Below are 56,169 nucleotides of genomic sequence, written 5' to 3'. Positions count from 1 at the left end.
TTCTTGCCGGTCATGGCGATGGTGGTCAGGCCCTTGTCGCGCGCGACGCGCATGGCTGCCACCACGTTGGGGCTGTTGCCGGAGGTGGTGATGCCCACCAGCACGTCGCCGGGCTGCCCGAGCGCCTGGACCTGTTTGGAAAACACCTGGTCGAAACCGTAATCGTTGCCGATGGCGGTCAGGATGGAGGTGTCCGTGGTCAGGGCGATGGCGGGAAGCGGCGGGCGCTCCAGCTGGAAGCGGTTGACGAACTCCGCAGCCAGATGCTGGGCGTCGGCGGCGGACCCGCCGTTGCCGCAGAAGAGGATCTTTCCGCCCTTGGCCAGGCACAGGGCCAGGGTGCGCCCCACGGTGACGACGGCCTGCGCGTTGTCCCTGAAGAAGCGTTCGCGCAGCTCCGTGCCCTCGCGGGCATAGTCGTGCACGAGTTCCAAGGCGTCGCTGGACATGGATGGTTCTCCTCGAAGATTGCCTTAAGCCGCCCGCATCGTCGAATCGGCTGCCCTGCATACCCAAAACGGCCTCCGAAGACAACGCCGCAAGATTCCAAAGGGTTGTAGTTGCCAGGAAACACGTTCCAGGGTATCTGAAGTGACCGCTTCCCTGCCCTGGCCGCCTCCGACGGACCCTCTGCGGACCCGCTTTCGAGTCCGCCCGGCCTGACAGGTGCGACGCGCGCGTACAAGTGCGGCATTTTTGAAAGTCCGCTCAGCGGAACGATGCAGTTTTTGCAATTTTGTCTTTTTTTTCCTGATTGGGTGCGTTATAGGGTTCCCGGCCACCCGAGCGTGGCTTGTGTTTCCTGGAGTGGCCTCTTGTCGGACAGTCCCGCAACCTCAACCACAGGAGCGGTCGGAATGAAAAAACTCCTCGTTGCCTTGCTTGTCGCGGCTTTCGCCTTCCCGGCGGCCGCCTTCGGCGCTGACACCATCAAAATCGGCTTCAACATCCCTCTCACCGGCGACATCCCGAAGGTGGGCGAGATGAGCAAGAACGCCGCAGAGATGCTCAAGGAGAAGGTCAACAAGGCCGGAGGGCTCGAAGTGGCCGGCAAGAAGTACATGCTGGACTTCGTTTACGTGGACAACGAGGCCAAGGCCGAATCCGCCGTGAACGCCGCGCTCAAGCTGATCGAGGGCGAGAAGGTCCTGGCCATGGTCGGCCCCCAGGGCTCCGGCCGCGCCATCCCCGGCGGCGAAGTCGCCAACAAGAACAAGACCGTCATGGTCTCCGGCTGGTCCACCAACCCCAAAACCACCCTCGACCGCCCCTACGTATTCCGCGCCTGCTTCCTGGACGACTTCCAGGGCCCCACCGCCGCCAAGTTCGCCTCCGGCGAGCTGAAGGCCAAGAAGGCCGCCGTCCTCTTCGCCGTCGACCAGGACTACAGCAAGGGCATCTCCGAGTTCTTCAAGAAGTCCTTCGAGGAAATCAACGGAGCCGGCTCCGTGGTGTCCTTCGAGACCTTCACCACCAAGGACGTGGACTTCTCCGCCCAGCTGACCAAGATCATCAAGGGCAAGCCCGACGTGCTCTTCGTCCCCCAGTACTACAACGAAGTGCCCCTGATCGTGAAGCAGGCCCGCGAGCTTGGCTTCAAGGGCCCCATCCTGGGTTCCGACTCCTGGGGCTCCGCTGAACTCATGACCCTGTGCGGCGACGACTGCAAGGGCCAGTACTTCGTGACCCACTACGCCGCCGCCGGCGCGAAGGGCGCCACCAAGGAGTTCATCGACGCCTTCAACGCCAAGTACAAGGAAACCCCCGACGACGTCGCCGCCCTGACCTGGGACGCCGCCGGTCTGGTGCTGGCCGCCGCCCAGAAGATGGGCGCTCCCTCCGGCGACCTCGCCAAGGACCGCGAAGCCCTGCGCACCGCCATGGCCTCCATCCGCGGCTTCGACGGCGTCACCGGCAAGATGGGCTTCGACGGCAAGACCGGCGACCCCATCAAGTGCGCCGTGATCGTCAAGATCAACGACAAGGGCGAATTCACCTTCCACGAATCCGTCTGCCCGTAACCGTAAAGAACACATGGGCGCGCGCGGTTCGCACGCGCGCGCCCCTTTCGCGCCGAGTGGTTTCTTCGCCTCACAATCAGTAGACTTGGGACAGGACATGCTCGACACCCTTCTTCAGCAGGCATTGAACGCGCTGCAGCTCGGGAGCTATTACTCCCTCATCGCCCTGGGCTATTGCCTGGTCTACGGCGTGCTGCTGCTCATCAACTTCGCCCACGGCGACATCTTCATGGTCGGCGCCTACATCGCCTTCTTTGCCGCCACCACCATCATGGGCCAGTACGGCATCTTCCCGCCCGGCATAAACAAGTGGGTGGTGCTCGCAGCCACGATACCCCTGACCATGGTGCTCACGGCATCGGTGGGGGTGTTCATCGAGCGGGTGGCCTACAAGCCGCTTAGGCTCAAAGGCGCGAACAGGCTGTATCTGGTCATCACGGCGCTCATGATGGGCATCGTGCTGGAGTACGGCAACCTGTCGCTCATGGGCACCAGCAGGCTCTCCTTCCCCACGCTCATGCCCAGGGTGCTCTTCGAGTTCGGCGGCGCGACCATCACCCTTACCAAGCTGGTGGCCATCGTGGCCAGCTTCATGGTGTTCGCCCTGCTGCAATGGATCGTCACCCGCACCAAGCTCGGCATGGCCATGCGCGCCGTGTCCTACGACAAGTTCGCCGTGCCCCTCATGGGCATCCCCCTGGATGTGGTGATCATCTTCACCTTCTCCCTGGGGTCGGGCATGGCAGGTCTGGCGGGGCTCCTCTACTCTATGAACTTTCCCGTGCTCGACCCCTTCATGGGCGCGCTGGTGGGCTGGAAAGCCTTCGTGGCGGCCGTCGTGGGCGGCATCGGCGACATCCGGGGAGCCTTCATCGGCGGCTTCATCATGGCCTTCCTGGAAGTGGCGGTGGTGGTCTCCAGCGACTTCATCCCCTTCATCAAGCCTGAAATGCGCGACCTGGTGAGCTTCTCCATCCTGCTCATCATCCTGACCATCAAACCCACGGGACTGTTCGGCAGGCCCCAAACCACCAAGATCTAATCATGCAGCGCGCAACTGTACCTGCGGCGCTCTGCGCCCTGCTTGTTCTGCTGGTCGGCCTGGCCCAGGTGGGCTTCATCAGCCAGTACCTGCTCACGGTGGCCATGAACGTGGGCATCTTCATCATCCTTTCCGCCAGCCTGAACCTGGTGAACGGCTACATGGGCGAGTTCAGCTGCGGCCACGCGGGCTTCATGGCCGTGGGCGCTTACGCCTCCTCCATCGCAGGCGTGTTCCTCTTCGTGCCGGACGCCGTGTTCGGCCAGCCCCTGCTGCCCATGTCGCTCACGCCGCTGGCCTTCCCCATCATCCTGGGCGTCGGCTTCGCGGCAGCGGCCCTGGCGGGCGTGGTTGTTGCCGTGCCCTCGTTCAAGACGCGCGGCGACTATCTGGCGGTCATCACCCTGGCGGCGGGCTACATCATCAAGAGCGCCATCCAGAACATCGACGCCGTTGGCGGCCCGCGCGGCTTTATGGGCATGGGCAAGCTGGTGGAGGGCATGGAGACCGTGGCCAAGCTGCCCTGGATGCTCCTGTGGATCTTCGCAAGCGTGGTGTTCACGGTTTGGCTCATCCGCCGTTTCGTGTACTCCACCTACGGCAAGGGCGTCATGGCCATCCACCAGGACGAGGTCGCCGCCGAGATCATGAGCGTGAACACCAACCGCATGAAGCTCATCGCCTTCATGCTGTCCTCAGGCCTCGCGGGGCTGGCGGGGGGGCTGTTCGCGTACATGGTCAGCTACATCGACCCCAAGATGTTCGGCATCGAGCTGTCCACGGCCTGCCTGCTCATGGTGTACCTGGGCGGCATGGGATCGCTCAGCGGCTCGGTGATGTCGGCCATCCTGTACTGGGTGCTGGTCGAGGCGCTCAAACCCACGCTGGACGTCATGCACCTGCCCCAGACCCTCAAGTGGGTGGTGATCCCCATGGGGCTCATCCTGCTGATGCAGTTTCGGCCCGAGGGGCTCATGGGCAACCGCGAGCTGTCGGACCTCTTCCCCAAACTCAAGCGCTTCTACAGGTTCAAATAGCCATGGCCCTGCTCGAAATAAAAGAACTCACCCAGCGTTTCGGCGGGCTGATCGCGGTCAACGACTTCGAGGTGAACCTCGAAGGCCGCGAACTCAACGCGCTCATCGGCCCCAACGGTGCAGGCAAGACCACGGTGTTCAACCTGGTCAGCGGCTTCTACCAGCCGACGTCGGGCTCCATCACCATAAACGGCGTGGACACCAAGGGCATGAAGCCCCATCAGGTCACCTCGCTTGGCGTGGCGCGCACCTTCCAGAACATCCGCCTCTGGAACGACATGACCGTGCTCGACAACATCCGGGTCAGCCAGCATGCGCGCCTGGGGTACTCGCTCATGGATTCGCTGCTGCGCACGCGCCGCTACGCCGACCGTGAGGCCAAGATCGAGCACACGGCCATGGAGCTGCTTGAGTTCATGGGCATGAAGGATCTGGCCAACGAGTACCCTCCCAACCTGTCCTACGGCGTGCAGCGCAAGGTGGAGATCGCCCGCGCGCTGTCCACCAAGCCCAAGCTCCTCCTGCTGGACGAGCCCGCTGCTGGTCTGCCCTCCACAGACGTGGTTGAGCTCATCAAGCTCATCGAGTGGATCCACAAGGAGTTCGACCTGGCCATCTGGATGATCGAACACCAGATGACCGTGGTCATGAGCCTGTGCAAGTGGATCAAGGTCATCGATTTCGGCGCAACCATCGCCGAGGGCACCCCCGAAGACATCCGCAACAATCCCACGGTCATAAAAGCCTATCTGGGAGACGAGGCCATCTGATGCTTTCCGTCAGCAATCTCAAGGTAAAATACGGCAACATCGAGGCCCTGCACGGCGTCAGCTTCACCGTGGCCAAGGGCGAGATCGTCACGCTCATCGGGGCCAACGGCGCGGGCAAGACCACCACCCTGCTCTCCATCGCGCGCCTGGGGCCGCCGGAAGGGCCCAAGGTGGTGGAAGGCGACATCACCTTCGAGGGACAGAGCCTGCTCACCGTGCCGCCGCACATCATCGTGGCCAACCTGCACATGGTGCTGGTGCCCGAAGGCAGGCACATCTTCGGCAACCTGAGCGTGATGGACAACCTCACCCTGGCCACCTACGCCCGCAAGGACACCGACCGACTGCCCAAGGACCTGGACTTCGTGTTCGAGCTGTTCCCGCGCCTCGCCGAGCGCCGCAAGCAGCGCGCCGAGTCGCTCTCGGGCGGCGAGCAGCAGATGCTGGCCGTCAGCCGCGCGCTGATGTCCGGCGCTGAATTCATCCTCCTGGATGAACCCAGCATGGGCCTTGCTCCGCTTCTGATGTACGACATGTTCCGCACGCTCAAGAAGCTCAACCAGCAGGGCATGACCATCCTCCTGGTGGAACAGAACGCGCGCCTCGCCCTGGATTTCGCCCATCGCGGCTACGTGCTGGACACCGGGCGCATCGTGGCGGAAGGCCCCTGCGACGAGCTGCGCGACAACCCTGAAGTGAAAAAGGCCTACCTGGGCGGCTAGCAGCCGCGTTTGTGAAAAACATGAACATGTTTTTCACAAACAAAATCAATGGTTCTCTTGGTTTGGGTTTGTACATCGTTTGAACGTATTGTGTGAGCGCCATGCAAGGGTGGCTTGGAGTGCCGACACCGAAAGCCTCCTGTTGCGCCCGGCCCGAACATTCGCCATTATGCCTTGACGGCCCGCGCGGACATGCGCCCGCGCGGGCTTTTTTCAACCCGCACCCTGGGCCGGACCAGCCCGATACGACATGACGAACCTGGAACCGCGCTCCCAAGCCACCGCAACATTCGCACCCATGGGGCGCGTCTCCGACGAGCGGTGCGTGAGCCTCATCGGCATCGCCGGTGCGGGCAAATCCACGCTGGGCCGGGCCTTGGCCCGCCGCCTGGGCTGGGCGCACCTGGACACCGACCGCCTCATCGAGGCCACCCTGGGTCAGCCCCTCCAGACCATCATGGACGAGCGCGGCCTCAAGGGCTTCCTGGCCGTGGAAGAAGCCGTGGTGGCCACACTCGGGGTCAAGCGCGCCGTGGTGTCCACGGGCGGCAGCGTGGTGTACAGCCGCGCGGCCATGGAACGCCTGAAGGCGCTTGGGCCGGTCATCCATCTGCACATCGAGCTGGACACCTTCCTGGACCGCGTGAAGGACGCCACCGGCCGGGCCTTCGTGCGCCCGGACGGCCATTCGCTGGCCGATGTCTACGCCGAGCGCGCCCCCCTCTACATGAAAGCCTGCGATTTCAGCGTCTGCACCGACGCGGCAGGGCTTGAGCAGTGCGTCAGCCACTGCGCCGACAAGCTGGCCGAGCTGCTGGCGAAAGACGAGTAGGCGGGATTGCTGGGCTCCGCCCAGACCCGGCGAGAAGACAAGAAGAGGCCTCCGGCGGGCAAAGAGGGCTCCGCCCGCTCTGCACACTCCCGTCAGGGGGATGATCCCCCTGGACCCTCAATTAGCTTCGCAAACTTACGCGGTGGTTGGGGCTGTCCCGTCCACGCCCTCAGCCGCCGCGATAACGACATTCCACCGCACTGGAATGCGAAGCCCATTAAAAGTTTTTGAAGGAGAGTCCAGAGAGGAAACTTTTTTCCAAAAAGTTTCCTCTCTGGCCGCCGGAGGCATTCTCTCCCTCTTCTCCCACGGCCCCCAAATGCGCTAGAGTCCCCCCTATGAACGCCTGTATCCTCGCCCTCATCCTCCTGGTATTTTCGCCCCTCCCTTCGATGGCCGCGCCGGACGCCTACGCTCCGGTGGTCAAGCGCCTGACGGCCACCATCAAGCGCGAAATGGCCGTGAACAAGGTCAAGGGCCTGTCCATCGCCCTGGTGGACGACCAGCGCGTGGTCTGGTCACGCGGCTTCGGCTACGCGGACGAGGCCGCGAAGGTTCCCGCCACGGTGGACACCGTGTACCGCGCGGGGTCCATCTCCAAGGTGCTCACGTCCATGCGGGCCATGCAGCTCAGCGAGGCGGGACGCCTGGACATCGACGCCGACGTGCGCCGCGTGCTGCCGGAGTTCTCGGTGCGCAGCCGCTTCCGGGATGAGCCCATCACGGCCCGCATGCTCATGACGCACCACTCCGGCCTGCCCACGGACGTGGTGGCCGGAATGTGGACAGAAACCCCGGACACCCTGGCCCAGTTCGTCCCGAAGATCGCGCGCGAGAGCCTGGCCAGCGCCCCGGCCACGGAGTTCCGCTATTCCAACGTGGCCTACAGCCTGCTTGGGCGCATGATCGAGACGCAGGACGGCAAGGAGTTCGCGCGTTCCATGCAGGACGGGCTCCTGGGGCCGCTTGGCATGAACGACTCCAGCTTCGTGATGAACGCAAGGCTCTGGCCGCGCTACGCCAAGGGTTACCAGGGCGACCACGAGGCTGACCGCCCCACCCTGCGCGACCAGCCCACCGGGGCGCTGTTCACCACGGTCACGGACATGAGCCGCTTCCTGAGCGCAGTGTTCGCGCAGGGGCGCGGCGTGGTGTCGCCGGGAACGCTCCGGGAGATGACCCGGGTGCAGTTCCCCGGCCTTCCGCTGGACTTCGGCCACGAGATGGGCCTGGGCTGGATGCTCTCGGGCGTCCATCTGAAAGGCGGTCAGCCCCTGGTCTGGCACGGGGGCGCAGCCATCCCGTTCCAGGCCTTCTGCGCCATGCTGCCCGGCGAGAAGCTGGGGGTGGTTATCCTTTCCAACACGCAGGAGGCCTCGCATTTCCTGTCCACACTTGGCATCGAGGCTCTGGACCTGGCCCTGGAGGCCAAGACCGGAATCAAGCCCACGCCTGTCCCGGCACCCGCCACGCCGCTGCCCGTGGCGGTGAAAGCGGACGAGCTGGCGAGGGTGGTCGGGGCCTATGCCACGTTCTCCTCGCTTCTGGGCAACGTCTGGCAGGACGCGGAAGGGCTCAAGATGTGGCTGTGGGACCGCACGGTTGAGTTGTCGCCCGTGCAGGGCGAGGCGGGACGGATGACCTTCCTGCCGCGCAAGGAGGCGCTCTTCGGGCTGGCCACGCGGGTGATGCCGGACTTGTCCCTGGAGTTCACCAGGGCTGCGGGACGCGACGTGCTGGTGCTGCGCGGCCACGCCATGCCCTACCCCTTCGAAAAGATGAACCCGCGCCCGATACCCCAGGCCTGGAAGGACCGGCTTGGCGTGTACGTCACGGACCAGCAGGGCCGGGGCATCAGCTACCGGTCCCTGGAACTTTTGGAGCAGGACGGCCTGCTTGTGGCCAGGATCGGCGTGTCCTCGGGCATGCCGGACGCGCCCACGGCCCTGTCGTCGTTCCCGCTGGCGCCGGTGTCGGATCAGGAGGCGGTGATCGGGGGCATCGGCACGGGCTCGGGCGGCGTGGTCCGGGCCGAAAACGGCGGCCTGTACCACTCGGGCTACGATTTCAGGCGCGTCGCCCGTTAGGACGCGCCAAAGTATTCCCGCACCGCCTCCATGAACCCCCGGACCGCCGGGGACACCCAGCGCTCCTCGTGGCGCACCAGCATCACCGGGGCCGAGAGCGGCCCGCCCGCCCAATCGAGCAATGCCAAGGCTCCTCGCGCCACTTCCTCGCGCACCGCGAAGGCCGGGACCACCGAGACCCCGAGCCCGGCCATCACGCAACGCTTGACCATCTCCACGCTGGAGCAGTCCACCACCGGGGCGGAGCGCACGTGCGCCTCCAGCAAGGCCTCCTCGATGAGCCTGCGCGCGCTCCAGACGTGGCGGGTCAGGAAAAGCGACGTGCCCTCCAGGTCGCCGGGACGCACCTGCGCCAGAGCCGCCAGGGGCGAGCCCGGCGGTGCGATGACCGCCAGCCGCTCGCGCCCGAGTATCTCCACGTGGAGGCCAGCTGCGGAAAACGGCTCGGAGAGCAGCAGGCCAAGGTCCGTGGAACCGTGGCGCAGGTCTCGGGCCAGGCCCAGGCGCGACGCGGTGCTGATGTGCAGGCGCGTCTCGGGGAAACGCTGCCGGAAGCGGGCCAGCACGTCCGGCATGCAGCGCACGCCCAGGCTCTCGGAGATGCGAACGGACAATTCGCCGCACTCGTCGCCGCCGCTGCCCAGCGCGCGCCGGGTCTCGGCCTCCATGTCCACCAGCCTGCGGGCGTGGCCCAGGAGCCTGCTGCCCTGCTCGGTGAGCAGGACGCGCCGCCCGATGCGGTCGAAAACAGGGAAGCCCAGGTCGTCCTCCAGGGACTTCACCTGGGCCGTCACCGTGGACGGAGCCAGATGAAGCGCCTCGGCGGCCTTACGGAAGGAGCAGTCGGCGGCCACGGCCAGGAAGGTCTTGAGCAGTCGCATTTCCAGCATGGTTCACGTTTTCCGAATCGAAGGTTCATGCATAATCGCTTGTCCATCGTGCTGCACGATTATAGAGATAGCATCAAGATGTGAGCATTTCCAGACAGCATTCGGATATTCCGAACCATGTTCATCGGCAACTCCGGAGGGGATCATGAACGAGGAACTTCGCGCCCTGAGCCTTGCCCGCAAGAAGGCCCACAAGCGGCTTCTGGACCTGAAATCGCCGGTGTACGCCGCGTTCCTGGACATGGAGCGCGCCGCCTACTCCGACGGACACCTGCCCAAGATGACCAAGGAGCTGATCGCCGTGGGCATCTCGGTGGTGATCGACTGCCGCTCCTGCATGCAGTGGCACATCGAGCAGGCTGCCGCCGCCGGGGCGGACTTCCGTCAGCTCCTGGAAGCTATCGAGGTGGGCATCGAGATGGGCGGCGGCCCGGCCACGGTGTCGGCGCGGTTCGCGCTGGAGGTGCTCGATTCGGTCTTCCCGCCTCATTCCGGCGATTGAGTTCAGTCGGGATTAGCAGTAGTGGAGCCCTTCCGACACACTTTCGCACTGGTCGCGAAGCCCACTAAAAGTTTTTGAGAGGAGGTCCCGGAGGAGAACTTTTTTCAAAAAGTTCTCCTCCGGGCCGCCGGAGGCACACCCCGATGAAGTTCACCAGCAAGCGCACCCTGTCGCGCCGCCTCGCCGCCCTGTACGTGAAGATGGCCCAGGCCTACTCCAAGGCCGCGCCCTCGGATTTCACCTGCGAAGGTTGCGCCCAAAACTGCTGCGTCAGCTACTTCCAGCACCACACCCACATCGAGTGGCACTACCTGTGGGAGGGGATGAACGCCCTGCCCGAGGACAAGCGCGCCGAGTATCTGGCGCGCGCCCAGGAGAACGTGGAGCGCACCCGCGAGGCCCTGGCGCGCGGCGAAGTCCCCAAGGTGATGTGCCCGGTGAACGACGACGGCAAGTGCGGCCTGTACGAACACCGCATGATGATCTGCCGCTTGTACGGCGTGCCCAACGTCGTGATTGGCCGTGCGGGGCTCCAGCAGTTCCCCGGCTGCCCCAGGTGCATGGAGCTGGTGCAAGGCCCGGAATACGGCCGGGTGGACCGCACCTCGCTCTACAAGGAGCTGGCCCAACTGGAGATGGAATTCCTGGGCAGCAGGCGCAACCAGGTGCCGCGCGTGGACCTGACACTCTCCGAGATGCTGGTGGCGGGGCCGCCCAGGCTATAACGCAGCCCATCGCGGCAAATCCTCAACAGGACAAATGAAGTACCCATCATGATCTGGGAAGGCGTATTCGCACTCGGCAAGATTCTCCTGGCGTTCGGCTGCATGCTGACAGGCATGCGTCTGAAGCTTGGCATCGGGGCCTCCATCTTCGCGGGCGGACTGGTGCTGGCGCTCCTGTTCGGCATGGGTCCGCTCACCTGGGTCGGCGTTGCGGCCAAAGCCAGCGTGGGCTGGCAGTGCGTGTCCCTGGCCCTGATCGTGGTGCTTATCCTCATGCTGTCGCACGTTCTGGAACGCACCGGGCAGTCGCTCAAGCTCATGGACGCCCTGGCGGGTTTTCTGCCCAGCCGCCGCCTGCGCCTGATCTTCTTTCCGGTGCTGATAGGGCTTCTGCCCATGCCCGGCGGCGCAGCCTTCTCCGCCCCAATGGTGCGCCAGACCGGCGAGCCCCTGGGCATCAGCCAGGACGAGATGGCCCTGGTGAACTACTGGTTCCGCCACGTGTGGGAGCTGTCCTGGCCGCTGTATCCGGGCATCATCATGACGGCGGGGCTTTTGAACCTGCCGCTGTCCACGGTGATTTTGAGCACGGGCCTGGGGTCGGTGGTGTTCTTCGGGCTTGGCTGGTGGTTCATCCTGCGCCCCATGGGGCCGAGGCTCGCGGCGCTCGACGCCCAGGCAGGCCTGGCAGGCCAAAACGGCGGTGCGGGAGAAGCCCCGAAACGCGACCTGCGCCTGGCGTTTCGCCTGGGCCTGCCGATGATCATCGCCATCGTGGGCTCGCTGGTGCTGGAGGCGGCTGTGTCGGCGATGTTTCCGGACGCCTCCTTCGAGCTCGGCATCATGGGGGCGCTGCTGGCGGCCATCGTGTGCGTGTTCGCGCAGAACAAGGCCGGGATGTCCTTTTTGTGGCAGAGCCTCATGCAGAAGGAGCTGCGCCAGACCCTGGTGATGGTGGCCGCGATCTTCGCCTTCAACGCGGTGATGGACGAGGCCGGGGTGGTGCGCGAACTGGTGAAGCTGGGCGGCGGCGCGGCCCTGTTGACGGCTGCGGTGTTCGTCCCGGCCCTGGTGGGCATGGTGGCGGGCGTGACCATGGCCTTCGTGGGCGCGGCCTTCCCGCTGATGCTGGGGCTTCTGGACCAGCTTGGCATGCAGCACCAGGCCATGGCCTGGGCCATGCTGGCGCTGGTGAGCGGCTTTGCCGGGGTGATGGCCTCGCCCCTGCACATCTGCCTGGTGATGACCTGCCAGTACTTCGGCGTGGACATGCCGCGCTTCTGGCGGCAGGTGATGCCGGCGTGCCTTGGTCTGCTGGTTTTCGGGGGCGGATGGTTTTTCGTACTCAGGTCGCTTTGATCGCGCGTTGACCTAAAGCCCTGATGGACGTAATACCACCCGCCATGAGGGTCGTATCCGAATGGAAAGGCTTCACCGCCAGACTGTTGTGCCTGGCGCTGGCCATGTTGCTTTCGCTCCCGTGGCAGTCCGAACCTGTCCAAGCCGCCTCCGCGAAAGGCGAGCATCAGAAGCAGGTATCTTCCAAGTCCTCGAAATCCAAGCAGACTGAAGACAATCCTGCTCCCCGGAAAGGAAAGAAGGGCAAAAAATCACGCGCAGGCAGGCAGGCTGCGGCCGCCGTTCCCATCGCGGCGCGCGACGATACCGGCCCCCTGCATCTGAACGTCAAGTCCGCCTTCCTGATGAACATGAACACCGGCAAGGTGTACTACGCCCACGACGCCGACGAACGCATCCCCCCCGCCTCAATCACCAAAGTGCTGACGTTGTATATCATCCGCGAAGCCCTGGCCCAGAAGCGCATCACCGAGAACACCCCCATCCCTGTAAGTGCCCTGGCCATCCGCACCGGCGGCTCCACCATGAGCCTCTACAAGGGCGAGAAGGTGCCGCTTTCCGAGATAATAAAGGGCATCAGCGTGGTTTCGGCCAACAACGCCTGCGTGGCCGTGGCCGAGTACATGGGCAAGGGCGATTCGCGCCGCTTCGTGGCGCAGATGAACGCCACGGCCAAAAGCCTGGGCATGAGCCGCAGCACCTTCAAGAATCCCAACGGGCTGCCCGCTACCGGCCAGTTCTCCACTGCGCGCGATATCGCCAAGCTCTCCGCCGCCTACCTCAAGCGGTTCCCGGAATCGCTGGCCATCCACTCCATGACCAACCACACCTATCACGGAGCCACGCACCGCAACGCCAACTCCCTGCTGGGCCGCTACGAAGGCGTGGACGGCCTGAAAACCGGCTTCGTGTGCGCCTCCGGCTACAACATCACGGCCACGGCCAAGCGCGGCAAGACCCGCCTGATCGCCGTGGTGCTGGGCTCGCGCAACCCCATCGTGCGCGAGGTGGAGACGGCCCGGCTCCTGGAGTACGGCTTCTCCCAGGCGGCAGCCGAACCGGAAAAGCCCGAAAAGCCTGCAAAGCCCGGCAAATCCTCCAAAGCTTCGAAAAAGCAGCCATGATGAGGCTTACGCCCCGAACTGCTCCACCCTGCGCCCTTGGCACGATCGTGCCGGGGCGCCATGCCGGTTGACCACTGGCTGAACTCCCTTTCCCAGGGAAGCCCCAAATCAATCGACGGGGACCTCGCCGCGCTTGGCGGCGCGTCCATCTGCTATCCCTTCCTTACTGATTCCGCAGTCGCCAGCCAGATCGAACTGCTGAGCGGCCATCTGGCACTGGTGAGCGAGACGTGCAGACGTCTGGCCATCGCCTATTCCCTGTACATGCGCCAGATGGACGCCATCCAGGACGCGTCCGTGCGCCTGATCTGCGCGGGCTCCTGCGACCGCCCCCCCGTGGGCTGCTGCAACGCCAACCACCACGTCATCCTGTCTCCCTCCGACGTGATGGTTTCGCGCCCTACGAACACCGCCATGCATCTGGCCCACGTCATCACCGGCCTGCAACGCAGCGAGCATGAGCACCGGGTGGACCAGGGGTCGGCGCTGACCCCAGGCTACTGCTCCTGTCTCTCCAGCTCCGGCTGCACCCTGAGCCTTTTCAAGTCTCCCCTCTGCGCGCACTACCTGTGCGGCTCCGTGCAGGAGTCGCTGCGCCGGGAACACGGCGCACCCGCCTCGGCCTTCATCGAGGCCATGCACGCCGTGGCATCCCGGACCATCACCTCGTCTCGCGATTTCACTGATCCTGGCATACTGGACGCCTGGGTCCTGCTTCTCATTCCGGAATAGTGCTTTCCCCGAAGTGCTGCCACGGACCTGTTTCAATGACGCACGCTGATTTAGTTGACTTTATATTTCTCGAATTGGTTTGACACTATCAACTAATCCGGGCATACACTCACTGTAAGAATTTTCCATTCCTCTCTTCAGTCTACTTACCTTGCATAATTCTAGTGAACAGCTGACCCATTGGGATCGGCTCGTTTTTCATTTCAGGAGAATCACAATGTTTGACAACACTCTTGAGAGCATCCACGCTCAAGAATGCGGCGAATTGATTTTTGCCGCCAGCGGTTTAAAGTACGATGACGATAAGGCATCGGATTTGTGGCAAAAGATCATGGACCACAAATGGATCCTGTCGGAAAGACTGTCGCGGGAGGTGGGCTTCCGGGCCGCCTGCCTCGACTACCTGGACAGTGTTGAAGCGGACACGGACGCACTTCACAACAGGCAGGCGGACCTGCTTGGCGAGATGGGGGCGCACTTCATCGAGAAGGACGCCTGGGAGACCCTCTCGGACACGCAGCCACCCAAGCAATTGGTCCACAAGCGGATCATCCTGCCCCTGCGGGAGGAGATACTCTCCCGAAAGCATGGCGTCATCCCTCCGAAGTCTTTGATCTTTTTCGGCCCCCCAGGCACGGGAAAAACCCACTTTGTCAAAGCCATGGCCGGGAAGCTGGGCTGGTGGTTCATCGAAATATTACCCAGCCTGCTTATGGCCGACGGTGTGGACAAAATCGGGGCCAATCTCCGAACCACCATGGAGAAAGTCCGGAAATTGGACGAAGTGGTGGTGTTCATCGACGAATTCGAGGAAATCGCCGCCAGCCGCGACGAGGCAAGCCGGATAGACCGGTCCATCACCAACGAATTTCTCAAGCAGGTCCCAATGCTGAAAAAGCCGGGCAGCAAGATCCTGCTTGTATGCGCGACAAACTACATCCGGCAGTTGGACGCAGCGCTGCTGCGCCCAGGTCGCTTCGACTGCATCATACCTGTGGGGACCCTGGACGAAGAGGGGAGACGCACCATCTTGCAGCATTACACCTCCAAGATACACGCCAGGGACATCGATATGGACCTGCTCGTCAGCCTGACCCAGAACTTCACTCCGGCGGACATAGAGCTGCTGTTTCAGATCATCGCCCAGCGCTCTTTCGAACAGGAATACGAGATCAGGCAAGAGTGCGTGGTCACCACGGACGCGATCATCTCTGAGATATCCAAATTCCGGCCTTCGCTGACCCCTGAAATGATTGAGGAGTTCAAGCAGGACGCGCTCAAGTATTCCCGAATTTGACAACCTGGGCCAACTCCTCCGGAAGTATGATATTGACATCTTCGTCACATTGAGCGATTTTCCGCCTCGATTTACGAAGTTCTGATTTCGTTAAATTCAGCGCGCGTTCCTCTAGGCGGAACGCCAGAGTTGAGCCCGGCACCAACTTTCAAAACAAGGATAGACCACCATGATCATCGGCATCCCCAAGGAAATCAAACCTCAGGAGAACCGGGTGGCCATGACCCCCGGCGGCGTCGCAACCCTCGTCCGCGCGGGTCACACCGTTCTGGTCGAAGACGGCGCGGGCGTCGGCTCCGGGCTGACCAACGACGAATACCTGGCCGCCGGAGCCCAGCTCGTCTCCGCCGACAAGGCCTGGGGCGCCAAGATGGTCATCAAGGTCAAGGAACCCATCGCCAGCGAATACCAGTACCTGCGCCCCGACCTCATCCTCTTCACCTACCTGCACCTGGCCGCCGCCGAGGAACTCACCCGCGCGCTTTTGGCCTCCAAGTGCACCGGCATCGCCTATGAGACCGTGCAGCTGCCCGACGGCAGCCTGCCCCTCCTGACCCCCATGTCCGAAGTGGCCGGCCGCATGGCCACCCAGGTGGGCGCGCACTACCTGGAGAAGTACCAGGGCGGACGCGGCGTGCTGCTGGGCGGCGTGCCCGGCGTGGCCCCCGGCAACGTGGTGGTGCTGGGCGGCGGCGTGGTGGGCACCAACGCGGCCAAGATGGCCCTGGGCCTGGGCGCGCGCGTGACCATCCTCGACGTCTCCCACAAGCGCCTCCAGTACCTGGACGACGTGTTCGGCGGCCGCCTGACCACCATCACCTCCACCGAGCCCAACATCCGCGAAGCCGTGGCCCAGGCCGACCTGCTGATCGGCGGCGTGCTGATCGTGGGCGCCAAGGCCCCCAACCTGGTCACCCGCGACATGCTGAAGACCATGAAGGAAGGCTCGGTGATCGTGGACGTGTCCGTGGACCAGGGCGGCTGCGTGGAGACCATCAAGCCCACCACCCACAAGGACCCCACCTACGTGATCGACGGCGTGGTGCACTACGGCGTGGCCAACATGCCCGGCGGCGTGCCCCGCACCTCCACCTTCGCGCTGACCAACCAGACCCTGCCCTACGCCATGAAGCTGGCCGCCAAGGGCCTGGACGCGCTGAAGGCCGACGCCAGCCTGATGCTCGGCCTGAACACCCACAACGGCCTCCTGACCTGCCAGGCCGTGGGCGACGCTTTCAACATGGCCTGCTCCGCCCCCTCGGACGTTTTTTAGTCCACCGGGCCTCAATCCGCCTCGCATCAAAGCCCCCGGCCCAGGCCGGGGGCTTTTTGTTTGCGCCGGGTCATGTGGGCGGCGCGCATGCGCCTCGGCGCAGCTGCGTACAGCCTCTCGGGGCACGCGGAGATGTCGAGATTCTTTACACGTGCAACAACACACCCCAATTGCCATAATACTCGCCATTTCAGGGAATTAAACCATGCACCTTGCATGTAATGCAAAAAACTCCGTTCACAATTCGAAAATTCTCACACAAACCAGCTCGGCTGAACACAGCCCATGCAAAGTACATGCATGCCATAACTGGACATTTTCAGACATGGTACAAAGAATGCTTTACCAACACACTGCTATTTTCGCGGAATCATCAATCAAGAATCACTCTGAAAGCATTTGGAACTCTTGTCCAGTTCACGCGGGGGCGCCACTCCCACAACCCGCCACGCTTTTGAATATCTCATTTCCAGTTCCTGATTCTGCTGTGCTCCGTTCGATGCCGATCTGCACCAGCACTCTGTCAGCGCATGAAGCTTCACGAAAACGAGCCGCCCAAAGTCACTCACGGGAGGAATTCATGAACCACAAAACTTAGGAAGACTTCCTGTTCCGGCTGTTGCCTTGCAGTGTGGTGGCCCCGAAAAATCCGTCAACCGAAGGAGTGAACGCGTCGTCCTCACCTGAAGGAGAACTTCATGAATCAATCTAAACTGTTGTTGGCAACGGCTGTTTTCATTTTCGTGGCGTTCTTTACCTACTTGTCACACGCGAACGTCGCAGTGAACTTCAACCAGGTTGATTTTTACCAAGACGGCTTGCTGTCTACCCCTAACTCCGAGTGGGGCGAATTCAACGTCACGTATGACCAGGGCAGTTCATTGCAATGGATCAACGTGGTGGCTGATCCTGGGACTCCAAACGCCCGCTGGATAGTGCAGAACAACCCGTTGCTGCCTTCCGGCATGACTGGCACCTCCCTATTCAACGGAACCAGCTATTTTGATCTAGGAATATCGCGCGGCACTGACATTCCTGCATTAAACTTTGGCTATATCGTCAGTTCGACGCCAGCATCAAGCATCCCCACAAGCTTTGATGTGACAGGGAGCGCCAGCGTAGGGTCATCTCAAAACATCATCAACAGTGGCGCGGCGGATGGCAACACAACTCTCGGCTCACCATCGAACGGCAATCTCAACTGGGGCGTTTCTTACCTCGGGGTTACGGCCCATTGGCAGATGAACATGCCGAACGTTGCCCAGAAAACGAATTACTGCGTCCCGGGTGCTGCTGCCAACAGTCTGCAATGGCTCAACAAATCCCTCAACCTGGGAATCACGCAAACTACCGTCGAGACAATGAACGATCTGGCAGGCAAGATGGGAACGACAACAACTGTAGGAACGTACGACACGAATTTCGTTGCCGGCAAACTGAATTACATTAGCAGCAACAAGCTTCCTCTGGAAGTCCACTTTGTTGGCGGCGGTGCCACCCTCAAGAAGGGGGATTACACCGACCCCACAAGCAAGACTGTTGCCAAGAACGACGGAGCCGTGACGTGGGACTGGATTCAGAAAGAGAAAATGAAAGGCCAGGACATTGAATTGTGGAGCAACGGCCACGTGGTGGTTATGGAGGGATTCATATCCTGGGACAACATCCACCTCATCGCGTATCGGGACGATCCATACCAGCATGGCGTCAACACAACTGCCGACGAGCTTGCAAGACTGGCGTCCCGCCACGTCTGGACATACTACATCAATGGGGACACGGATCTTGGCAACGGGAAAGCGAAGCTCCATCTGGCCGTAGCCGAATCCCCGGTCCCTGAACCGGGCACGATGCTTCTCGTGGGCATCGGCATTGCCGGGATCGGCTATTTGAGGAAGCGTAGAGCCAGACAGTGATGCCCGCGCAACGGCGGCATCACGGTCTGCCTGGCCGCGCCTTCTTCGAAATCCATCCGGGCGGTGCACCAGCCACACCGGATTGATCGCCCCCGGCCCGGGCCGGGGGCTCTTTTGCTGATGGCCTGTCCGGTGCAGGAGACGCCGGACTCGGCCCGCACGCCCAGTGATACGTTCCACACCTGCGCGCGCAGCATCGCACGCGACGCTACGGGAGCCAGCCTTGCTGACCACATCCATTTCGTCCTGATGCCTGCTCAGTTCCGATTCCTGCGTCGCGCCTCTGTCGATTCCCCCTGCTGGCTGGTATCGAGGTCTTTGGACTCGTCATCTTCATCGCATCAGAACCCTCTGTGTCAAAACAAGAGCAAGGCTCATTTCTTTGACGACTCCTGTCCTTTTCACTAGAGCCGCATCATGTGGGAAAAAGGAGACGACACCATCAACGGATCAGCGGCCCTTGCGCGGCTCCCGGCCTTTTTCGGCCTGGGCCTCTGCCTGGACGCCGTCCTGTTCCGTGCGGTGCGCCTGTTGCGCGGCCTCACCCGGCTTTGCTCGGACGCGCCGCGTCTTGTGGCTCCCGAACCTGCTCGCCCCTGGGGAATCGGGCTCTTGGTAACGCTTCGCCGCCTACCCCGGGCGGGCTGAAGAAACCTCTGGCAGGAGGACACGTATGTCACTGGAAAGGCGAGACTTTCTCAAACTGACCGCCGCTACCGCTGCGGTCACGGCCTTCGGAGGCCTGGGGCTGGACCTGACCACGGTCCATGCCGCCGCCGAACTGGCCAAGCTCAAGGGCAGCAAGCAGTCCACCTCGGTGTGCTGCTATTGCTCCGTGGGCTGCGGCCTGATCGTTTCCACCGCGCAGGACGCCAAAGCCCGCGCCGTGAACGTGGAAGGCGACCCGGACCATCCGATCAACGAGGGATCGCTGTGTCCCAAGGGAGCTTCCATCTGGCAGCTCACCGAGAACGACAAGCGCATCACCAAGGTGCTCTACCGCGCCCCCAACTCGGACAAGTGGCAGGAAAAGACCTACGACTGGGCGCTCAATGAGATCGCCAAGCGGGTCAAGAAGGAGCGCGACAAGTCCTTCACCGCCAAGAATGCCAAAGGCCAGGAAGTCAACCGCCTGGAGACCATCGCCTCGGTGGGCTCGGCAGCCATGGACAACGAAGAGTGCTGGATCTACCAGCAGATGCTTCGCGCCCTGGGCCTAACATACATCGAACATCAGGCCCGTATCTGACACAGCGCAACTGTAGCGGCTCTGGCAGAGTCGTTCGGACGCGGCGCGATGACCAATCACTGGATCGACATCAAGAACAGTGATGCAGTTTTAGTAATCGGCTCCAACCCTGCCGAAAACCACCCCATCTCCTTCAAGTGGATCATGCGGGCCAAGGACGCGGGCGGCAAGCTCATCTGCGTCGATCCCCGCTTCACCAAGACGGCCTCCAAGGCTGATCTGTACGCCTCCATCCGGTCGGGTTCCGACATCGGCTTCTTCGGCGGCTTCATCAACTACATCGTGGCCAACAACATGATGTTCAAGGACTACGTGGTGAACTACACCAACGCGTCCTTCCTGCTGACCGACAAGTTCGAGTTCAAAGACGGCATGTTCTCCGGCTTCGACGCCGCCAAGAAGGCTTACGACAAGTCCTCCTGGTCCTTCGCCAAGGACGAGAACGGGCTGGTCAAGAAAGACCCCACCCTCCAGGACCCCAGGTGCGTCTTCCAGATCATGAAGAAGCACTATGAGCGCTACACGCTGCAGAACGTCTCCAACATCACCGGCTGCTCCGTGGAGAAGCTGGAGGAAGTCTACAAGATGTTCGGCGCCACCGGCGCTCCCGACAAGACCGGCACCGTGCTCTACGCCATGGGCCAGACCCAGCACACCGTGGGCGTGCAGAACATCCGGGCCATGTCCATCGTGCAGCTGCTTTTGGGCAACATCGGCACCGCCGGCGGTGGCATCAACGCCCTTCGCGGCGAGGCCAACGTGCAGGGCTCCACGGACCAGGGCCTCCTGTTCCACATCCTGCCCGGCTACATGCCCACGTCCACGGCTTCCGTCACGGACCTCAAGGCCTACGTGGACAAGTTCACCCCCAAGACCAAGGACCCCAAGTCCGCCAACTGGTGGGGCAACAGGCCCAAGTACCTGGCCAGCTACCTGAAGGCCATCTACCCCAACCAGAAGCCTGAAGACTCCTACAAGTGGCTGCCCAAGTGCGAGGACGGCAAGGACTACTCCTGGCTGACCCTGTTTGACGACATGTACAAGGGACAGTTCAAGGGCTTCTTCGCCTGGGGACAGAACCCGGCGGCCTCCACCGCCAACTGCGACAAGGTCCGCAAGGCCATGGCCAAGCTGGACTGGATGGTCACGGTCAACATCTTCGACACCGAGACCGCGTCCTTCTGGAAGGGTCCCGGCATGGACCCCAAGAAGATCAAGACCGAGGTCTTCTTCCTGCCCTGCTGCGTGTCCATCGAGAAGGAAGGCTCCATCTCCAACTCGGGCCGCTGGATGCAGTGGCGCTACCCCGGCCCCAAGCCCCTGGGCGGCACCAAGCCTGACGGCGACCTGATCTACGAGCTGTTCGACAAGATCCAGAAGCTCTACAAGGCCGACAAGAAGGCCGTGTATCCCGATCCGATCGTGAACCTGAACTGGGAAATCGCCACCAACCACGTGTTCGACCCCCACAAGGTGGCCAAGCTCCTGAACGGCTGGTTCATGACCGACAAGACCATCGGCGACAAGACCTACAAGAAGGGCGACCCCGTCCCCGCCTTCGGCCTGCTCCAGGACGACGGCTCCACCTGCTCGGGCAACTGGATCTACTGCGGCTCCTACACGGACAAGAACATGTCCGCCCGCCGCGACAAGACCCAGACCCCCATGCAGGAGAAGATCGGCCTGTACCCCGGCTGGACCTGGGCCTGGCCCGTCAACCGCCGCATCCTGTACAACCGCGCCTCCGTGGACCCGCAGGGCAAGCCCTACCAGCCCACCAAGCCGGTCATCGAGTGGCAGGACGGCAAGTGGGTGGGCGACGTGCCCGACGGTCCCTGGGCTCCCATGGCCGACGAGAAGGCCGGAAAGAACCCCTTCATCATGACCACCGAGGGCTTCGCCCAGATCTTCGGCCCCGGACGCAACGACGGTCCGCTGCCCGAATACTACGAGCCCCTGGAGTGCCCGATCCCCGAGCATCCGTTCTCCAAGGTGCTGCACAACCCCACGGCGCTGATCTTCGAAGGCGCCACGGAGAAGAGGGCCGTGTGCGATCCGCGCTTCCCCTTCGTGTGCTCCACCTACCGCGTGACGGAACACTGGCAGACCGGCGTCATGACCCGCTGGACCCCCTGGCTGCTCGAATGCGAGCCCCAGATGTTCGTGGAGATGAGCCCCGAGCTTGCCAAGCTGCGCGGAATCAACGGCGGCGACAAGTGCTTCGTTGAATCGGTGCGCGGCTCCCTGTGGGCCATCGCCATCGTCACCGAACGCCTGAAGCCCATGCAGGTCATGGGGCAGACGGTGCACATGGTGGGCATCCCCTGGCACTTCGGTTGGGTGTTCCCCAAGGACGGCGGCGACTCCGCCAACCTGCTCACCCCCTCGGTCGGCGACCCGAACACGGGCATCCCGGAAACCAAGGCCTTCATGGTCAACGTCAAAAAGGCCTAGGGAGGTAAACACACATGCCCGGCAAGACCTTCTTCGTCGACCTCGCCCGGTGCACCGCATGCCGTGGTTGCCAGGTCGCGTGCAAACAATGGAAGCAGCTTCCCGCTGAACAGACCAAGAACACGGGTTCCCACCAGAACCCGCCCGACCTGTCCGCCATCACCCTCAAGGTGGTGCGCATGAAGGAAGTGGGGGGCCGCGACGACTTCAAGTGGCTCTTCCTGCCCGACCAGTGCCGCCACTGCGTGGACGCGCCCTGCAAGGACGCGGGCGACGGCATCGTCAAGGACGCCATCACCCAGGACAAGGAAACAGGCGCGATCATCTTCACCGAGAAGACCAAGGGCCTGCCCTTCGATACCATCAAAGGCGCCTGCCCCTACGACATCCCCAGGCTGGACGCCAAGACCAAGGTCATCAGCAAGTGCGACATGTGCAACGACCGCGTCCTCTCCGGTCAGTTGCCAGCCTGCGTGAAGACCTGCCCGACCGGGGCCATGAACTTCGGAGAGCGCGACGAGATGCTGGCCATGGCCAAGAAGCGTTTCGAAGAGCTCAAGAAGACCAACCCCAAGGCCGTGCTGGTGGATTATGACCAGGTGCGGGTGGTGTTCCTGACCGAACACGCGCCCAACCTGTACCACAAAACCCTCATGTCGGATGCTGGCGGGCCCAAGATGTATACCCGCCTCGCCGCCCTGGACAAACTGCTGGGACCCGTGCGCCAGGCGCGGGGCTAGCAAGAGAACGGCCACCCCCGGCCGCCTTGGAGGCGGCCGGGGGTTTTCGACCCCCCATCGAATGCAGGACGTTTCTCTTCCACATGACGGCGGGCCGGACACGCCGACCGATTCCGAGCGGGACTGGACCTCCCACCACAGGAACCGGTCGGGTCCGGTCCGCCGTTTCTGATTTTCTGCGGCAGCCATGCCAACCTGCTGCCGCCTGCTTTCTTTTCCCGGCGGCGGCAATTGAAAGTGGAAGCTCGCGCTATTCTGAGGTATGCTTCCGAATACAACACCTGTGAGGCCCCAATGAAAGCCGTAGCCTTCCTTCCTCTTCTCATTCTTCTGCTGTTCTCGTCACATGACGTTTTCGCCTCCGGCGCCACCACTTCGGCGGACATGAAGCCTTTGCCCGTGGGACAGACCTTCCCGGACGTCACCTTCGCCGGGCCGATCCTGGAAAAGGAAGCCAAGGAACTCGGCGCGGGAGCCGGGGGCAAGCCCTTCACGCTCCAGCAGACCAAGGCCCAGGCAGTCATCCTGGTGGTCTTCTCCATGTACTGCCCCTTCTGCCAGAAGGAGGCCCCGGAGCTGAACAAGATGCACACGCTCATCAAGTCCAAGGGGCTTTCCGGCAAGATCAGGCTGGTGGGGCTGGGCGCGGGCAACTCCCCCTTCGAGGTGAACGTGTTCCGCGAGAAGTTCTCCACCCCCTTCCCCCTGATCCCTGATCAGGACTTTGCGGCCTACAAGCTGCTGGGGCAGGTGGGGACGCCTTTCTACTACGTGCTCAAACGCCAGGGTGACGGCTTCGTCATCGTGGACACCCAGCTCGGCTGCGTCACCTCGGCCGAGGCCTTCCTGAACACCGCCCTGGAGAAGACCGGACTTTCCAAGGAGAAATAAGATGCCCGTGGGTTCCGCATCCGCCCTGCGTTTTTTGGCCGCGCTCACGCTTTGCCTGGGGCTGGCCGCGCTCCCGCACTGGGAGGCGCACGCCCAGGGCTTGCCCGCAAAAACTCCGGGAGCTCCCATCCCCACCGCCCTCATCTACCAGCCGGGACAGCTGAAGCCCGTGGACAGCCAACTAGCGGTCAAGGTCGGGGACAAGGCCCCCGACTTCGACCTTCCGGGCATTAACGGCAAGCGCGTGGCCCTGGCCGACTACCTGGGTAAGAAGAACGTGGTGCTCTCCTTCATCCCTGCGGCCTGGACCCCGGTCTGCTCCGGCCAGTGGCCCGGCTACAACTTCGCGCGCGAGGTGTTCGAATCCAGGGATGCGGTGCTCATCGGCATCAGCTGCGACAACATCCCTTCGCTCAACGCCTGGATTGTGGAGATGGGCGGGGTGTGGTTCCCGGTGGCCTCGGACTTCTGGCCACACGGCGGCCTGTCCAAAAAGTTCGGCGTGCTGCGCTCGGACGGCACGTCCGAGCGGGCCATCTTCATCATCGACAAGCAAGGCGTCATCCGGTTCATCGACGTGAGCGACATCAACCTGCGCCCCGACCTGGGCAAGGTGTCCCAAGCCCTGTCGAGTCTGAAATGAGCGCATGGCAGGACAGAACCACAAGGGACGGTTCCGGCTGCGGGCTTTTGCGCTTCCTGCTCCTGACGCTCCTGGCGGGCCTGACCGCGCTGCTGGCCGCCTGCGAGCCAACGCCCCCTCCGGCTCCCCAGACCGGACGACAGGGGGTCAGCGCCACGGAGATCCGCATCGGGGCCAGCCTGCCCCTCTCGGGACACGCAGCCTATCTGGGTCAGGAGACCCTGCGCGGGGCAGCCTCGTACCTGGCCCACGTCAACGCGCGCGGCGGCGTCCACGGGCGCACCATCTCGCTCATCACCCGCGACGACGGCTACGATCCACCCCGCTGCGTGGACAACACCCAGCGCCTGATCATCGAGGACCAGGTGTTCGCCCTGTCCTGCTACGTGGGCACGCCCACAACCACCAAGATCCTGCCCATGCTGGTGGAGGCCAGAATCCCGCTGGTGGGGGCCTTCACCGGAGCCTACGACCTGCGCGTGCCGTTCCAGCGCTACGTGATAAACGTCCGCCCCTCCTACTACCAGGAGACGGCCTCGGCCGTTGAGCACCTGGTGGAGGACCTGGGCCTGGAGCGCATCGGCGTGTTCTATCAGTACGACGCCTACGGCTTCGACGGCCTGAAAGGCGCGGAGCTGGCCCTTCGCGGCTACAGCATGGCCCCGGTGGCCAGAGGCTCCTACGCGCGCGGCACCATGGACGTGGAAGAGGGGCTTGCCAAGATTCTGGAGAGCAAGGCCCAGGCAGTGGTCATCATCGGCACATCCGCACCCTCGGCCAAGTTCATCCAATTGGCCATGGAGCGAAACCCTGAGCTGGTCTTCTACGCGGTGTCCTTCGTGGGCGCTGAGGAGATCGCCCGCATGCTCGGCCCCCGCGAGAAAGCCCGCGTGCTGGTCTCCCAGGTGATGCCCCCGCCGGACCTGCCGGAAACCCGCGCCCTTCTGTGGGGCGTACGCGAATACGAGGATCTGTTGCGCCAGTCCTTCCCCGGCCACGCGCCCACTGCGGTTGGCCTGGAAGGCTTCATCAACGCCAAGGTGCTGGTGGAGGGGCTTCGCCGGGCCGGGCCGGACCTGGACCGGGAACGCTTCATCGATTCCGTGGAGTCCATCAGGGATTACTCGCTGGGACTGGCCAACACCCTGGCCTACGCTCCGGGTGACCACCAGGGCCTGGAGCGTGTGTACTTCACCAAGCTGGAGGAAGGCCGCTTCGTGCTGGTCACGGACTGGTCCAAACCCTTCGCCAGCCGGAACTGCCCGTAGGGCTGCGACCATGATGCCGTTCCACGCCCGCGCCCGTTCCCGCGCGCAGCGCTCCGTCGGCGCGGGCCTTCTGACGCGCGCCCTCCGGCGGAGGCTGCCATGATGCTCACCCGTGTGCGCAAGCTGAGCCTGCGCAACAAGATATTCCTGGCTACCGTGGGCGTGGTGCTGCTCATAAGCGGAGTGATCGCCCTTCTGGCCAGGGGCATCCTGGTGAACAGCCTTTCGCGCGAGCTGGAACTTCGCGGCACGGCCATCGCACAGTCCATCGCCGAGCGCGGCGGCGGCTACATCCTGGACAAGGACCAGCCGGGACTGGTGGCGCTCATCTTCGACGCCGCGCAGCTTGGCGAACGCAAAGCCCTGGTGGCCTACATCTTCCTCACGGACAACGAGGGCCACCTGCTGGCCCACACGTTCATCCGCCCGTTCCCCAAAGAGCTTCTGGACACCCGCAACCCCAGCGACAGCCAGGAGTCCCTGTCGCGCCCGGTCAGCGTCGAGGGCTACGACGCGGTGGACATCTCCGTGCCCATCCAGGAGGGCATCTACACTCTTGGCCGGGTTCACGTCGGCCTCAAGCAGAGCCACATCGACACCCTCGTAGGCAAGCTGCGTCTGACATTCTTGGGCTTCATCTCCCTGGTGGTGGTCATCATCTTCCTGATAGCCCTGGGGCTTTCCGGCTATGTGGTCAACCCGCTCTCCAAGCTGACCAAGGCCGCCGAATCCATCAGCCGTGGCAGGCTCGACCAGCCCCTTGACCTGGGAGGCCCCCCCTGGAACCCCGTGGAATGCCCGGCCTACGGCGACACCGACCTGCCCTGCTGGCACCTGGACGAGCTCGGCCCCGACCGCGACCTGCCGCCGCGCACCTGCGACCCCTGCAAGTTCTACCGGAAACGAAGCGGCGACGAGGTGGTCCAGCTGGCCGACGCCTTCGCCAACATGGTCTGGTCCATCAAGCTCTACCGCCACCGCCTGCGCGAGTCCGAAGAGCGCTACCGCCCCCTTTTCGACGCCAACCCCGACCCCTTCCTGGTGCTGGACGTGTCCTCCAGGCGATTCCTGGACGCCAACCCGCGCGCCCAGGAGCTCTACGGCTATACCAAGCGCGAGTTCGGCTCCATGACCATCACCGACATCGAGCCCCCCGACAGCTACGTGGGGGTGCAGCGCTTCCTGCAGGACGGCGGGCCAGGAGACCACGTATTGTACGCCAAGGCAGGACACGTCACCCGCGGGGGCAAGGGCATCTTCGTGGACATCCACGCCACCATGGCACACTACCGGGGCAAGGACGTGGTCATCTTCTCGGCCACCGACGTGACCGGGCTTGTGGAAAAGGACGCCCAGCTCATACAGGCCAGCAAGATGAAGACCCTGGGCGAGATGAGCGCGGGCATGGCCCATGAGCTGAACCAGCCCCTGAACGCCATCAAGCTGGGCAGCGACTTCCTGAAACTGGCCGCCGAAAACAACCTGGACCTGCCCCGCGAACGCTTCCAGCAGGTGGCCTTCGAGATGAGCGCCCAGGTAGACCGCGCCGCAGGCATCATCTCCCATCTGCGCGAGTTCGGCCGCAAGTCCGAGCTCATCCCCGACGCCGTGGACATCAACACGCCCGTGCGGGGGGTATTCACCATCATCGGCAAGCAGCTGGCCCTTCAGAACATCACCGTGGAGCTCGACCTGGCCGAGAACCTGCCCCCGGTGCTCGCCCACTCGAACCGCCTGGAGCAGGTGCTTTTCAACCTTGTGGTCAATGCCCGTGATGCAATACTGTCCTCCCAGCGGGACGTGGCGGAAATCGGCATCCGGTCCTACATGGAAGACGGCTCAGTGGTCGTAAGCGTGTCGGACACGGGATGCGGCATTTCCCCCCAGGACATGCGCAAGATTTTCGAGCCCTTCTTCACCACCAAACGGGCCGGTGAGGGGATGGGGCTCGGCCTGGCCATATCCTACGGCATCATCAAGGATTACGGGGGGGAGATTCAGGTCGGCAGCGAGGTGGGCGAAGGCACCACCTTCAAGCTCCTGTTTCCGCCCTCTCAACGCGAGGCAACATGACACAGGTTCTGGTTATCGACGACGAAAGGCCCACGCTGGCCATGTTCGAGCTGCTCCTTCAGGCCATGGGCTACTCCCCGGTGTCCGCCGATTCAGGAGAACGCGGCCTGGAGATCTTCGAAAGCGGTGATTTTCCCATCGTGCTGACCGACATCAAGATGCCCGGCATCGACGGCATGGAGGTGCTCTCGCGCATCAAAGCCAGCCGCCCGGCCACCGAAGTCATCGTCATCACCGGACACGGCGACGTGGATCTGGCCCTGACCGCTCTCAACCTGAAGGCCGCCGACTTCATCGACAAGCCCATTTCCCAACCCGCGCTGGCAGGTGCGCTCAGCCGCGCCGACGAGCGCATCAACCGGCGCGAAAAGGCCCAGCCCGCCTCGGTGCTGCGTGAAACCGAGGGCGTGCGCGTGCTGGACATCGCGGGCAATCTTTCCACGGGCCTGGACGACGTGGCGCTGGAACTGGCCGCCACCATGCGCGGCGGACCGCTGCTGGTCACGGTGTCCGAATGCGCCTCCATCAACGGGGCAGGCATCGCAGGGCTCACGCGCATCATCCACGAACAGGCCACGCGCGGCGGAAAGACCGCCCTCGCCTGCAAACCCCAGAACTTCCGCCGCGTTTTCGAGGCCGCCGGGCTCACCGTGCTGGCCAGCCTGCACGCCAGCGAAGAGGACGGCCTGCGCGAGCTTCTCGGGTCGAAATCCTCCTGAACCCCTCAATGCGCTTGATAATTATTTTTTTTATTGACGCTCCTTTCAATTCCAGCTACCGCCGCCTTTAGTTGCGCTCGCGCTTGCAGGGCCTCGCTTTGGCGGGGGGGACAGGCCCCCAGGCGCGTGAGAACATCCTGAAATGCGTTTTTCTGGTTCCGGAGTGCGTGTTTCTGGTCGCGGACGCCTCTTTCGGGGCGAATGCGATGCCGTGATGGATGAAACGGCCAGGCAGGGTGCCGGGCCGATTGCGGTAACCTCTTGAAGGAGCATTTTTGAGTATGGTGACGAACATTTACGTCGGGAACCTGCCTTTCAGCGCCTCCGAAGACCAAGTGCGCCAGATGTTCGAGGCCTACGGACAAGTCAACTCCGTGAAGCTCATCAACGACCGTGAGACCGGCCGCCCCCGCGGCTTCGGCTTCGTGGAAATGGACGGCGGCGCCGCCGAGGCCATCCAGGCCCTGAACGGCGCCGACTGCGGCGGCCGCACCATGAAGGTGAACGAGGCACGCCCCCGCGAGCGCCGCGAGCGCTGGTAACAGGAGAAGCGCAACGCGCTTCGCTGTTCTGTTTGAACACATTGGAAACGGCCCACTCCTTCGGGAGGATGGGCCGTTTTTTCTTTTTTGCCGGGGGAGTGAGGCGTGAGGCTGAAACGTGAGGATAGGAGAATGGGGGGGTAGCCCAGGACGAGAGGGGGTGTTTGTTGGAAGATGGCCTCCGGCGGCCAAAGGGCTCCGCCCTCTGGACACCCTTACGGGTTCGTAGTGGTCGTGATTTTGAAGAGATGGCGCGGGGGTGGGGAAAAACGCGGCGCGCTCAGCACTCGTCGAGGGGGCGGAACGCCAGGGCGATGCGGGTCAGTTCGTCCTGCATGTCATGGTCGCGGTGGTTCCAGCGAAATTCCATTTCCTTGAGGTACAGCGGGAACTTCTCGGCCGAGACGCCTTGCAGGCGGCCCAGACGAGTTTTCAGAAAGGCCCAGAACCCGCCGTCCGCATCGAGCGGCATGTTCTCGTCCTTGGCGCGCAGCGCCTGGGTGATCCACTCCGGCCCGCCGCAGCACACCAGCCCCAGATACCCCCGCATGGGGCCGGTATAGACAACCGAGCCCACCCGCGAGGTCTTCAGGCGAAAATGCAGTTTGAAAAGCGTCAGGTCCGCCGCGTCCACATCCGGCACCAGGTCCACGAACACCCAGTTCTCATTCTCCATGATGCCGAAGACCGGCGGCCAGGAACCCGGCCTCCCAGGAGAAAGCGCCTTGCGGATCTGCCGGGCGTCGATGGCCTGGGCCAGGATGGCCAGGCGCAGGGCGTCCATGGCCTTGTAGACCGTGTTGTAGGCCACGCCCAAGGCTTGGGCTGCCTCCTTGACCGGGGTTTCCTCCGCGAACAGGGCCAGAAGGTCCAGCCACTTGGCGCAGGTCAGCCCGCCGATGCCCATGAACCGCCCGGTGAGCTCCTGGAAGGTGTAGCCGCACGCGCCGCAGCGCATCCGGCCCGACCCCAGCCGGTACACCTTCTCCGCCCGGCAACGCGGGCATCCGGCGGCCCCGATGTCGCGGCAGATGGCGGCCACCAGCTCGCGCGCCTCGGACTCCGACAGCCCGGAGTACCCTCCGGAGGCTGACGCGCCTCCTGCGTGCAACGCGCCGGACAGGCCGGTCTCCTGCGGTGTGGCTGGACGTTCGATCATGGCTTCATCCTCGCACACCACATAAACCGGCAGGCCCGGCGCATCAAGGGGATACCCGAAGCATCCCGGACGGTTTCGCGAGTCTTAAAACCCCCAGGCCGAGGCGGTAGGCCGGATGAAGCCCTTCTTCACTGCCAGGATGTCCAAGGCCAGCGACTCCAGATCATCCAGGGCCGGAAGGCTCGGGCGGTCGAATTCGCGGAAATCCGTGGTCTTGATGTAGCCCATGCAACTGGTGCAGGCGTCCACCCGGTAGCCTGGCTCCTCGTCGGCGGTGAAGAAGGGGAGCTTCTGGGCGTCTCGCTCCTGGCAGTAAACGCATTGCAGGCGGAAGGAGCGGTAGTCGGCCCGGCAGAAGGAGCAGGAGTTCACCCGCACGCCTTCCTTGGTCACCAGGGAGGAATGAAACGGCAGGCTGCCGCACAGCGGGCAGGTTCCCTGATCCCAGGTCCGGTTTTCCGGCAGCAGTTTGGAAATGGACTCGGCCAGGGCCATGATGCCCGGCGTCAGGCTGGACTGGGCCAGAAAGTTGAGCGTCCTGGGCGCGTTGGGGGTGCGCTTGGCGAACTCGGCGAAAAAGCCCGCGTCGTTTTTGATGAAGGCGTCGAAAGCGTCGCGCATCAGCTGGTCGCCCTGCTCCCGCACCAGCCCGGCGGCCTGGGCCATGGGGCCGCCCATGCCGGAGAGCGCCTCTGTCAGGCGTCCGTAAATGCCCGCCGCCTGCTCCCTGTCGCAGACGAAAGCTTCGCGCGCCAGCAGGGGCGCACCTTGCAACACCTGATCCACGGTGGCCAGCAGCTCTCGCGGAGCCTCCACGGCGGGAGCGTTCGCGCGGGCTTCGTTCTGCAGATTCATCACTATTTCCACCAGAGTGAGAAGCTGGGCCGGAATATGGGGCTTCTTGCGCAGATCGGCCATCTTGCGCAGCGCCCGCTTCTGTTCACTCTCCAGGGAATCGAACATGGTCACCTCGCCGGGTTATGAATCCAAGAACGTGTCGAACGACCGGGAAAAGAAATTCATGGCACAAGTCGGACGATCGAGTCCAGTCGCTCGGCCTTGCTGGCATTCTGACACAAAACACCAGCCGCCGCCAGGGCGGCCCAACTCTCAGGGTGATGAGGCCCCAGGCCTAGCGCCCGGCGAACTTCACGGCCACGCGCGCGCCCGCGTCCAGACCGGAGAGCACCTGCGTGCGCTGCAAGCCGCGCACCCCGAACACCGGCCGCACCTCGACCGCTGCGCCGCGCCCGTCGTCCACGTATACCCGGCGCTTGCCGCCCTGGGCCACCACGGCCTCGTTGGGCACCGAGAGCACCCCGGTCAGGTTCTCCACCTGCACGAAGCACTGCACGTTCATCTCTGGTCGCAGGAGCAGCCCGGCCTGCTCGCCCAGAAGGGCCACGGCCGGATAGTAGAGCACCTTGTCCACAGGTTCGGGCACGGGCGAGACGCGCTCCACCTTGGCCAGCATCACCTGCTGCTTCTGCGAGGGCATGAAGAACCGCACCGGCATGCCGGGACGCACCCCGGCGGCGTCGGCCTCGTTGATGTAGATCCAGAGTTCCAGGAGCCTGGGGTCGATGAGCGTCAGGATCTTCACCGTCTCCACCTCGGCCACAACCAGCTCCCCCTCCTGGGTGAGCACCTGGCCGACGATGGCGTCCATGGGGCTTTCCACGCGGGTCATGGACAGGAAGGCGTCCACCTGGGCCACGGCTGCCTGGGCCTCGTCCACGGCTTTGGCGGCGCGCTCCTGGTCGTGTTGGAACTCCTTCTCGATGCGCCCCAGGACCGCGCGGCCCTGAACGACAGACTGGGCGGAGGACTTGGCGTCGCGCTGGGCGAGGTCCAGGTCGGACTGGGGGATGTGGCTGGAGTCGCGCAGGGTCTGGCGACGGCGGTTAAGTCCCTGGGCGTATTCGTTCTTGCCCTGCTCCGCGCTCAGGGAGGCCCTGGCCTCTTCCAGGCGCCTGGGCCTCTGGGCCTCGATGCGGGCCAGTTCGTTGCGTGCGGCGTCCAGCCTGGCCTGGGCCTGCCTGCGCTGGGTCTGGAGTTCGCGGTCGTCCAGCTCGGCCAGCAGCTGCCCGGCCCGCACCACGTCCCCGGTGCGCACGTGCATCTTGAGGATCTGGCCCTTCAGGCGGCTGCCCACCCGGATGAAGGCCTTGTCCCTGGCCCGGATCACGCCCTGGGCCTCCACCACGCGCACCACGTCGCCCGGCCCGGCCTCGCCCCACTCCAGGACCTTGGGGCCGCGCGGGGCCTCCGCCTCGGAACCGCAGGACGCAGCCAGGACGAGCAGAAGAAACAGGAACGGTCGGTACGGGATGCGCGCGGATGTCGCGCACGTGAAGGACATGCTCTTCAGAAATGAAAACAATACATTCAAACAAGTATCCTCATAACAAGTATATGTTTATTATGAGGACGCCGCACGAGGCGTCAGGCCACGGTCCGGACAATCCGGCCCTTCTCGGACTGTTCGGCAGGAGTTCCCGCCGCCTGCTCCAGAACGGCGGAGACCACCGGCGCGGCAGCCGCAGCCCTGAAGCTGTCGGCCTGGGCCTTGGCGATATTCTCGTTCGCCCGATCGGCGATGTGCATGCGCGCATCCAGCGTCGTGCTGGTGACTTCTTCAACCTTCATGGTCCTCTCCGAGTCAAGTCGTGCGATAATTCCCCATCGGCACGGGCTTGGCAAGCCCCAGGGCGGCCTTGCCATGAAAGGCCGCACGCGCTAGAAAGGCTTCCCCCTGACAGGATGCCGAAGCGATCCTGCCGGGAGCATATCGGAGCATCTCAATGTTTGGCTTTCTGCGCACACTGAAAGAAAAAGACATCAATTCCACCAAGCTGGGAAAACTTCGCAATTACAGCCTGGCGCGCGGGGAGCGCACGCTGTCCTTCCGGGGCAGGCTCCTGGGCTTCTACCACGCCGAGGGCGACGCGCTGGAGGTCTCCGCGCAGGACAAGACCCTGCTGGAAACCATCGCGATTTTCAGGACCCGCACCCGCTACCTGATCTATTACCAGATCCACCACCACAACAACGAGCACCTCTCCGGCAGGCAGGTCCACATCCACGTCACCGAAGACCTGGACGGCGCGGCAGCCTTCATCGACGCCATGGTCTACCCCAACAAGCGCGCCTTCGCCGACGGCGTCATCGAGGACGCACGCTCCACGGACGCCCTGGTCAAGGAACGCTGAGCAGCCTTCGCCGATTGCCGGGGCAACCGCCCTGTTCCCACCAGCGGACATCTGAACACGCGCGCCTTGCGGAAGAAATTCCGGGAGGCGAGTCCTGACGCGGACTATTTCGCCGTCACGCGTCCTCGCAGGGCCGACCTGTCCAGCTTCTGCGGCGCGATGCCCGTGAGCTTGGTGACCTGCAACTCCCCCGTAGACGAGACAAAGGCGACTCTGCGGCCCTTATCGCCACCCACGTCCATGAAGCCCGGATGCAGGCGGCGTCTGCCCAGAGTCTCCAGCGCCGCCGCCACGTTCTTGCGGCCCACGCCGCTGTTCTCGTCCACCAGGCCGTTGGCTCCGCCCACCAGGCTTATCTCCAGGGTGGCCGGACGCACGCCCAGCTGCTCGAACCGATCCAGCACATGGGCGATGGCCGTGTCCACGAACGTGTACACCGTGAAGGTCCGCACGCTCTGCCAGTCGTCCTGGCAGGGCAGGAAGGCGTGGAAGAACGCCCCGATCCTTTTCGCGCGGGAATAGAACACGCCCCCCAGGCACGAGCCCAGGACCGTCAGCGCCAGCGTCGGCTCCAGATAGACCCCCCCCTCGGACACCTTGAGGTAAGCGTATTGGCATTCGGGGTGGCGGTGCCGGATATCCTTCATGGTTTCCGCTCCTTGAGGCGGAGGCCTGGGCTGACAACGCATGTTCGTAAAAATTACGAAAAAATATCATTTCACGCTGTTTGGCTTGTTAGCACCATCCCCGGCGAGGGACAACGCTCTTGACGCGCCCGTCCCCTTCGGGCCAACTGTCTTTATGAGCTTATCTGCGGCAAATGGAAACAAAACTTACAAGGATCATCCGCATCCGTCGAATTCCAATGCAGGCAACATAGCGGTCGTTCTGCCTGCATTGCTTTTCGCGCTGCTCGTGGCTTTCGCAGTTGGCGGCTGCGCGCCGCACGTCTCCCTGGTGCGGGTGGAGGCCCGGGCCGACCCGGAACTCTTCGAGCCCACCGAGTTCGCCATCCTGCCCGGCCAGAAGGACGAGGATACCACAAGCCACGCCTATGTGCTGCATTCGCGGGCCCTGGCCGCCGAGCTGGTCCGCCAGGGCTTCACCCAGGCCAAGACCAGGGACACGGCCCACGTCTACATGACGCTGCGCTTCGGGCTGGTGGGGGAGGAGGTTCCGCATCAGGGCATGGGCCTCGACCACCTGTTCGTGCTGGACATCGAGGCCGTGGACGCCATCGCCGCCCGCGCCGGACGCGCGACTCCCTCTCTCTGGAAGGTGACGGCCACGGCCCACGGCCACCTGGACCAGCGCGAAACCGTGTTCAAGTCGCTGCTGGCGGCCAGCGCGCCGTTTATCGGCAAACAAGGCGAGGCGGACCTGCGCGTGCACCGCGACCCCACCGCCGGGACCTACGAATTCATTCCCCGCTAGGACGGAGCGCCTTCCCTCTTCAGCCTGTTCCGGCGATGCTCATACAGTTGCGGACATGCATCACGGGACGAGATCCGCCTCGTGAAGAGCGCGCCCCTGCCTCGCCCGTACGCAGGCGCGGGTGTACGGCTTTGTATGTGTCCCGCATGAACGCGGCGGGTGCTGGCGAAGTCCAGACACTTGCGCTATGCTGTCTGGATGGACGCAGTGATAGAGGCCGTGGGCCTTCGCAAAAACTTCGGCGGGTTCATGGCCGTGGACGGGCTGGACATGCGCGTGACGCGCGGCCAGGCCTTCGGCCTGCTCGGCCCCAACGGGGCGGGCAAGACCTCCACCATCCGCATGTTGTACGGTTTCTCGCCCAAGACGGGCGGGGAGCTCACCGTTTTCGGCCTGGACGTGGCCACCCGCTGGCGCGAGATACGCGCGCGCATCGGGGTCTGCCAGCAGGACAACGCCCTGGACCCGGACCTCACCGTGGAGCAGAACCTCCTGGTGTTCGCCGGGTACTTCGCAATTCCCCGCGCCGAGGCCAGACGCCGCGCCGGGGAGCTGCTCTCCTTCTTCGCCCTGGAAGCCAAGGCCAAGGCAGGCGTGCGCGACCTCTCGGGCGGCATGGCCCGGCGTTTGATGCTTGCGCGCTCGCTGGTGAACAGGCCGGAGCTGCTCATCCTGGACGAGCCCACCACCGGACTTGATCCCCAGTCTCGCCATCTGCTCTGGGACCGCCTGCACGAGCTTCGCCAGGGCGGCCTGACCATCCTCATCACCACCCACTACATGGAAGAGGCGGCCACGCTCTGCGACGAGCTGCTCATCATGGACCACGGGCGCGGGCTTGTGCGCGGCACTCCCGCCGAGATGATCGCCTCCCACGCGGGGCGCGCGGTGCTGGAGATCATGGACCCCGGCCACGAGGCCAGGGACAGGGTCGCCGCGTCCGGGCATGATTTCGAGGACTTCGGGCGCAGGCTCCTGGTGTTCGCGGACACCTTCGACGAGCTGGAGGCCTTGCGCCAGTCGCTGCCGGAATCCCCATCAGTAACCCGACCCGCAAGCCTGGAAGACGTGTTTCTGCGCCTCACCGGCAGGGAGTTGCGCGAATGAGCTTTTTGTCGAATCTTTCCTGGCGGCTGTGGCGGGTGTGGATGCGAAACCTCATGGTCTACCGCCGCACCTGGCAGGTGAACTTCATCCCGCCCCTGGCGGAACCGGCCCTGTACATCCTGGCCTTTGGCGCGGGCCTGGGCTCCATGGTGGGCAGCCTCAAGGTCGGCGGGCAGGAGGTGGCCTACACCGCCTACATCGCGCCGGGTCTCATCGCGGCGTCGGTGATGTGGCAGTCCTTCTACGAGAACACCTTCGCCTCGTTCGTGCGCATGTATTACCAGAAGAGCTTCGACGCCATGCTGGCCACGCCGCTCTCGCTCGAGGACGTGATCACCGCCGAAATCCTCTGGGGAGCCACCAAGGCCGTGGTAGGGACGCTGCTCATGGGAGTGGTGATCTGGGCCTTCGGGCTGATCAGCATGCCCCAGGGGCTGTGGCTGGTGCCGCTGTCGATACTGGGAGGGCTGGCGTTCGGCAGCGTGGCCATGTGGCTGACGGGCATAACGCCCACCATCGACATGTTCAACCTGCCGATATTCCTGTTCGTTACGCCCATGTTCCTGTTCTCTGGGGCGTTCTTCCCGGTGGACGGGCTCCCGGCCTGGGCTTCGGGGCTGGCGCAGCTTCTGCCGCTGTACCACCTGACGCAGGCCTGCCGCGCCGTGAGCCTGGGGCAGGCGGGATGGTCCGTGGTGGGGAATGCGCTCTATCTGGCCGCGTTCACGGCGGTGTTCTATCCTATGGCCGTGCGGGCCATGCGGGTGCGGCTGATCAAGTAGATTCAGTCCATTCCAAGATGAATGAGGACAGCGCCTTCGATCGATTCGACCAAGTCCGGGGGGAGTTGACCAAGTTTGCGAATGAACCGTGACTGGTCCAGCGTTCTGATCTGGTCGGCCTTTGCCTTGGAGTCCTTGGGGAGCCCCCCTGCCCCTAAGGGAAGGAACACCTCGTAGGGCCAAACGTTATCAAGCTTCTGCGAGGTGACGGGAACCACCGTGGATGCGCCGGAACGACGGTTGGCGACATCGTTGGAGACGACCACGACCGGTCGCGTTTTCGCCAATTCCCGCCCGATGATGGGGTCCAGGGCGGCAAGCCAGATTTCGCCGCGCTTAATACTCCTCATCCCAACCTTCCAGGTCGGCGGCCTCGAACTCCTTGCACAGGGCCAAACCTTCCTCCCTGGTTGCTGCGTACCCCTCCTCAAGCTTTTTAAGGAGCAGTTCCTTCTTCAGCCGAAGTAGGCTCTCTTCGATCGCCTGGGCGATGAAGGAGCTTTTTTTGCGGGGGCCGACCACGGATTCCAGTTCTTGAAGCAGGTCGGCGGGAAGAGTTACGTTCACACGTGTCGTTGTCTGAGGCATGGTGCACCTCCCGGAGAGCCACACCCCCAATACTCCTCGCTGTGCGCATAGTCAATGCGCACAGCGAGGAGTTCGTTTGCTCACACTTGCCGCAAGGATTCAAAACCTGTGGTTACTTTTTCCGAGGGGGCGTTTTCTTTTCAATGCGACGAGATCGTGACGGATTCACATAAAGCATTTCAACCAAACTTTCTGCGATATCAACAACATCAGCAACAAGCCATTTATCTGGCTTAAACCCACGGTGCGTCACGGCACTCCCGGCGTCCAAAGCTCTTTTAATAATATCTTTTTGAATATCCGATATAAAGCCAGCTCGGGCAAACTCAGTGACATTCTCGTAAAAAGTCCCTTTGTCTTCTATTTTCTCAAGAATAATATGTTCAACCAGAGAGCGGACACCCATCACAGCGAGTCTAGGCGCATCATTTTGTAGACATATATAAACCTCATCAAGAATTTCCTTGATATTATCTATCCCAAAATTCAATGAGAACGAAATATCATCCATCCACCTGGGCTTTCTCCTTGACATTGACGGAGGATAATATGTAGTACTTATGATCTCCTGTCCAAATTCATCGCGATCCTCAGAAAAGGAGGACCTGTGACGCATTGAAATCTTGTCACACCCACAGCATTTAAGCACCTCATAACAATCCCAATATTCAAACGAACTATATTCATCAACCTCCTCTTTATCCAGAACCTCCTCCTTGTGCAGTAGGAAATGATTCCTCACGCCTCCACAATTATTGCAATGGGATTGTATGGGTTTATTCGCATTATCATTCATGCCAATCACCTTCGCTAACTATCTAAACACATCCGCAAACTAACCCATCACCCGCTTCTCGGTAAGTTCCACGATCTCGCGGGCTTCCGCCAGGGAGTTGTCGCGGTCGTAGGCCGCGCGGGCGGCGTCGTAGGCCTGGTCCCAGCGCCCCATCTGGTAGAGCACCCGCGCAAGCGACACATACGTCTTGGGGTGCGCGCCGAAGTTCTTGAGCGCCTCGCGCAGGAGCGTCTCGGCCTTGGGCAGCTCGCCGATCTGCTTGGCGGCCTCCACGGCCAGGGCGAAGGCCTGCGCGTCCTTGGGATTTATCTCCATGGCCTTTTCGGCGAAGCTCAAGACGTCCGGGTGCAGGCCCGCCTCGGCCAGCAGTTTGGCCGCGTTGGTATAGATATTGGGTTCGGCGGGGTTCTGCTCGCACACGGTGTTCAGGATGCGCCGGGCCGAGGGCAGGTTTTTCTCGCGCAGGCTCTCGCGGGCCTTGTCGAAGGCGTTGGCGATGCGCCCCAGCCGCTCCTGCACCTGGGTTTCCAGTTTTTTTCTTTCCTGCGCCTCCAGATGCATGGCCAGGGCGGACAGCGCCAGGGCGAACTTGGCCTCGGTGCCCCGTGCGTACTTGAACGGCCCTTTTATCTTGGCCTTGATGTCCTGCACCAGTTCCAGTTCCCGCAGCATGTCCATCATGAGGACCTCAAGCTCGAACTTGGCGCGCCCCATGATGGTGGTGCTCGAGGCATAGCCCTCGAAGGCGCTGGCCCCGGCCCGGAGCGCCTTTACTGCCATGAATCGCCGGGCGTAGCCTGTCGCTCGGGCGATATCCTCCTTGACGGATTTGGCGGTGCCCCCGCTCATAAAACGACTCCTGTATGACTTCGGACAGTAAGTTTCGCACAGTCTTTAACTCCGCCGCATCTCCAGGGCAAGCCGATCCAGGCCGCGCTTGTCATTTCCTCCGGGTTTTGCCACAACGGGCCAGGGGAAAGCCCCGTAATAAAACACATGAGCACCCCCGGCGCCCTCGACACGAAACTCCTCCTCCGCACGTATCTGCGTTGTTATTTCGTGGGTGCGGCCTTCAATACGCGCGGCTTCCAGACCATCGGGCTGGCCCTGGCCATGGAACCGGGGCTGACCGCCCTGTATCCTGACCCTGCCGCGCGCCGCCGCGCCTGGGCGCGCTACATAAAAATCTACAACACGCATCCCTTCTGGACGCCCTTCCTGGTGGGAGTGTTCCTGGCGCTCGAGTCGCGCATAGCGCGCAAACAGTTCCCGGACACCATGCTTGATCAGGTGAAGAGCACGGTGGTCTTCACGCTCTCTGCCGTGGGCGATTCCTTTTTCGGCGGAAGCCTGACGGTGTTCTGGGCGCTGGCCACGGCCTGCCTGCTGACGGCGGGGCAGACCTGGGCGGCCTTCGCCCTGGGGGCGCTGATGTTCGCGGCGCTGAACGCCTTCAAGCTGGGTACGTTCATCCTGGGCTACAAGCACGGCTTCGCGGCGCTCACGCGTATCCGTACCTGGGATCTGGTGAATTGGGGGCGCAGGCTCAAGGTGCTGAACGCGGCATTGCTGGTAATGCTGTGGACGCTGGCCTGGCCTGCAGGCATGTCCGCGACTGCCTGGACCATCGGAGCGGCGGGGGTAATCGGTCTGGCATACGCGGCGGGACGGCTCAGGCTCAACCGGGAAGCGCTGGTAGGGCTGGGCATTGCGGCAGGTTTGTTTTTTCTGTGGATTCGTGTATGATCAAACGCTTTTCACGGTGATACCCAATGCCCGACATACATTCCCCCCCCGCTCCGCCCGTCCGGGACGACAGCCCGGACTGCTGCGTCCGTCTGGTCTGCGTGATGAACGAACAGGGTCTGCACGCGCGCCCGGCGGCCAAGCTGGCCCAGACGGCCCTGCGCTTCACGTCCGACGTCTCCATCACCATGGGGACCCAGACCGTTGACGCGAAATCCATCCTGGACATCCTGACCCTGGCGGCAGGCAACGGGGCCAACCTCGAACTGCGCGCCCAGGGCTGCGACGCCCAGGAAGCACTGGACGCACTGGCCGACCTGTTCAAAAATCGTTTCCAGTAAGGCGACCATCATGGCACTCGCCACACTCTCCTGCATCCCGATCTCCGCTGGCATCGCCATCGGCAAGGCATATTTCATCAACCGCTCCAACTTCGGGCAGGTGCCGCGCCAGGCCCTGGCCGAGGATCTGGTGGAGGAGGAGGCCGCACGCCTCAAGGACGCCTTCGCCCACGCCAAGTCCGATCTTGCCGCCATCCGGGAGCGCGTGCCCGCTGAACTGAAGGACCACGCCCTGATCATCGACTCCCACCTGATGATCATGAGCGACCCCAAGCTGCAAGGCTCGGCGCTCAACCACCTCACGACCCTTCGCATCAACGCCGAATGGGCGCTGGAGAAGGCCGTGGCCGACCTGGAAGAGGCCTTCAACGCCCTGGACGACCCCTATTTCCGCGAGCGCGCCCAGGACGTGCGCCTCGTGGCCGACCGCGTGCGCGCCCAGCTCATGGGCCAGAAGGTGGACTTCAAGACCCTGGGCAGCCGCGCCGTGCTGCTGGCCCACGACCTGACCCCCGCCGACACCGTGGAGCTCCAGGTGGACAAGATCATGGGCTTCGCCACCGTGCAGGGCGGCAAGACCTCCCACGCGGGCATCCTGGCCAAGTCGCTGGGCATTCCCGCCGTGGTGGGCGCCGGAGGCATGGAAGAGGTGGTGCAGGACGGCAACCTGGTCATCGTGGACGGCCTGAAGGGGCTGGTGCTGGTGGAGCCCGACGAGGACGAGCTGGCCCGCTACGGCGACCTCAAGTACCAGTTCGAGTCCTACCGCGCGGGCATCATCAAGAACTGCCACCTGCCCGGCGAGACCATCGACGGCTACCGCATCAAGGTGAAGGCCAACATCGAGCTGTACGAAGAGGTGGCCCAGGTCATCGACAACGGCGGCGACGGCATCGGCCTGTTCCGCACCGAGTACACCTACCTGAACCGCACCGTGCTGCCCACCGAGGAAGAGCTCTTCGAGCACTACCGCGACCTGGCGGACATCCTCTCCCCCAGGCGCGTGATCCTTCGCACCCTGGACCTGGGCGCGGACAAGTTCATGGCGCATTTCGGACGCCTCGAGGAGCAGAACCCGGCCATGGGGCTTCGCGCCGTGCGCTTCTGCCTGCGCCACAAGGGCCTCTTCAAGACGCAGATACGGGCCATCCTGCGCGCATCCGTGGTGGGCAACATCTCCATCATGTTCCCCATGATCTCCGGCCTGAAAGAGCTTCAGCAGTCCATCAACCTGCTGCGCGAGTGCCAACAGGAGCTGCGCAAGGACGGGCTGGCCTACAACCCGGAGATGCCCGTGGGCATGATGGTGGAGCTGCCCTCCGCCGTGATGACCGCCGAGATCATGGCCAAGGAAGTGGACTTCTTCTCCATCGGCACCAACGACCTGATCCAGTATTCCCTGGGCATCGACCGCACCAACCGGCACGTGTCCTATCTGTATCAGCCGCTGCACCCGGCCGTGGTGCGCTCCATCAAGCACGTGGTGGACGCCGCGCACCAGGCAGGCATAGAGTGCAACCTCTGCGGCGAGATGGCCTCCGACCCGTTCTGCATCCCCATCCTCATGGGCATGCAGATAGACGCCGTGAGCCTGAACCCGCAGACCATCCCGGCCATCAAGCACATCATCCGCCAGACCACCATGGACGACTGCAAGAAGCTCCTGAAACAGGTGCTGGACAGCCCCACCGTGGCGCGGACCAACCAACTCGTACGCGAGACAATCTTCCAGAAATTCCCGGACCAGCTGTCGTTCTTCTATTCGCTGCTGGATTCCGAGGAGGGACCCTCTCAGTGAGTGCACACGCTGGCGACTCCATAAAGATCATCGCCGTCAACAGAAAAGCCCGCCATTACTACGAAATCCAGGACACAATGGAGGCGGGCATGGTGCTGACCGGCCCCGAGGTCAAAAGCCTGCGCGGCGGCAAGATCAACTTCAAGGACGGCTACGTGCGCTTTAGCGGCAACTTCGAGGCGTTCTTGTGCGGAGTGCATATCAGCCCGTACGAGAACGCGAGCAGCGACCAGGACCCGGACAGGGAACGCAAGCTGCTGCTGCACGAACACCAGATCCGCACCTGGAAAGCCAAGACCGAACAGAAAGGCCTGACCGTGGTGCCGATGAAGATTTATCTGAAGCGCGGCAAGATGAAGCTGGAGATCGGACTGGCCAAGGGCAAGAACGTCCATGACCGGAAAGATGCGTTGAAGGAGAGGGATTTGGATCGGGAGGCGAAGAGGGAGAAGGATAGGTATAAGTAGTACACCTGAACGACCGGACAGGGGTCTGCAATGCCTTTACAATTTACACCAAGCACACTGGCAGACGAGTTGACAGAACTCGTCGAGAAACTATCTGAATACAATTTTGAATCAGAAGACCTTGAATCATACTTGGGCGGCATAAAAGAGCCTGATGATTATGAGGAAACAATCGACGAGTCCTCTGTATTTTGCTTCACTCTTCCATACGCAGACACAACAATAGACATCAATACCGCGCAAATTAGAAATCTCGCAGAAGAGTTAAGCACTGCAAAACTTGAGGGCGGGCTAGAATGTCTCACTTCAAGGCGATTTTTCCTCAGGGTAGCCCTCATATTCGACGACCAAAATCCTCTTTGCGGGCACCTTTTTTATCACACACCAGAAGAATCCCTTTCTATAGAATTTACGGACAATGGGAACAAAATAACGTGCAAGATTGTTTCGGGAATCACTTTATTCAATATCATGGTCGCGAGGCACATGCACTATGACAAATACCTTCCGCCATCCCTAGCGGAAGAGTTCTTTGTCGAAGTATCCTTTTCAAATCCGATCGCTTTTTCGGATGCCCGGAAAATTGCCCATTCGTATCTTTTCGAATTATACTCAAGCTTAGACCTCACCCTTGAGCCAGACCCAAGGCCGGAATTTTTCCAAGTACCCGAATATGACGAACCGTTAGATATCAGCGAGATACGGATTAGGAGACCAATCCTTGGTAAAGGGATTTCCGAAGTCCAGTCGCTGTACATGAAAGCTGCATATGCGGACGACCCTGAAATACAACTATTATTCTATGTAAAGGTTATAGAATTCATTTCGCAAACCGTAATCCGCAAAGAAACAAACGAAAGAATATTACTAAAACTACATAGCCCCGACGCATTGCACCCGAACTCTATATTCGTGAAAAACCTTGAAGACGCATTTGACGAATTAAGATCACTAAGAAAGGACAAGGCTGCGATCCGGCAAACCCTACTTAATTGCTGCGATTTCTCTGAAATACTAAATCATCTACCTCCATTCCCAGCAAAAAAGATTGGAAAGTCGCGTGGCGACGAAGCCGTAAGCGTTCTCTCCAATATTATTGTTTCCACAAGAAATGACATAGCACACGCAAAGACGGGATACACTCCGACAGGTTTCGAGTGCCCAGCAAATGAGCTGGGTGGCCTCTGCAAAGTTTTAAAAATATGTGCCAGACAAGCCATCTACTGGTTCAAAGATCAAGGCGATAACTTGAGAATGGTATAGAACTCAAATGAGCAACATTCACCCTGAAGAGTCAAATACAGTTTAAAGCTCTCGACATCCGCCCCTCGCCAACAGAAAAGGCCGACAACGACGCTCCCGCGTCGCCGCCAGCCCTCACACCTGCCCGCGCAGCAATCCCTATGACTTCGGCTGTCCCGGCTTTACATCCTTGTCGTCGTGGTCCTTGCCGTCCAAATGTCCGAGTTTGTTCTTCTCCTTGTAGTCGTGCCACTCGTCATGGGTGATGCCGCCGTCGCCGTTGGCGTCGGCCTTCTTGAAGTCATCCGGCTTGGAGTTGGGGAAGAACGCGGCGAACTCGTCCGCCGTCACCTTCTTGTCCTTGTTGGCGTCCATGTCCCCGAAATGTCCGTTCAACTGCGCGTGCGACGCAACACCCACCAGAGTCAGCAGCAGAGCGATCACAAGAATCTTCATCATATCCCCCTCGGGCGGTCCTGGTATAGTAAGCCTTCCTATCAATCACACGTATTGTTGTCACACGCAACAAAGAATAATCCCGACCTCGTGAGTATAACTCACTTTTCAGCATTGCCGCCCATCCAGTCCGCCCAGGTTCCACAGACCCACGCAATGCACACACCTGCCCGCCAGCCGCCTCCGCGCTTGTCCAAACCCGCAAAGTGGCCTAATCCCATAAGCATACGGGCTTCACCCATCGCCACAGGAGGCCACATGTCCACTCGTTACGACGCCGTCGTCATCGGTTCCGGCGCTGCCGGGGGAACGGTCGCGCGGGCCCTCAAGGCCGAGGGCCGCACCGTGGCCATGATCGAGGGCGGCGACTTCGGCGGCACCTGCGCCCTGCGCGGCTGCGAGCCCAAGAAGGTGCTGGCCGAGACCGCCCACGCCGTGGCCCGCATTCGCGACATGCAGGCCCAGAACGGCGTGCAGGGGGCCGTGTCCATCCACTGGCCCACCCTGGCCGCCCTCAAGCAGCGCTATGTGGACAGCGTGCCGCCCCGCGCCGAGGCCTCCTATGAGATGTCCGGCATCGACCTCTACTACGGACGCGCGCGTTTCACCGGGCGCGACTCCGTACAGGTGGACGGCGAGACGCTGGAAGCCTCGCACATCATCATCGCCACGGGTTCGCGCCCGCGCGCCCTTAACTTTCCCGGCGCGGACCTCGTGTCCACCAGCGACGACTTCCTGAACCTGAAGGAGCTGCCCGCGCGCATCGCCTTCATCGGCGGCGGCTTCATCTCCATGGAGTTCTCCCACATCGCGGCCATCGCCGGGGCCAAGGCCACCGTGGCCGTGCGCGGGGAGCGCTGCCTCAAGCGCTTCGAGATCGATCTGGTCCGCCAGCTGTGCACGGCCACCTCGCAACTGGGGGTGGACGTGCTGTACAATGCGCCGCCCCACTCCATCGAGCGCACCGCAGGCGGCCTGCTCTTGCGCCTGGGCCCAGGCGGCGAACAGTCCGTACTGGCGGACCTCGTGGTCCACGGGGCGGGCCGCGTGCCCGACCTGGACGGCCTGGACCCCGCCGCAGCCGAGATCTCCACCCAGGGCGGCCAGCTGGTGCTGGACGAATACCTGAAGACCACCAACCAGCGCGTCTACGCAGCAGGCGACGCGGCAGGGCGCTACCAGCTGACGCCCACTGCGGTTATGGAGGGGCGCATCGTGGCCGCCAATATCCTGCGCGGCGACCACCGAAAGCCCGATTATTCCATCATACCCAGCGCGACGTTCACTCACCCCACACTGGCAGGAGTGGGCCTGACCGAGGAAGATGCCAAAGCCAAGGGGATCGCCTACGAGGTGAAGACCGCCATCGGGCTCACCTGGTCGGAGCTGACCCGCCTGGGCGAAAGCCACGGCGGCTACAAGGCCGTCCTGGAGCCCGCCAGCGGGAGGCTCCTGGGCCTGCACTACCTGGGCGAGGACGCCGAGGAGGTGGTCAACGTGGCGGCCCTGTGCATGCGCCAGGGCTTGACCGTTGCCCAAATCATGGACATGGTTTGGGCATACCCGTCCTTCGGGTACACCCTGCGCTACATGCTGGGGTAGGTTCCACGCACCACATGAAACCGGCACTCCCCCCCTCAGTCCTGCGCGCCCTGGAGGCGCTGTTTCCCGGCGACGCCCTGCTCGTCTCGCCGGAAGAGACAGCCGTTTTCGGCGCGGACGCCAGCCGCAAACACGCAAGCCCCGCCGCCGTGGTGCGCCCGGAGAGCACCGAACAGGCCGCCGAGCTTCTGAAGCTCGCGCACCTGGAGCGCGTGCCCATTTATCCGCGCGGGCGCGGCACCAACGTGGTGGGCGGCTGCGTGCCGCTCGCGCCCGGCATCGTGGTCAGCACCTCGCGCCTGAATCGCATCCTGGACATCTCCACCGACGATTTCCTGTGCGTGTGTCAGCCCGGCGTAGCCACCGGGGACCTCCAGGACGCCTGCAAGGCCCAGGGGCTCCTCTACGCGCCGGACCCGGCCAGCGCGCGCTTCTCCAGTATCGGCGGCAACCTGGCCCAGAACGCCGGGGGCATGCGCGCCGTGAAGTACGGCACCACCCGCGACTGGGTGCTTGGCCTGACGGCGGTCCTGCCCGGCGGCAGCGTGCTGCGAACAGGCTCGCGCTGCCACAAGGACGTGGCGGGGCTCGACCTCACGCGCCTGCTGGTGGGCTCCGAGGGCACGCTTGCGCTCATCACCCAGGCCACGCTGAAGCTCATCCCCCTGCCCGAGGCCAGCGCCTCGCTCCTGGCGGTGTTCGCCTCCGAGGAAGCGGCCATCGGCGCGGCCAAGGCCGTGTTCGCCGCGGGAATCCTGCCCACGGCCCTGGAGTTTCTGCCCGCCGAGGTGCTGTTCGCCCTGGGCAAGCTCGGCCCCACGCCCTGGCCGGACGGCTCCAAGGCGGCGCTTCTGCTGGCCATCGACGGCTCCGAGGAGGCGGTCCGGGCGGATCTGTCCCGCCTGCTGCGCGCCGTGGAGCCCCTGCGCCCGGCATTTTTGCAGAAGGCGCGCACCCCGCAGGACGAGGAAGCCCTGTGGGAGCCACGCCGCCAGATCAACCAGGGGGCCTACCAGTACGGGCCGGACAAGCTCTCGGACGACATCGCCGTGCCACGCGGCTCCGTGGGGGAGGCCGTGCGCCGCATCCGGGAGATCGGGCGCGGGCTGTCCTTGACCATCCTGGCCTTCGGGCACCTGGGCGACGGCAACCTGCACGTGAACATCATGCACGACGCCTCGGACGCCGATCAGGCCCGCCGCGCCCTGGACGCCAAGCAGGCCGTGCTGGAGATGACCATCGCGCTTGGCGGGACCATCTCCGGCGAGCACGGCGTGGGGCTCACCAAGCTGGCCTGGCTTTCGCGCATGCGCGGCCCCGAGGCCGTGGCGGCCATGCAGGCCGTAAAGTTCGCGCTGGACCCGCACGGCATCATGAACCCCGGAAAGGCGTACTAGCGTTGCGCCCCAGGAAAACATGAACATGTTTTCATACTTCAATGGTTGGTTCTCCCTGACCAGCCGTGTAAACTGCCTTGACGATTTTCGAGGACGTTTCCCCTGATGGACCTTACGAACAAGCCGGGCGGCCTGCACTGCGACCACAGCCCGGACGGCCCCAAAGCCAAGCCCTCCCCCTGCATCCTGTGCGGCAAATGCCTGGAGGTCTGCCCGCTGTTCGCGGCCACGGGGCGCGAGGAGCTCTCGCCCAAGGCCAAGTTCTTCCTGGCCCAGCAGCTTACGTCCCTGGCCGGGCAGGCATCCCCCGAACTGGCGGAGAAGGCCGTGGTGGAGCTGGCCGGAAAGTGCCTCTCCTGCGGCAAGTGCGAGAAGGCCTGCCCCATGAAGCTCTGCGCGCCGGACCTGCTGTCGGGCCTGAAGGCCGCGCATCCGAACCTGGAATCGCGCCTGTGGCGCACTTGGGTGGAGAAGGCCGGGGTGCTCTGGCCGCTCATGGTCACCCTGACGCGCTTCGCGCCCCGCTTCGCCCGGAACTACGCGGCCATAAGCGGGCTAGCGGCCATGGACCAGCGCGCGCGGCTCGAACCCTGGCTCAGGCCCGTGCGCTTCGATGCTTGCGGGATGGGCCGCAAAGCCGTACTCTTCCCCGGCTGTGTCGGGTCCCACGTGCAGCCCCACTGGACCCGGACCGCCTCGGCCCTGCTGTCCGGCCTTGGGTTCACGGTGCTCCCGCAGCCCGACTTCGCCTGCTGCGGCTGCACGCTCGGCCACGCGGGCCTCATGGACGCCCAGCGCGGCATGCAGCTGCACAACATCCAGGCATGGCGCGAGGCCGGGCGCCCGGAGCTCATGAGCTTCTGCGCCACCTGCCGCTGCGGCCTGCGCGCCTACGCCGCGCGCGATCTGGGCTGGCAGCCCGGCGAGCAGGACCTCTGGCTTGCGGGGCTTGTTCCCTTTTCCACCCTGGCCTCGCGGGTGGAGTACGAATTTCTGCCCGTCGCGCCCGACAAAATCCACTACCATGCCCCCTGCCACGGCGCGGGCGGCGGCCAGGACCTGGATTTTCTGAAGACGGTGCTTGGCGACAGGCTGGTGGCCCGCACCAGAAAGAACCTGTGCTGCGGCTTCGGCGGATCGCTCAAGCTCTCCGCCCCGGAGTTATCTGACCAGGTGGCCCGAAGCTGCATGGAATTTTATGGACCGCGCCCCGGCGAGCAGATACTCACCGGATGCTCCGGTTGCGTCATACAGCTGCGCGCCAACGCGCCCCAAGGGGTCGGCGTAGGACACTGGCTGGAAATTATAGATACGGCGCAGGACACTACGCTGCGCTCGCCCGGCTGAGCCGGGCCTGGGGCCATCGCCCCACCCTCAAGGAGACACAATGTTCGAAAGCTTGCTGAAAATGATCGTGGGGTCCAAGAACGACCGCTACCTGAAGAGCCTCACCCCCACGGTGGACAAGATCAATTCGCTGGAGCCCCAGATTCAGGCCCTGGACGAAGGCCAGATGCAGTCGCGCGTGGCGGAGCTCATGCAGGAGGCCGCCAACGGCCGCGCCCTGAACGAGATGCTGCCCGAGGTCTTCGCCCTGGTGCGCGAGGCCGGAAAGCGCACCCTGGACATGCGCCACTTCGACGTCCAGATGATCGGCGGCATGGTGCTGCACCAGGGCAAGATCGCGGAAATGAAGACCGGCGAAGGCAAGACCCTGGTGGCCACCCTCCCCGCCGTGCTGAACGCGCTCTCGGGCAAGGGCGTGCACCTCATCACCGTGAACGACTACCTGGCCCGGCGCGACGCTGCCTGGATGAGCTCCATCTACAACTACCTGGGCCTGACCGTGGGCACCATCGTGCACGGCCTCACCGACGAGGAACGCCAGGTGGCCTACGGCGCGCACATCACCTACGGCACCAACAACGAGTTCGGCTTCGACTACCTGCGCGACAACATGAAGTTCTACAAGGAACATCTGGTCCAGCGCGAGCTGAACTTCGCCATCGTGGACGAGGTGGACTCCATCCTTATCGACGAGGCGCGCACGCCGCTCATCATCTCCGGCCCCGCCGAGGAGTCCACGGCCCAGTACTCCCGCGTGAGCGCGCTGATCCCCATGCTCAAGCGCGACGCGCACTTCACCCTGGACGAGAAGGCCCGCACGGTGCTGCTCACCGACGAGGGCGTGGCCCGCGTCGAGGAGATCTTCAAGATCGACAACCTGTACGACCAGGCCAACATCTCGCTCCAGCATCACGTGCTCCAGGGGCTTCGCGCGCACCACCTCTACGCCCGCGACGTGGACTACATCGTGAAGGACGGCCAGGTGGTCATCGTCGACGAGTTCACGGGCCGCCTGATGCCGGGACGGCGCTACTCCGACGGCCTGCACCAGTCCCTTGAGGCCAAGGAAGGCGTGAAGGTTGAGAGCGAGAACCAGACGCTCGCGTCCATCACCTTCCAGAACTACTTCCGCATGTACAACACCCTCTCGGGCATGACCGGCACCGCCGACACCGAGGCAGTGGAGTTCAGGCAGATCTACGGGCTGGAAGTGGCCGTCATCCCCACGCACCGCCCCATGGTGCGCATCGACCACCCGGACGTGATCTACAAGACCCAGGGCGAGAAGTTCGCGGCCATCACCCAGGACCTGAAGGAGCTGCACAAGAAGGGCCAGCCCGTCCTGGTGGGCACCATCTCCATCGAGAAGTCCGAGCTCTTGTCCGGCATGCTGAAAAAGGCCGGTGTCCCGCACGAGGTGCTGAACGCCAAACAGCACGAGCGCGAGGCCCAGATCGTGGCCGAGGCCGGACACAAGGGCCGCGTGACCATCGCCACCAACATGGCGGGCCGTGGCACGGACATCAAGCTGGGCGAGGGCGTCAAGGAGCTTGGCGGCCTGTTCATCCTGGGCACCGAGCGCCACGAGTCGCGCCGCATCGACAACCAGCTGCGCGGCCGCTCCGGCCGCCAGGGCGACCCCGGCATGTCTCGCTTCTACCTGGCCCTCGACGACGACCTCATGCGCCTGTTCGGCTCCGACCGCCTGACCTCCATCATGGAGCGCCTGGGCATGCAGGAGGGCGAGGCCATCGAGAACCGCATGGTCTCCAAGGCCATCGAGAACGCCCAGCGCCGCGTGGAAGGGCACAACTTCGAAATCCGCAAGCAGCTCCTGGACTTCGACAACGTCATGAACCAGCAGCGCGAAGTCATCTACTCGCGCCGCCGCCACTACATGGCCGCCGAGAATCCGCAGGACTCCTTCCTGGAGTTCGTGGACGACCTGCTGGACGACATCTACGATCCGCTGACCTTCTCCAAGCAGGGCCCGGACCAGGAGAACATCGACATCGCCAAGGCCCGCCTGGAGGACATCTTCAACCTGCGCTGGGACTTCGACGCGGGCGTGCCCACCAAGCAGGAGCTGCGCGACGCCATCGTGGGCCGCTTCGAGGGCCTGAAGGCCGCCGCGCCCGAGCACTACGCCGAGATCCTGCGCTACTTCCTGCTGGAAGCGCTGGACAAGCACTGGAAGGAACACCTGCTGAACATGGACCACCTGCGCGACGGCATCGGGCTTCGCGGCTACGGCCAGAAGGACCCCAAGCAGGAGTACAAGCGCGAGGGCTTCGAGCTGTTCCAGGGTTTGCTGGGCATGATCGCCGAGGCCACGGTGCGGTCGCTGTCGCGGCTCCAGATCAAGGCCGAAGTGCGGGAAGAGGAGTTCGTGCACAAGGAAAAGGCGTCCGACCTGAAGTTCCAGGGCGCGGACGACGGCACCGAAAAGAAGCCCCAGCCCACCAAGCGCTCCGCCCCCAAGGTGGGGAGGAACGATCCCTGCCCCTGCGGCAGCGGCAAGAAGCACAAGAAGTGCTGCGGCGCCAAGGGGTAGCGGCTACTGACGCGATATTGAAAGGGGGGCGAAAGCCCCCCTTTTTAGTTCATTCTCCATGTACATCCCGTCTCGAAATCACCCCTGCCCGCCGCCCCCGGCCTGGGCGATCAGCCCCCTCATGTCCGCCTTCTGGCCGAGCTTCACCACGAAGGCCCGCTGGTAGTCCAGGCGGTCCTGAAGCAGCGGCCCGCGCGTCTCCAGGGACGCGAACGGCCGCAGCTCCCCGTCGCCGTAGAGTTCCAGGTACCCCCGATTCAGGCCGTCGCAGGCCCCGCGCGCCGCGCATCCGCCGCAGGCTTCTGCGAACACCGTGAAGGCTTCGCCTCGCCGCCCGATCAGCCTCACGCCGTTCTCCAGCGTCTCTTCCAGGGGCACATACACGTGCGGCGGCCTCACGCCGTCCGGCGGCAGCTCCACGGCCTGGGCGCAGTAGGCCGGTTCGCGGTCCGGGTTGCAGGCCCGGTTTCGCCACTCGTAGGGGTCGAACTGCTGGCCCATCACGCCGACCACGTGCCTGCGCAGCTCCGGAAAGGCGCACAGCGGCGCGTAGCGGATGTTCACGGCCACGCCCGCACGCGTGAGTATCTCCACGGCCCGCGAGAGTCTGGGCTCGATGGCCCGGTAGGACTCCTGCACGCCTGCGGCCTTGGCCGAGCCGGACCAGGCGTGGTAGGCGTTGAACAGGATGAAGTTGTGCTGGAACACGCCGTGGTCGCTGCTGACGCGGGCGATGTCCTCAAGCATTGGGGTGTTGCCCCGAAACACCACGGAGTTGGCCCCGTACTGGATGCCCTCGCGGTCCAGATGGCTCATCACCCGGCGCAGGCGCTCGAAGCTTCCTCCGGTGAAGTCCTTGAACACGGCCTCGTCCACTGCGTGCAGGGAGAAGAGAAAATCCGACAATCCGGCATCCAGCAGGTCGTCCAGCAGATACTTGGCGCAACGCTTTCCGGGCTTGCCCAGAAGCTGCCCCAGGGTGATGACCCGCGAGGACAGGCCAAGCTCGTCGTGGGCGTAGCGGATGATCTCGGCCAGGTCCTCGTGCAGGGTGGGTTCGCCCCCGGTGACGTCGAAGCGCTTGAAACCCTGCTCCTTGAACAGGCGCAGGATCTCCTTGCAGTCCGCCGTGGCGCGCAGCCCGGCCTTGCGAAGCGGCGCGAACTGGTCTTCCGAGCCCTCAAAGAAGGAGTAGTAGCAGAAGCGGCAGGAGTGCACGCACTTGAGCCCCAGGTCCAGGACGCCGCTGCGGGCGGGCGCGCCGGGCTGGTGCAGGTAATGGTCTGGCGTTTCGGTTGCCACGCCGCCGTTTCCGGCTGGCTTTTCGGCCTGAGCCGCTTTTGAGGAATCGGGGCTGGTCACGCTCTGCCCTCCGTCTCGTCCAGGTGCGCCCGCGCCTTTAGCACCAGGGCCTTGGATTCGTTTATCAGGCGCTGCCAGTTCTGCGGCGCGTGGATGTGCACCTCGCGCCCCCCGGCGTGGTCGCGCTTGGCGAACAGCGCCTGCGACACGTGGGTGAAGCGCGCGCCGCCCATGGCGAAGCGCAGAAACAGGTCGTGGTCGTGCGCCAGGAGCGCTTCGTCGTAGAAGCCGTGACGCTCATGCAGCGCGCGGCGGTAGAGCTTGGCGTCCCCGCACAGGTACCAGTCCGCGAAGGAGCGGCGGAAGCTGTATTCCGGCAGATCGAAACGCCTGACCACCCGGAAGGCGTCGTCCACGATGAGCATGTCAGCAAAGGCGAAATCCGCCGGGGTGGCTTCGAGCGCCCGCGCGAGCGTTGAGATCATGTGCGGCATGCACCAGTCGTCCGAGGGCACGTAGGTGCAGGCCTCGCCCGCGCAGGCCGCGAATCCCGTGTTCAAGGCTGCAGCCAGCCCTCGGTTCTCCGGGTGGGTGATGACCGTGAGCGCGCGCCCAGCCGAGGGATAGCGCGGATGATGCACGCGCTTAAGCACGTCGGTGTCCGGTTCGTAGAAGCTGGCGAAGGAGACGCTGTCCGACTCCAGACGGCGCTGATAATCCGCCAGCACGGCCTGGGTGTCGTCGGTGGAGCCGTCGTTCACCACGATGATCTCCAGGTCCGTGTGATCCTGGAACCACAGGGAGTCCAGGCATGCCGCCAGATATTTTGCCTGGTTGAAGGTCGGCACCACAACCGATGCTTTCATGCGTCTCCGCCTGGGGTTCGGGTTCTGGTCGGGGCGCGGCAAAATCCGCCGCGTTCCCGGCATATTGCAAGAAGCACTCCCGCAAGGCAATCGGTTGCCTTCCGAGGGAGCCATGGGATAGGCTCGCGAAATGAAATCGCTGATCGTCTTCCAGGAGCTGGGCCTTCTGGCCATGAGCGCAGAGAGCCTGCCCGCCGTACAGGATGATCCGGAGAGCGCGCACCACGCCTACCATCATCACAACGCCCTGTGGGACTATTGCAGGCCCGATCTGGCGCGGCCCTTCGCCGGGGGCGCCGGGCCCGAGGTCTTTGCCACGCCGCCCGCCGGGACCACCCTGGATCAGGCCAAGGCGCGCACCCGCTTCCTGGTGTTCATCGGCGCGCGAAACACCCCGGAGCTGGACGCCGCGCTTGCGCGCAGCGAAGGGGTCTGCCTGGTGTTCGAGCCGGACCTCGACCGGCTGCGCGAATACCTCGACGGGGTCAAACCCTGGGAGCTGGCCAACCGGGGCGTGTTCTTCGTGGGCGGCGACCCGGATCAGCTCGCCGTGCCGCTCCTGTCCATGCTGCCCGAGGCCATGTGCAACCTTGGCTACCCGCTGTTCTTCGCAATCCCGGAGCTGGCCGCGGCCATGCCCGGCTACGTGCGCCGCGTGGAAGAGCTGATCGAGCTGTTCTACTACCGCAACGTCATCTACAGCCTGGACAGTCAGGACACCATCCGGGGCCTGCCGCTGCGCGCCATGACGCGCGACTACGTCTACGACCGCCTGAAGCACCTCTACGAGAACCTGACCCCCTGCCTGACCGGGGGCGTGCTCCAGGACCTTCTGGGCTCTTTGTCCGGGCACACGGCCATCCTGGCCGCTGCCGGGCCTGCCCTGGCCGACAGCCTGGGATTCATCCGCGCCAACCGCGACCGGGCCGTGCTCATCGCCGTGAACAGCGCGGTGAAGCCCCTGCTGCGCGCGGGCATCACCCCGGACTTCGTGGTGATAAACGACACCTCCACCGACTCCGAGCCCACCCTGGCGGGCCTGCCGCCGCTGCCGGGCACCCGGCTTGCGGCCCACTGCCTGTCCACGACAGGAAGCGCGGAAGCGGGCGGGCCGTGTTTTGGCCGCACGTACTTCTTCGGCAATTTCCCCGGCCAGCCCTTCCCCAAGCGGGCCTCGCTGCTGCTGCACGGGTCGGTGATCACCACAGCCTTCGCCCTGGCCGAGTACCTGGGCTGCGCCAGGGCGGTGCTGGCGGGCGTGCAGCTCTCCTCGCCCGATCCCCTGGCCATGAACTACGCGCGCGGCAGCCAGCATGAGGCCCACGCCTCGGGCGTCACGGAGCTTGCCCTCACCCGCCGCTGGCCCGAGCTGTATCCGGTCACGGCGGCGGACGGCAGCCCCATGTTCACCACGCTCAACTTCTTCGACGCCGCCCAGTGGTTCGCGGACCGCATCCGCCAGGCCGGGCTCACCGTGGTGAATCTATGCGCGGCGAGCATCCTCAAGGGACCGGGCATCGTCTTCGACCCCGACCCGGCGCTGCCCGAAGTCCCCGGACTGGCCGGGAAGCTCGCGGCCATCGGCACAAGCGACCTGACCGGCAGGCGCGACCGGGTGCTCGATTACATCCGCCAGGAGATGCTGCGCTGGAAGAACAAACAGCTCGACGCGCGCCAGGCTGGAGCGGACCTGAGAGCGGCGGACGCCTTCATCGCGGGCAGCGACAAGGACAACACGTCGTTCATGCTGCAGCGCTTCGGGGACTTCGACAACGCCCGCTTCCACGCGGCCTATTTCCAGGGCGCAGGCGACGGCGAGCGAATGGAAGCGGCCAGATATTTCCTGGAGGCCATGGACGCCATGTGCGCGGCGCTGCTGAAAATCCTGCGGGATCAGCACCAGAGAGCCAGCAAAGTCCAGCCGGGTTGAACCCGGTCCGCGTACGGCTCACGCTCCGGCCCGTGCGACCCGCGGCTCCGCCCCAGGCCCGGCACAGCCGGACAGGAGTCCAACCCCCTGTTCCGGCACGGCAATTGCTTTCCGCACCGGGCGTCATCCCACAAGCCAATGTTTCCCTCCGGAGTCGGCCATGCAGAGCTTCATTACGGCCCGAGCCACGCCAAGGCCCTTCAACCCCTTCGAGCAGGAGCTGCCCGGAAGCTTCGCCGTGTTCGGCACGGGCCAGCGCGGCAGGCGGTGCAGGCAGCGGCTCGAAGCCATGAACATCCGCGTGGAATGCTTCGTGGACAACAACCCCTGCCGCCAGGGGACCGTGATGGACGGCCTGCCGGTCATCTCGCCGGAGGCGCTCCGGGCGCACTCGCCGGACCTCCCCGTGCTGATTTGCAGCTTCGCCCGGCAGGAAATATTTGCACAGCTTACAGCCATGGGCTTTGACGACATCTACCAGGACGCGCTGGCCGAGCGCCCTCCCCTGCGCCTTCTGCGCGAACGCGCCGGGGACTTCGAGCAGGTGCTCGCCTCCCTGGCGGACGAAGAATCGCGGCGCGTCTACGCCGACGTCCTGCGTTTCCGCTTCTACGGCACGCCGTTTCCGGCATTGAGCCCCTACCCCATGTACGCCCATCCGCAGGTCAGGGCGCAGGCGGGTGATGCCATCGTCGACGGCGGCGCGGCATCCGGGGACACCCTGGCCCTGTTCCTGAAGGCTGCCGGGCCGCAGGGGAACATCCACTGCTTCGAACCCACGCCCGAATCCTTCGCGCACCTGCAAGCCTGCGCGGACGGCCTGGACTGCGCGGGCGTGCACCCGGTGCGGGCCGCCCTGTGGAACCAGGACGGGCAGGTGTCCTTCTTCGAGTCCTTCGCCATGTCGCACGGGAATCGGGTAGGCCAGGGGAGCGTGCAGGTGGAGGCCCTCACCCTGGACAGTTTCGTGAAGCGGGAGGGCATCGACAGGCTGGACCTCATCAAGCTGGACATCGAGGGCGCGGAACTGGCCGCGCTGCAAGGCGCGAGAGAGACCATCCGGCGCTTTCGCCCCAGGCTCCAGATCTGCCTGTACCACCAGTTCCAGGATCTGTGGGAGCTGCCGCTTTTCGTC

Annotated in this window: 54 protein-coding genes (2 of these 54 cut by a window edge); 39 read left to right on the top strand and 15 right to left on the bottom strand. The window is 63.6% G+C overall.

Translation table 11 applies throughout. From position 1 onward, the window contains the following. On the bottom strand, positions 1 to 449 hold the 5' portion of the coding sequence (locus G453_RS0101920) for a D-sedoheptulose 7-phosphate isomerase (RefSeq protein WP_027189678.1). Its footprint begins 169 nt before the window's first position; the window shows 449 of its 618 coding nt (coding positions 1-449); it begins with the start codon at positions 447 to 449; its stop codon lies beyond the left edge, outside the window. 408 nt (positions 450 to 857) lie between these two features. Between G453_RS0101920 and G453_RS0101915 the strand changes: the two genes are divergently transcribed. The 7 genes from G453_RS0101915 (at position 858) to G453_RS0101885 (ending at position 8,511) form a co-directional block, all read left to right on the top strand. After that, entirely contained in the window at positions 858 to 2,021 is a 1,164-nt protein-coding gene (locus G453_RS0101915) for an ABC transporter substrate-binding protein (RefSeq protein WP_027189677.1), read from the top strand. Positions 2,022 to 2,118: 97 nt separating this feature from the next. After that, positions 2,119 to 3,063, top strand: coding sequence for a branched-chain amino acid ABC transporter permease (locus G453_RS0101910; protein ID WP_027189676.1), 945 nt, complete (start codon positions 2,119 to 2,121; stop codon positions 3,061 to 3,063). Positions 3,064 to 3,065: 2 nt separating this feature from the next. Next, on the top strand, positions 3,066 to 4,100 hold the full coding sequence (locus G453_RS0101905) for a branched-chain amino acid ABC transporter permease (protein ID WP_027189675.1): 1,035 nt from the start codon (positions 3,066 to 3,068) through the stop codon (positions 4,098 to 4,100). A gap of 2 nt (positions 4,101 to 4,102) precedes the next feature. Then, complete coding sequence (locus G453_RS0101900; protein WP_027189674.1) at positions 4,103 to 4,870, top strand: ABC transporter ATP-binding protein; 768 nt, start codon at positions 4,103 to 4,105, stop codon at positions 4,868 to 4,870. Then, positions 4,867 to 5,592: an ABC transporter ATP-binding protein gene (locus G453_RS0101895; protein WP_027189673.1), complete on the top strand. Its 726-nt coding sequence runs from the start codon at positions 4,867 to 4,869 to the stop codon at positions 5,590 to 5,592. The genes G453_RS0101900 and G453_RS0101895 overlap by 4 nt, the downstream gene beginning before the upstream one ends. Before the next feature lie 250 nt (positions 5,593 to 5,842). Further along, on the top strand, positions 5,843 to 6,424 hold the full coding sequence (gene thrB, locus G453_RS0101890; RefSeq protein WP_235731666.1) for a homoserine kinase: 582 nt from the start codon (positions 5,843 to 5,845) through the stop codon (positions 6,422 to 6,424). Positions 6,425 to 6,762: 338 nt separating this feature from the next. Further along, positions 6,763 to 8,511, top strand: a complete 1,749-nt coding sequence (locus G453_RS0101885; protein WP_027189671.1) for a serine hydrolase domain-containing protein — start codon at positions 6,763 to 6,765, stop codon at positions 8,509 to 8,511. On the opposite strand, the gene G453_RS0101880 is transcribed toward G453_RS0101885, so the two are convergent. Continuing rightward, positions 8,508 to 9,401 carry a LysR family transcriptional regulator gene (locus G453_RS0101880; RefSeq protein WP_043643940.1) on the bottom strand — a complete coding sequence of 298 codons (894 nt, stop codon included), beginning with the start codon at positions 9,399 to 9,401 and terminating at the stop codon, positions 8,508 to 8,510. The genes G453_RS0101885 and G453_RS0101880 overlap by 4 nt on opposite strands. Positions 9,402 to 9,546: 145 nt before the next feature. Between G453_RS0101880 and G453_RS21840 the strand changes: the two genes are divergently transcribed. The 8 genes from G453_RS21840 to G453_RS0101840 all read left to right on the top strand — a co-directional run bounded on the left by G453_RS21840 (position 9,547) and on the right by G453_RS0101840 (position 18,329). Beyond that, positions 9,547 to 9,903: a carboxymuconolactone decarboxylase family protein gene (locus G453_RS21840; RefSeq protein ID WP_043643937.1), complete on the top strand. Its 357-nt coding sequence runs from the start codon at positions 9,547 to 9,549 to the stop codon at positions 9,901 to 9,903. 143 nt (positions 9,904 to 10,046) lie between these two features. Further along, the gene (locus G453_RS0101870; RefSeq protein WP_027189669.1) at positions 10,047 to 10,628 is read left to right on the top strand and encodes a YkgJ family cysteine cluster protein; all 582 of its coding nucleotides are present in this window, start codon (positions 10,047 to 10,049) and stop codon (positions 10,626 to 10,628) included. Positions 10,629 to 10,676: 48 nt separating this feature from the next. Beyond that, positions 10,677 to 11,987, top strand: coding sequence for a DUF401 family protein (locus G453_RS0101865; protein WP_043643934.1), 1,311 nt, complete (start codon positions 10,677 to 10,679; stop codon positions 11,985 to 11,987). Between the two features lie 44 nt (positions 11,988 to 12,031). Then, positions 12,032 to 13,111, top strand: a complete 1,080-nt coding sequence (locus G453_RS21835; protein WP_051271430.1) for a D-alanyl-D-alanine carboxypeptidase family protein — start codon at positions 12,032 to 12,034, stop codon at positions 13,109 to 13,111. A 60-nt stretch (positions 13,112 to 13,171) separates the two neighbouring features. After that, entirely contained in the window at positions 13,172 to 13,843 is a 672-nt protein-coding gene (locus tag G453_RS0101855; RefSeq protein ID WP_027189667.1) for a hypothetical protein, read from the top strand. A 331-nt stretch (positions 13,844 to 14,174) separates the two neighbouring features. Beyond that, on the top strand, positions 14,175 to 15,140 hold the full coding sequence (locus tag G453_RS0101850; protein WP_235731665.1) for an ATP-binding protein: 966 nt from the start codon (positions 14,175 to 14,177) through the stop codon (positions 15,138 to 15,140). A 169-nt stretch (positions 15,141 to 15,309) separates the two neighbouring features. After that, positions 15,310 to 16,413, top strand: a complete 1,104-nt coding sequence (gene ald / locus G453_RS0101845) for an alanine dehydrogenase (RefSeq protein WP_027189665.1) — start codon at positions 15,310 to 15,312, stop codon at positions 16,411 to 16,413. Between the two features lie 698 nt (positions 16,414 to 17,111). After that, on the top strand, positions 17,112 to 18,329 hold the full coding sequence (locus G453_RS0101840; protein ID WP_027189664.1) for a PEP-CTERM sorting domain-containing protein: 1,218 nt from the start codon (positions 17,112 to 17,114) through the stop codon (positions 18,327 to 18,329). On the opposite strand, the gene G453_RS27695 is transcribed toward G453_RS0101840, so the two are convergent. Further along, the gene (locus G453_RS27695) at positions 18,299 to 18,565 is read right to left on the bottom strand and encodes a hypothetical protein (protein ID WP_156920757.1); all 267 of its coding nucleotides are present in this window, start codon (positions 18,563 to 18,565) and stop codon (positions 18,299 to 18,301) included. The genes G453_RS0101840 and G453_RS27695 overlap by 31 nt on opposite strands. A gap of 181 nt (positions 18,566 to 18,746) precedes the next feature. On the opposite strand from G453_RS27695, the gene G453_RS0101835 reads away from it, so the two are divergent. From G453_RS0101835 to G453_RS0101790, 9 genes are all read left to right on the top strand, one after another. Further along, a complete protein-coding gene (locus G453_RS0101835; RefSeq protein ID WP_027189663.1) occupies positions 18,747 to 18,977 on the top strand; it encodes a hypothetical protein in 231 nt (76 codons plus the stop codon). Between the two features lie 25 nt (positions 18,978 to 19,002). Further along, entirely contained in the window at positions 19,003 to 22,032 is a 3,030-nt protein-coding gene (gene fdnG, locus G453_RS0101825; protein WP_084502038.1) for a formate dehydrogenase-N subunit alpha, read from the top strand. Positions 22,033 to 22,046: 14 nt separating this feature from the next. After that, positions 22,047 to 22,772 (top strand): 4Fe-4S dicluster domain-containing protein, encoded by a 726-nt coding sequence (locus G453_RS0101820; RefSeq protein WP_027189660.1) that lies wholly within the window; start codon positions 22,047 to 22,049, stop codon positions 22,770 to 22,772. 294 nt (positions 22,773 to 23,066) lie between these two features. Then, positions 23,067 to 23,663, top strand: coding sequence for a peroxiredoxin family protein (locus G453_RS21830; RefSeq protein ID WP_051271426.1), 597 nt, complete (start codon positions 23,067 to 23,069; stop codon positions 23,661 to 23,663). Position 23,664: 1 nt separating this feature from the next. Further along, complete coding sequence (locus tag G453_RS21825; protein ID WP_084502037.1) at positions 23,665 to 24,306, top strand: peroxiredoxin; 642 nt, start codon at positions 23,665 to 23,667, stop codon at positions 24,304 to 24,306. Beyond that, positions 24,303 to 25,574 (top strand): ABC transporter substrate-binding protein, encoded by a 1,272-nt coding sequence (locus G453_RS0101805; protein WP_051271424.1) that lies wholly within the window; start codon positions 24,303 to 24,305, stop codon positions 25,572 to 25,574. The genes G453_RS21825 and G453_RS0101805 overlap by 4 nt, the downstream gene beginning before the upstream one ends. Positions 25,575 to 25,673: 99 nt before the next feature. After that, the gene (locus G453_RS0101800) at positions 25,674 to 27,647 is read left to right on the top strand and encodes an ATP-binding protein (RefSeq protein WP_407635544.1); all 1,974 of its coding nucleotides are present in this window, start codon (positions 25,674 to 25,676) and stop codon (positions 27,645 to 27,647) included. Beyond that, positions 27,644 to 28,366 carry a response regulator gene (locus tag G453_RS0101795; RefSeq protein WP_027189657.1) on the top strand — a complete coding sequence of 241 codons (723 nt, stop codon included), beginning with the start codon at positions 27,644 to 27,646 and terminating at the stop codon, positions 28,364 to 28,366. The genes G453_RS0101800 and G453_RS0101795 overlap by 4 nt, the downstream gene beginning before the upstream one ends. Positions 28,367 to 28,647: 281 nt before the next feature. Then, positions 28,648 to 28,908, top strand: a complete 261-nt coding sequence (locus G453_RS0101790; protein ID WP_027189656.1) for an RNA recognition motif domain-containing protein — start codon at positions 28,648 to 28,650, stop codon at positions 28,906 to 28,908. Positions 28,909 to 29,188: 280 nt separating this feature from the next. Here the strand turns inward: G453_RS0101790 and G453_RS21820 are convergent, their stop codons facing one another. The 4 genes from G453_RS21820 to G453_RS0101770 all read right to left on the bottom strand — a co-directional run bounded on the left by G453_RS21820 (position 29,189) and on the right by G453_RS0101770 (position 32,716). Continuing rightward, positions 29,189 to 30,067: a transposase gene (locus tag G453_RS21820; RefSeq protein ID WP_051271421.1), complete on the bottom strand. Its 879-nt coding sequence runs from the start codon at positions 30,065 to 30,067 to the stop codon at positions 29,189 to 29,191. 84 nt (positions 30,068 to 30,151) lie between these two features. Further along, a complete protein-coding gene (locus G453_RS0101780) occupies positions 30,152 to 31,030 on the bottom strand; it encodes a formate dehydrogenase accessory protein FdhE (protein ID WP_027189655.1) in 879 nt (292 codons plus the stop codon). A 169-nt stretch (positions 31,031 to 31,199) separates the two neighbouring features. Beyond that, positions 31,200 to 32,429 (bottom strand): efflux RND transporter periplasmic adaptor subunit, encoded by a 1,230-nt coding sequence (locus G453_RS0101775; RefSeq protein ID WP_156920756.1) that lies wholly within the window; start codon positions 32,427 to 32,429, stop codon positions 31,200 to 31,202. 83 nt (positions 32,430 to 32,512) lie between these two features. Next, positions 32,513 to 32,716, bottom strand: a complete 204-nt coding sequence (locus G453_RS0101770; RefSeq protein ID WP_027189653.1) for a hypothetical protein — start codon at positions 32,714 to 32,716, stop codon at positions 32,513 to 32,515. Positions 32,717 to 32,871: 155 nt separating this feature from the next. On the opposite strand from G453_RS0101770, the gene G453_RS25890 reads away from it, so the two are divergent. Continuing rightward, on the top strand, positions 32,872 to 33,279 hold the full coding sequence (locus tag G453_RS25890; protein ID WP_027189652.1) for a hypothetical protein: 408 nt from the start codon (positions 32,872 to 32,874) through the stop codon (positions 33,277 to 33,279). A gap of 104 nt (positions 33,280 to 33,383) precedes the next feature. On the opposite strand, the gene G453_RS21810 is transcribed toward G453_RS25890, so the two are convergent. Further along, positions 33,384 to 33,926: a chemotaxis protein CheD gene (locus G453_RS21810; protein ID WP_051271418.1), complete on the bottom strand. Its 543-nt coding sequence runs from the start codon at positions 33,924 to 33,926 to the stop codon at positions 33,384 to 33,386. 268 nt (positions 33,927 to 34,194) lie between these two features. On the opposite strand from G453_RS21810, the gene G453_RS0101755 reads away from it, so the two are divergent. The 3 genes from G453_RS0101755 (at position 34,195) to G453_RS0101745 (ending at position 36,602) form a co-directional block, all read left to right on the top strand. Next, positions 34,195 to 34,713, top strand: coding sequence for a hypothetical protein (locus tag G453_RS0101755; RefSeq protein WP_156920755.1), 519 nt, complete (start codon positions 34,195 to 34,197; stop codon positions 34,711 to 34,713). Positions 34,714 to 34,911: 198 nt separating this feature from the next. Next, positions 34,912 to 35,820 (top strand): ABC transporter ATP-binding protein, encoded by a 909-nt coding sequence (locus G453_RS0101750; protein WP_027189650.1) that lies wholly within the window; start codon positions 34,912 to 34,914, stop codon positions 35,818 to 35,820. Next, on the top strand, positions 35,817 to 36,602 hold the full coding sequence (locus tag G453_RS0101745) for an ABC transporter permease (RefSeq protein ID WP_027189649.1): 786 nt from the start codon (positions 35,817 to 35,819) through the stop codon (positions 36,600 to 36,602). Before G453_RS0101750 ends, G453_RS0101745 begins: the two co-directional genes overlap by 4 nt. A 2-nt stretch (positions 36,603 to 36,604) precedes the next feature. On the opposite strand, the gene G453_RS0101740 is transcribed toward G453_RS0101745, so the two are convergent. From G453_RS0101740 to G453_RS25885, 4 genes are all read right to left on the bottom strand, one after another. Then, on the bottom strand, positions 36,605 to 36,952 hold the full coding sequence (locus G453_RS0101740; protein WP_051271416.1) for a type II toxin-antitoxin system PemK/MazF family toxin: 348 nt from the start codon (positions 36,950 to 36,952) through the stop codon (positions 36,605 to 36,607). Further along, a complete protein-coding gene (locus G453_RS0101735; protein ID WP_027189647.1) occupies positions 36,939 to 37,190 on the bottom strand; it encodes a ribbon-helix-helix domain-containing protein in 252 nt (83 codons plus the stop codon). The genes G453_RS0101740 and G453_RS0101735 overlap by 14 nt, the downstream gene beginning before the upstream one ends. Before the next feature lie 112 nt (positions 37,191 to 37,302). Further along, positions 37,303 to 37,701, bottom strand: a complete 399-nt coding sequence (locus G453_RS28305) for a DUF4145 domain-containing protein (protein ID WP_051271413.1) — start codon at positions 37,699 to 37,701, stop codon at positions 37,303 to 37,305. Positions 37,702 to 38,025: 324 nt separating this feature from the next. Further along, complete coding sequence (locus tag G453_RS25885; RefSeq protein ID WP_051271410.1) at positions 38,026 to 38,835, bottom strand: tetratricopeptide repeat protein; 810 nt, start codon at positions 38,833 to 38,835, stop codon at positions 38,026 to 38,028. Positions 38,836 to 38,982: 147 nt separating this feature from the next. Between G453_RS25885 and G453_RS0101720 the strand changes: the two genes are divergently transcribed. From G453_RS0101720 to G453_RS27690, 5 genes are read left to right on the top strand one after another with little or no spacing between them, the layout of a single operon-like run. Beyond that, positions 38,983 to 39,732, top strand: coding sequence for a PTS system mannose/fructose/sorbose family transporter subunit IID (locus tag G453_RS0101720; protein WP_027189646.1), 750 nt, complete (start codon positions 38,983 to 38,985; stop codon positions 39,730 to 39,732). Between the two features lie 26 nt (positions 39,733 to 39,758). Continuing rightward, entirely contained in the window at positions 39,759 to 40,073 is a 315-nt protein-coding gene (locus tag G453_RS0101715) for an HPr family phosphocarrier protein (RefSeq protein ID WP_043643930.1), read from the top strand. 10 nt (positions 40,074 to 40,083) lie between these two features. After that, positions 40,084 to 41,871 (top strand): phosphoenolpyruvate--protein phosphotransferase, encoded by a 1,788-nt coding sequence (ptsP, locus tag G453_RS0101710; RefSeq protein ID WP_027189644.1) that lies wholly within the window; start codon positions 40,084 to 40,086, stop codon positions 41,869 to 41,871. Further along, complete coding sequence (smpB, locus tag G453_RS0101705) at positions 41,868 to 42,338, top strand: SsrA-binding protein SmpB (protein ID WP_027189643.1); 471 nt, start codon at positions 41,868 to 41,870, stop codon at positions 42,336 to 42,338. Before ptsP ends, smpB begins: the two co-directional genes overlap by 4 nt. Positions 42,339 to 42,368: 30 nt before the next feature. Continuing rightward, the gene (locus G453_RS27690) at positions 42,369 to 43,601 is read left to right on the top strand and encodes a hypothetical protein (RefSeq protein WP_156920754.1); all 1,233 of its coding nucleotides are present in this window, start codon (positions 42,369 to 42,371) and stop codon (positions 43,599 to 43,601) included. A gap of 138 nt (positions 43,602 to 43,739) precedes the next feature. Here the strand turns inward: G453_RS27690 and G453_RS28300 are convergent, their stop codons facing one another. Beyond that, the gene (locus G453_RS28300) at positions 43,740 to 44,039 is read right to left on the bottom strand and encodes an EF-hand domain-containing protein (protein WP_043643927.1); all 300 of its coding nucleotides are present in this window, start codon (positions 44,037 to 44,039) and stop codon (positions 43,740 to 43,742) included. Between the two features lie 255 nt (positions 44,040 to 44,294). On the opposite strand from G453_RS28300, the gene G453_RS0101695 reads away from it, so the two are divergent. The 4 genes from G453_RS0101695 to secA all read left to right on the top strand — a co-directional run bounded on the left by G453_RS0101695 (position 44,295) and on the right by secA (position 50,936). Next, positions 44,295 to 45,638, top strand: coding sequence for a dihydrolipoyl dehydrogenase family protein (locus tag G453_RS0101695; RefSeq protein ID WP_027189642.1), 1,344 nt, complete (start codon positions 44,295 to 44,297; stop codon positions 45,636 to 45,638). Between the two features lie 14 nt (positions 45,639 to 45,652). After that, positions 45,653 to 47,035, top strand: a complete 1,383-nt coding sequence (locus G453_RS0101690; RefSeq protein WP_027189641.1) for an FAD-binding oxidoreductase — start codon at positions 45,653 to 45,655, stop codon at positions 47,033 to 47,035. A 105-nt stretch (positions 47,036 to 47,140) separates the two neighbouring features. Beyond that, entirely contained in the window at positions 47,141 to 48,382 is a 1,242-nt protein-coding gene (locus G453_RS21790) for a (Fe-S)-binding protein (protein ID WP_051271407.1), read from the top strand. 40 nt (positions 48,383 to 48,422) lie between these two features. After that, positions 48,423 to 50,936, top strand: a complete 2,514-nt coding sequence (gene secA / locus G453_RS0101680) for a preprotein translocase subunit SecA (RefSeq protein ID WP_027189640.1) — start codon at positions 48,423 to 48,425, stop codon at positions 50,934 to 50,936. 78 nt (positions 50,937 to 51,014) lie between these two features. On the opposite strand, the gene G453_RS0101675 is transcribed toward secA, so the two are convergent. Beyond that, positions 51,015 to 52,298 (bottom strand): radical SAM protein, encoded by a 1,284-nt coding sequence (locus G453_RS0101675; protein ID WP_235731664.1) that lies wholly within the window; start codon positions 52,296 to 52,298, stop codon positions 51,015 to 51,017. After that, positions 52,295 to 53,104: a glycosyltransferase family 2 protein gene (locus G453_RS0101670; RefSeq protein ID WP_027189638.1), complete on the bottom strand. Its 810-nt coding sequence runs from the start codon at positions 53,102 to 53,104 to the stop codon at positions 52,295 to 52,297. Before G453_RS0101670 ends, G453_RS0101675 begins: the two co-directional genes overlap by 4 nt. 130 nt (positions 53,105 to 53,234) lie before the next feature. Here G453_RS0101670 and G453_RS0101665 point away from each other — a divergent pair, with 130 nt between their 5' ends. Then, complete coding sequence (locus G453_RS0101665; RefSeq protein ID WP_027189637.1) at positions 53,235 to 55,034, top strand: 6-hydroxymethylpterin diphosphokinase MptE-like protein; 1,800 nt, start codon at positions 53,235 to 53,237, stop codon at positions 55,032 to 55,034. Between the two features lie 160 nt (positions 55,035 to 55,194). Then, a protein-coding gene (locus tag G453_RS25880; RefSeq protein WP_051271404.1) for an FkbM family methyltransferase crosses the window boundary here: on the top strand, positions 55,195 to 56,169 show its 5' portion. The gene runs 84 nt beyond the window's last position; 975 of the gene's 1,059 nt are visible here — the first part of the coding sequence; its start codon is at positions 55,195 to 55,197; its stop codon lies beyond the right edge, outside the window.

Source organism: Fundidesulfovibrio putealis DSM 16056, assembly GCF_000429325.1.
Lineage (GTDB): Bacteria > Desulfobacterota > Desulfovibrionia > Desulfovibrionales > Desulfovibrionaceae > Fundidesulfovibrio > Fundidesulfovibrio putealis.
The sequence above is the reverse complement of the archived record's forward strand: the minus strand, read 5'-3'. Positions and strand labels throughout refer to the sequence as shown.

Excerpts from the sequence above, each read along its gene's own strand:
- G453_RS0101915 (WP_027189677.1), top strand. The coding sequence starts at position 858 with ATGAAAAAACTCCTCGTTGCCTTGCTTGTCGCGGCTTTCGCCTTCCCG.
- G453_RS0101910 (WP_027189676.1), top strand. The coding sequence starts at position 2,119 with ATGCTCGACACCCTTCTTCAGCAGGCATTGAACGCGCTGCAGCTCGGG.
- G453_RS0101905 (WP_027189675.1), top strand. The coding sequence starts at position 3,066 with ATGCAGCGCGCAACTGTACCTGCGGCGCTCTGCGCCCTGCTTGTTCTG.
- G453_RS0101900 (WP_027189674.1), top strand. The coding sequence starts at position 4,103 with ATGGCCCTGCTCGAAATAAAAGAACTCACCCAGCGTTTCGGCGGGCTG.
- thrB (WP_235731666.1), top strand. The coding sequence starts at position 5,843 with ATGACGAACCTGGAACCGCGCTCCCAAGCCACCGCAACATTCGCACCC.
- G453_RS0101885 (WP_027189671.1), top strand. The coding sequence starts at position 6,763 with ATGAACGCCTGTATCCTCGCCCTCATCCTCCTGGTATTTTCGCCCCTC.
- G453_RS0101880 (WP_043643940.1), bottom strand. The coding sequence starts at position 9,401 with ATGCTGGAAATGCGACTGCTCAAGACCTTCCTGGCCGTGGCCGCCGAC.
- G453_RS21840 (WP_043643937.1), top strand. The coding sequence starts at position 9,547 with ATGAACGAGGAACTTCGCGCCCTGAGCCTTGCCCGCAAGAAGGCCCAC.
- G453_RS0101870 (WP_027189669.1), top strand. The coding sequence starts at position 10,047 with ATGAAGTTCACCAGCAAGCGCACCCTGTCGCGCCGCCTCGCCGCCCTG.
- G453_RS0101865 (WP_043643934.1), top strand. The coding sequence starts at position 10,677 with ATGATCTGGGAAGGCGTATTCGCACTCGGCAAGATTCTCCTGGCGTTC.
- G453_RS21835 (WP_051271430.1), top strand. The coding sequence starts at position 12,032 with ATGAGGGTCGTATCCGAATGGAAAGGCTTCACCGCCAGACTGTTGTGC.
- G453_RS0101855 (WP_027189667.1), top strand. The coding sequence starts at position 13,172 with ATGCCGGTTGACCACTGGCTGAACTCCCTTTCCCAGGGAAGCCCCAAA.
- G453_RS0101850 (WP_235731665.1), top strand. The coding sequence starts at position 14,175 with ATGGACCACAAATGGATCCTGTCGGAAAGACTGTCGCGGGAGGTGGGC.
- ald (WP_027189665.1), top strand. The coding sequence starts at position 15,310 with ATGATCATCGGCATCCCCAAGGAAATCAAACCTCAGGAGAACCGGGTG.
- G453_RS0101840 (WP_027189664.1), top strand. The coding sequence starts at position 17,112 with ATGAATCAATCTAAACTGTTGTTGGCAACGGCTGTTTTCATTTTCGTG.
- G453_RS27695 (WP_156920757.1), bottom strand. The coding sequence starts at position 18,565 with ATGTGGTCAGCAAGGCTGGCTCCCGTAGCGTCGCGTGCGATGCTGCGC.
- G453_RS0101835 (WP_027189663.1), top strand. The coding sequence starts at position 18,747 with ATGTGGGAAAAAGGAGACGACACCATCAACGGATCAGCGGCCCTTGCG.
- G453_RS0101820 (WP_027189660.1), top strand. The coding sequence starts at position 22,047 with ATGCCCGGCAAGACCTTCTTCGTCGACCTCGCCCGGTGCACCGCATGC.
- G453_RS21830 (WP_051271426.1), top strand. The coding sequence starts at position 23,067 with ATGAAAGCCGTAGCCTTCCTTCCTCTTCTCATTCTTCTGCTGTTCTCG.
- G453_RS21825 (WP_084502037.1), top strand. The coding sequence starts at position 23,665 with ATGCCCGTGGGTTCCGCATCCGCCCTGCGTTTTTTGGCCGCGCTCACG.
- G453_RS0101805 (WP_051271424.1), top strand. The coding sequence starts at position 24,303 with ATGAGCGCATGGCAGGACAGAACCACAAGGGACGGTTCCGGCTGCGGG.
- G453_RS0101800 (WP_407635544.1), top strand. The coding sequence starts at position 25,674 with ATGATGCTCACCCGTGTGCGCAAGCTGAGCCTGCGCAACAAGATATTC.
- G453_RS0101795 (WP_027189657.1), top strand. The coding sequence starts at position 27,644 with ATGACACAGGTTCTGGTTATCGACGACGAAAGGCCCACGCTGGCCATG.
- G453_RS0101790 (WP_027189656.1), top strand. The coding sequence starts at position 28,648 with ATGGTGACGAACATTTACGTCGGGAACCTGCCTTTCAGCGCCTCCGAA.
- G453_RS21820 (WP_051271421.1), bottom strand. The coding sequence starts at position 30,067 with ATGATCGAACGTCCAGCCACACCGCAGGAGACCGGCCTGTCCGGCGCG.
- G453_RS0101780 (WP_027189655.1), bottom strand. The coding sequence starts at position 31,030 with ATGTTCGATTCCCTGGAGAGTGAACAGAAGCGGGCGCTGCGCAAGATG.
- G453_RS0101775 (WP_156920756.1), bottom strand. The coding sequence starts at position 32,429 with ATGTCCTTCACGTGCGCGACATCCGCGCGCATCCCGTACCGACCGTTC.
- G453_RS0101770 (WP_027189653.1), bottom strand. The coding sequence starts at position 32,716 with ATGAAGGTTGAAGAAGTCACCAGCACGACGCTGGATGCGCGCATGCAC.
- G453_RS25890 (WP_027189652.1), top strand. The coding sequence starts at position 32,872 with ATGTTTGGCTTTCTGCGCACACTGAAAGAAAAAGACATCAATTCCACC.
- G453_RS21810 (WP_051271418.1), bottom strand. The coding sequence starts at position 33,926 with ATGAAGGATATCCGGCACCGCCACCCCGAATGCCAATACGCTTACCTC.
- G453_RS0101750 (WP_027189650.1), top strand. The coding sequence starts at position 34,912 with ATGGACGCAGTGATAGAGGCCGTGGGCCTTCGCAAAAACTTCGGCGGG.
- G453_RS0101745 (WP_027189649.1), top strand. The coding sequence starts at position 35,817 with ATGAGCTTTTTGTCGAATCTTTCCTGGCGGCTGTGGCGGGTGTGGATG.
- G453_RS0101740 (WP_051271416.1), bottom strand. The coding sequence starts at position 36,952 with ATGAGGAGTATTAAGCGCGGCGAAATCTGGCTTGCCGCCCTGGACCCC.
- G453_RS0101735 (WP_027189647.1), bottom strand. The coding sequence starts at position 37,190 with ATGCCTCAGACAACGACACGTGTGAACGTAACTCTTCCCGCCGACCTG.
- G453_RS28305 (WP_051271413.1), bottom strand. The coding sequence starts at position 37,701 with ATGGATGATATTTCGTTCTCATTGAATTTTGGGATAGATAATATCAAG.
- G453_RS25885 (WP_051271410.1), bottom strand. The coding sequence starts at position 38,835 with ATGAGCGGGGGCACCGCCAAATCCGTCAAGGAGGATATCGCCCGAGCG.
- G453_RS0101720 (WP_027189646.1), top strand. The coding sequence starts at position 38,983 with ATGAGCACCCCCGGCGCCCTCGACACGAAACTCCTCCTCCGCACGTAT.
- G453_RS0101715 (WP_043643930.1), top strand. The coding sequence starts at position 39,759 with ATGCCCGACATACATTCCCCCCCCGCTCCGCCCGTCCGGGACGACAGC.
- ptsP (WP_027189644.1), top strand. The coding sequence starts at position 40,084 with ATGGCACTCGCCACACTCTCCTGCATCCCGATCTCCGCTGGCATCGCC.
- G453_RS27690 (WP_156920754.1), top strand. The coding sequence starts at position 42,369 with ATGCCTTTACAATTTACACCAAGCACACTGGCAGACGAGTTGACAGAA.
- G453_RS28300 (WP_043643927.1), bottom strand. The coding sequence starts at position 44,039 with ATGATGAAGATTCTTGTGATCGCTCTGCTGCTGACTCTGGTGGGTGTT.
- G453_RS0101695 (WP_027189642.1), top strand. The coding sequence starts at position 44,295 with ATGTCCACTCGTTACGACGCCGTCGTCATCGGTTCCGGCGCTGCCGGG.
- G453_RS0101690 (WP_027189641.1), top strand. The coding sequence starts at position 45,653 with ATGAAACCGGCACTCCCCCCCTCAGTCCTGCGCGCCCTGGAGGCGCTG.
- G453_RS21790 (WP_051271407.1), top strand. The coding sequence starts at position 47,141 with ATGGACCTTACGAACAAGCCGGGCGGCCTGCACTGCGACCACAGCCCG.
- secA (WP_027189640.1), top strand. The coding sequence starts at position 48,423 with ATGTTCGAAAGCTTGCTGAAAATGATCGTGGGGTCCAAGAACGACCGC.
- G453_RS0101670 (WP_027189638.1), bottom strand. The coding sequence starts at position 53,104 with ATGAAAGCATCGGTTGTGGTGCCGACCTTCAACCAGGCAAAATATCTG.
- G453_RS0101665 (WP_027189637.1), top strand. The coding sequence starts at position 53,235 with ATGAAATCGCTGATCGTCTTCCAGGAGCTGGGCCTTCTGGCCATGAGC.